We start from the raw sequence: 56145 nt of genomic DNA, 5'->3' as shown, positions 1-56145 counted from the left end.
GCCGCCTTCGGCTTGGCGTCGGCCCTGTCGGTCGTCGTGCTCGGCGACGAGAGCGGCTACGCCCTCACCGACAACCAGAAAATGAAGCTCGCGGCTCTGGAGGCCATGTGGGAGACCGAGCCCGCCCCGGCCGGCCTGACCGCCTTCGGCATCCCCAGTCTCGCCGACCGCAAGACCCACGCCGAGGTCAAGATCCCCTATGTGCTGGGCCTGATCGCCACGCGCAGCATCGACAAGCCGGTCGAAGGCATCTTCGAACTGGTGGCCTCGGCGCAGGACCGCATCGAGCACGGCGTCGTCGCCTATGACGCGCTGGAGAAGCTGAAGGCCAATCCCAAGGACATCGAGGCCCGGGCCGTCTTCGAACTGAACCGCCGCGACCTCGGCTACGCCCTGCTGCTCAAGCGCCATGTCGACGACCCGCGCACGGCCTCCAAGGAGCTGATCGCCAAGACCGCCTGGGACACCGTGCCCAACGTGCCGGTGATGTTCTGGGCCTTCCGCATCATGGCCGGCACGGGCCTGCTGATGATCGCCCTCTTCGCCACCGCCTTCGTGCTGGTCACCCTGCGCAAGCATCACACCAAGTGGTTCCTGCGACTGGCGGTGCTGGCCATCCCGCTGCCGTGGATCGCCACGGAGCTGGGCTGGGTGCTGGCCGAGGTCGGGCGTCAGCCCTGGGCCGTCGACGGGGTTCTGCCCACCTTCCTGTCGCCCTCCAGCCTCAGCGTGCCGCAGCTGCTGGCCAGCATCGTCGGCTTCACCCTGCTCTACGGCGCCCTGGCGGTGGTCGAGGTCGGGCTGATCCTGAAGACCATCAAGAAGGGTCCGTTCGCCGAACAGGAAGCCTTCCCCACAGACACTGGCCCAACAGCCTCCGGCGCGCCTGTCGCCGAAGCCGTCGCCTAAAGGAGACCAGATCATGGAACTCCCCCTCGACTATCCGACCCTCCGCCTGATCTGGTGGGGCCTGCTGGGCGTGCTGCTGATCGCCTTCGCCCTGACCGACGGCTTCGACATGGGCGTGGCCGCCCTGCTGCCCTTCGTCGGCCGCAACGACGACGAGCGGCGCACGGTGATCAACACCATCGGCGCCACCTGGGAAGGCAACCAGGTGTGGTTCATCACCGGCGGGGCGGCGATCTTCGCCGCCTGGCCGATGGTCTACGGCGCCACCTTCTCCGGCTTCTACCTGGCCATGTTCCTGGTGCTGTCGGCGATGATCCTTAGACCCGTCGGCTTCAAGTACCGGTCCAAGCGGCCGGAGGCCAAGTGGCGCTCGTTCTGGGACTGGTCGCTGTTCATCGGCGGCTTCGTGCCGGCCCTGGTGTTCGGCGTGGCTGTCGGCAACGTGCTGCAAGGCGCCCCGATCAAGCTCGATAGCGACCTGCGCAGCACCTATCACGGCTCGTTCTTCGAACTCTTCACGCCGTTCACCCTGGTCTGCGGCCTGCTGTCGACCAGCATGCTGGTGCTGCACGGCGCGGCGTGGCTATCGGTGAAGGCCGAGCGGGGGCCGATCGTCGACCGCGCCCGCAAGTTCGGCCTGGTCGCCGGCGTCGCCAGCATCGTGCTCTTCGCCCTGGGCGGCCTGCTGGCCAGCAAGCTCGGCTTCCGCGTCGAGGGCGTGGTCGATCCGGCTGGCCCGTCCAACCCGCTGCGCGCCACGGCCGTGGCGGCCCCGGGCGCCTGGTTCGACAACTACGTCCGCTATCCGTGGATGGTCATCGCCCCGGTGCTGGGTTTCGTCGGCGCGGCCTTCGCGACCTTCGGCCTGCTGAAGCGCCAGGAAGGCCTGGCCTTCGGCGGATCCTCGGCCTCGGCCGCGGGCATCATCGCCACCAGCGGCCTGTCGATGTTCCCGTTCATCCTGCCGAGCACGGTCGACGCCCATTCCAGCTTCCTGGTCTGGAACGCCTCGTCCAGCCACTCGACCCTGTTCACCATGCTGGTCGTGGTGGTGCTGCTGCTGCCGGTGGTGCTGGCCTACACCGCCTTCGTCTACCGGGTGCTCTGGGGCCGCACGAGCAGCGCCGCCCTGAAGACCGACCCGGCCCTGTACTGAGGAGATCGCGCTATGTGGTATTTCACCTGGATCCTCGGCCTCGGCCTGGCCCTGGCCTTCGGCGTCCTCAACGGCGTCTGGTACGAGTTCAACCTCACCGACGAGGGCGACACCGGGGCGTCGGAGCCCTGAGCCACAGCAAGGGAGGCCCGGGAAACCGGGCCTCTTTTCATAGGAACCTCCCCCTGTGGGGGAGGCGATCGCGCAGCGATCGGAGGGGGGAGTGGTTGATGACTTTCAGCCGCCTCGGAAGCTGAAAACGGCCCCCCACCGGCCTTCGGCCGCCTCCCCCAGAGGGGGAGGTTTTAAGCTTCCACCAACTCCGGCTCCGCCGCGTCGAGCCGTACGCCCGACCAGCGCTCGACCGCGCCGATCAGCTCCATGGCCGAGATCGGCTTGCCGATGTGGCCGTTCATGCCCGCCGCCGCCGTGGCCCCGACATGCTCGGGCAGGACGTCGGCGCTGAGCGCGATGATCGGGGTAGAGCGGTTGGCCGAGATCGGTCCACGGATCGCCCGGGCGGCGGCGAAGCCGTCCATGCCCGGCATCTGAAGGTCCATCAGGATCAGGTCGAACGGCCGGTCCGACGCCATCAGCACCGCCTCGGCGCCGCTGGCCGCCTCGATCACCTCGTGGCCGATCGCCTGCAGCATGGCCCGCACCAACTCGCGGTTGGCGTCGACGTCGTCGACCACCAGCACCTGGGCGGCGGGACCCTCCACCGAAGCCGCCCGCGTCGGCGCGGCGCTCGCGGCCAGGTCGGCCGGCATGGCGCGAACGTGGAAGCGGAACACCGAGCCGCCGCCGTCTGCGGGGACCATCTCGATGTCGCCGCCCATCAGCTCGACCAGGCCCTTGCAGATCGACAGGCCAAGGCCCGTGCCGCCGTGCCGGCGGGTGTGGGAGCCGTCCACCTGCGAGAAGCGCTGGAACAACCGCGCGCGCTTGTCGGCCGGCACGCCGCAGCCGGTGTCCGACACCGCCACGTGCAGCAGGCCGTCGCGGAAGGCGGCGCTGATCCGCACCTCGCCGGTCTCGGTGAACTTCACCGCATTGCCCAGCAGGTTGACGGCGATCTGGCTCAGGCGGCCGGCGTCGGCGTTGAGCACGGCCGGCGCGTCGGGATCGATCTCGACGACCAGCGCCAGGCCCTTGGCCCGGGCCTGCTCGGCGAACATCGCCGCCAGGTCGTCGAGGAACGGTTCGAGCGCGAAGGGCGCGGGCGAGAGGGCGACGTGGCCGGCCTCCAGCTTGGAGAAGTCGAGGATGTCGTTGACCACGGCCAGCAGGGCCTGGCCGGCGGTGTCGACCCGGCGGACATAGGCGTCGGCCGTCGGCGGCAGGTCGTCCAGCTCGCCCAGCAGGGCGGTGAAGCCATTGATGGCGGTCAGCGGGGTGCGGATCTCGTGGCTCATATTGGCCAGGAACTCGGCCTTGGCCTCGGCGGCGGCCTCGGCCTGCAGCTTGGCGTCCAGCAGGGCCGCCTCGCGGGCGTGGGCCTCGGTGACGTCCATGACCGCGCCGAACAGGGTGACGACCTGGCCGTCGGGACCCAGCTCGGCCGCGCCGTGGCAGACCACGTGGCGCAGCGCGCCGTCGGTGCGGGTCAGCCGCAGGCTCGTCTCGAACGGCTCGCCGGTGACGGCGGCCGAGCGGAAGCGGGTCTCCAGGGCGTCGCGCTCGGACGGGTCGAAGAAGGTCAGCTGCTCGGTCAGCCCCGGGGCGACGCTTGCCGGCTCCAGGCCGAAGATCCGGAAGACGCCCTCCGACCAGGTGATGACGCCGCTGGCGATGTCGGCCCGCCAGTGGCCCACCCCGGCCATGGTCTCGGCCATCAGGGCGATGCGGTGGGCCTCGCGGATGGTGCGGGCGTCGGCCTGGGCGCGGGCCTCGGCCTCGGCCAGGTCGCGGCGGGCCCGATGCAGGTCGACCTGCACGGCGCGCAGCGCGCGGAACACGACGTAGGTGGTGGCCAGCACCGTGGCCAGCCGCCAGGGCTGGTCGGCGCGGATCAGGAAGACGGCCGCAACGGTCTGCACCAGCAGCATCGCCGCCAGCATCGGCGACATGTTGATCGCCAGGCGCCGGGGGCGGGCGTAGTCGCGGACCACGATCTCGAACATCACCACCCCGAACAGGGTGACGCCGAAGGTCTGGGCCGCGCCGGTCTCGAAGAAGGTCAGGTAGAAGGCCGCCGCGGCGTAGCCGGCGCTCTGCAGCCAGGAAAACAGGGTCCGTCCCGGCGGCAGGTTCCGGTGCTCGGCCAGCGCCAGGACCGCCATCACCGCCAGCCAGGCCAGGGGCGGGATCCAGGGCGAATAGGGCAGGGTGGCGGCGCAGACGGCGATGCAGAAGGCCAGTCGCGCGGCCAGGCCGTTCACCCGCGAGGGCGAGGCCAGCAAGGTGTCGCACAGCGCCGCCAGGCGACGGCGTCGCCTCGCCCGGTCGTCGTGGTCCTTCGGATTGACCGTGCTCATTCGGGTTCCCGACGCTCGCTATGTCGGGAACCCTACAGGTCAAGCTTTGAAGGAAGGGTTGAGCATCCGCTTACCACATCCTTCAGGTTTCTCAGGCGCGCTTGATCGCCTTCACCGCCTTGGCGTGGTCGCGGATGATCGAGACGGTCGAGGCGTCGGCGTCGAAGATGCCGAACAGGCCCTGCTCCTCCTGCGGCGGATCGCCGACATAGGAGCGGTCGCCCTTCTTGAACCAGGCGTCGGCGTGCTGGGCGCGGCCCTCGCCGTTCCAGGCCCAGAAGTTGACGCCGGCGATCGGGCCGCCGGCCTTCATGTCGGCTTCGACCTCGTCGAACACCATCTTGTAGAAGCGGTCGCGGAAGGTGACCGGCGAGCCGGGCGCGAAGGCGCGCTCGTCGCGGATCAGGCCGAACTCCTCGATGGTCAGCGGCTTGCCCATCCGCTTGGCCAGGGCGATGTGGCGGCGGATGTAGTCGCGCGAGCGCGCCTCGCCGGCCTCGTAGGTCGAGGGCTGGTCGGTCATCGAGATCCAGCCCCAGTTGTTGGGCCAGACGTGCAGGGTCAGGTAGTCGATGGCCGGGGTCTTGTGGCTCTCGGCCACGCAGGCCTCGCTGCCCAGGCACCCCATGTCGCCCTCGCTGCCGCTGGACACCAGGTGGTTGGCGTCCAGGCTCTTGATGAAGCGGGCGGTGCCGTCGATCCAGGCGTCATAGGCGGGGCGGTTGACCTTGCCGAACTCTTCGCTGCCGGCCGGGCGCGGCTCGTTGGCCAGCTGCCAGGCCATGATCGTCGGATCGTCGCGATAGGGCTTGCCGGTGACGGTGCTGGTGCGGCCGACCAGGGCCTTCACATAGTGGCGGAACAGGGTGTTGGCCTTGCCGTCGGAATAGAAGCGCGCCGAATAGTCGGCGAACTGCGGCCAGGGGTGGGCCGGGTCGCCTTGCTGGAACCAAGTGCCGTTGCCGGTCCAGTTCAGATAGGCCGGCATGCCGCCCGACCAGTCCCAGAAGTTGTTGACGTAGATGACGGCCTTCATGCCGCGCTTGCCCATCTCGGCCAGCAGCACGTCCAGGCCCTTCAGCAGGTCCTGGTCGTAGTCCTCGCCCGGGCCGCGGAAGGTCGGATCCAGCGCCACCTTGGCCGGCGAACGCTCGCCCGCCCCCAGGACGCGCAGGTTGGTGACGCCCAGCGATTGCAGCTTGTCGAGCTCGCGGGTCAGCCGCGCGCGATCGCCGAACGCGGCCGGAACTCCCAGCCAGGCGCCGTACCAGAGATTGGCCCCGACGAAGCGATAGGGCTTGCCGCCCAGGGAAAGGCGGCCTTTTTCGACCTTCACGAAACCCGGACGGGCCGCGGCCAGGGTCGGAACGGCGGCCGAACCGACCGTCAGGCTCGCCGCGCCGGCGGCCAGGATCGCGCGTCGCGAAAGCATTCCCGGTGTCTCCCCACTTGTGATTTGCCGGGACGTTAGCGGAGCGCCTCGGGGCCGGTCCAGCGATTAAATAAATTTGATGAAGTTATTCCGCGCGCCCTTAGTCGGCGTGCTTGTGAGGCGCCTTGGCGGCGTGGGCCACGGTCCAGTCGACGACGGCGGCGATGGCCGTGGGGGCCAGGGTCTCCTCGATCTCGAGATATTCGGACGGCGCGCCGGTGGTCGCCGTCTGGAAGAGGTGGTTGAGGCCGGGCAGCACCAGCGTCGTGGCGTCCTTGTTGTCCGCCAGGGCGGCCTTGATCGCCGGCAGGTTCTGGGCGGCCGAGACCTGGGTGTCCTTGTCGCCGTTGAGCGCCAGGACGGGCGCGCGGACCTGGCGCAGGTAGACGGCGGGATCCAGGGTGAGGAAGGTCTTGAACCAGGGCGAGGCGAAGCGGCCGAACGCGGCCTCGACGGCTTCCGGCGGCATGCCCTTTTCGCCCAGCGCCGCGATCAGGCGGGGCTTGATCCTGGCCGGGTCGGGCTCGGCGATGACGGTGTCGGACGCCGTCTGGATCAGCTGGGCCTGCTGCTCGGCGGCGGCCGGCGGGGCGCCGCTGGCCACGGCGATGTCGTGGCTCTGGGTGCGCATCACCTGGGCGCCCGGCACGCCGGTGCCGGCCATCAGCACGACGAAGGCGATCCGGGGGTCCTTGGCCGCCACGATCGGGGCGATCAGCCCGCCCTCGCTATGGCCGATCAGGCCGACCCGGTCGGGGTCGATGTCCTTGCGCTCGCGCAGGAAGGCCACGCCCGCCGCCACGTCGGTGGCGAAGTCCAGGCTCGTCACGGTCTTGATGTCGCCGGCCTGCGAGCCGCCGACCCCGCGGTCGTCGACCCGCAGCACGGCCACGCCCTTGCGGGTCAGGGCGTCGGCCAGCACCAGGAACGGCTTGTGTTCGAACAGGGTCTCGTCGCGGTCCTGCGGCCCCGAGCCGGTGATCAGCACGGCGACCGGAAAGGGACCCTGGCCCGGCGGCAGGGTCAGGGTCCCGGCCAGCTTCAGGCCAGAGGCCGGATTGACGTAGGACACCTCTTCGGCGCGGTAGGGGAAGGGCGGCTTGGGCGTCTGCGGCCGCCGGACAGGCGCGACCGCCGGCGGGGTGCGTCCCATGCTCAGGGGCAGGCTGGCGCCGCCCTGCAGCCAGTTCCCGGCGAGGGTCTTGCCGTCGGCCGACAGCTGGCCCTCGAACGCCGCGGCCGGCATGGTCAGCACCAGCCGGGCCTTGCCGTCGGCGAAGCTGGCGGTCGCCTTCAGCCCCAGCGCGCTCTGGGCCGGGCTGTCGACGCTGGCCGAGCCGTCGGCCTTGACGTGGAACACCAGCGGCAGCTTGGTCGGCCCGGCCTGCAGCGTGCCGTACCAGTCGCCGACGATCGGCTCGACCTGGGCGCTGGCGATCGCAGGGGCGACGAACAGGGCGGCGGCGAGGGCCACGGATCGCAGCAAGCGCATGGTTGTATGGTCTCCAGGAAACTCTCCCGAAGATTGCGCATGCGGGCGCCGCGTCGTCTACCGTTGCTCCAGCCCGTGCCAGATCCGGGTGATGGTCACATGCTGGCCTTTGACGCGATAGCGAACGATGTAGGCGCTGCGGCCGAAGGGTATGTTGATCTCGCGGGTGGTCGGACCGACGACACGGCCGCGAAGAGGGCTTTCCTCTAGGCTGGTCGCGGCTTGGGCGATTTGGGCGCTCAGTCTGTCGGCCGCGCGCGGACTTTGTTCCCTTAGCGTGGCGTCCAGGCGGGCGGCGTCCCGGCTCGCTCGAAGCGTGACCGCGACCGTGTAGGTCAACGACGGCCGAGAAGTTGGGCGCGGAATTCTTCCAGCGAGATGGTGGGCTCCTCGCCGGCCTCTACGGCGTCGGCGATCGCCTCGTCTATGGCCGGATCGGGATCGATCGTCCTGGGCGGCAGGTCGTCCAGCCCGGCCTCGATCAGTTCGCGCGCGTACTCGGCCGGCGAAACGCCCAGCCGCTCGGCGACCGCCGCCAATCGGGCGGCCTGCTCTTCGTCGATGTGGATGTCGAAGCCGTCGGCCATGGGCGAAGGGTCTCGCCCATGGCCGGGGTCGTCAAGGTCAGAGATTGAGCAGCGCCGGGTCGCCGCCCTGGGCGGTGATGTTGACGCTGAGCGCGCGCTCGACGGCGAAGCGCAGCAGGGCGTGGGGGCCGCCGGCCTTGGGACCGGTGCCCGACAGGCCCTCGCCGCCGAACGGCTGCACGCCCACGACCGCGCCGGTCATGCTGCGGTTCACATAGGCGTTGCCGGCCGGGACCAGGCGCACCACCTCGTCGGCGAAGGCCTGGATGCGCGAGTGCACGCCCAGGGTCAGGCCGTAGCGGCGGGCTGCCAGGGCGCCGGCGACCGTTTCCAGGTCCTCGGGCTTGTAGCGCACCACGTGCAGGATCGGGCCGAACACCTCGCGTTCGAGGAAGTCGGCGGCCGGGATCTCGGCCAGGACCGGCGCGAAGAAGGTGCCGGCGGCCGGGGCCTCCAGGGCGTGCAGCACCTTGGCCTCGCGCTTGAGGCGCGCCAGGTGCTTTTCGAGCGCGTCCTTGGCGTCGGCGTCGATCACCGGGCCGACGTCGGTGGTCGCGTCGGCCGGATCGGCCACGACTAGGGCGTCCATCGCGCCCTTCAGGCCTTCGATGATGTGCTCGGCGGTGTCGGTCGGCAGGAACAGCAGGCGCAGGGCCGAGCAGCGCTGGCCGGCCGAACCGAAGGCCGAGACGATGACGTCGTCGATCACCTGCTCGCGCTGCGCCGTCGTGTCGACGAACATGCCGTTGAGGCCGCCGGTCTCGGCGATGAACGGCACGATCGGACCTTGCCGTTGGGCCAGCGTCTGGTTGATCCGCCAGGCCGTGTCGGTGCCGCCGGTGAAGGCGACGCCGTCCAGGCCCTCATGCGCGGTCAGGGCCGCGCCGACGGTCTCGCCGCGACCGGGCAGCAGGGCCAGTAGGCGCGGGTCCAGGCCCGCGGCGTGATAGAGCTTCACCGCCTCGTAGGCGATGACCGGGGTCTGCTCGGCCGGCTTGGCCAGCACGGCGTTGCCGGCGGCCAGGGCCGCGGCGATCTGGCCGGTGAAGATGGCCAGCGGGAAGTTCCACGGGCTGATGCAGACGAAGACGCCGCGACCCGCCAGAGCCAGCGTGTTGGTCTCGCCGACCGGACCCTTCAGCACCTCCGGCTCGCCGAACTGCTTTTCGGCCAGCACCGCGTAGTAGCGGCAGAAGTCCACGGCCTCGCGCACCTCGGCGATGCCGTCGGCCAGGGTCTTGCCGGCTTCGCGCGACAGGATGGCGATCAGGCGTTCGATATTGGCTTCCAGGGCGTCGCCCATGGCGCGCAGCACCTTGGCGCGAGCGACGCCGCCGGCGCGGTCCCACTCGCCCTGGGCGGCGCGGGCCAGCTTGAAGGCCTTGTCGATCTGCGGGATCTGGGCTTCCGACACCGCGCCGACCACGCGGCCGGCGTCGACCGGCGAAACCACCGGCAGCGGCGGGCCGCCGGCTTCCAGCTTGCCGCCGATCAGCGGGCCCGATTGCAGCGGGGCGGCGTCGATGGCGGTGACGGCGGCGGCCAGGCGGTCGCGGTCGGCCTTTACGGAGAGGTCCAGGCCCGCGCTGTTCTTGCGGCCTTCGCCATAGACCTCGATCGGGGTCGGGATCTTGGCGTGGCGGTCGGGATGGGCCTCGACCGTGGTGATCGGATCGACGACCACCTTCTCGACCGGCACCCGCTCGTCCAGCAGGGCGTGCACGAAGCTGGTGTTGGCGCCGTTCTCCAGCAGGCGGCGCACCAGGTAGGGCAGCAGGTCCTCGTGCCCGCCGACAGGGGCGTAGGCGCGCAGCGTGATGCCGTCATAGAGGTCGTCGGCGGCCTTGTAGAGCGCCTCGCCCATGCCGTGCAGGCGCTGGTGCTCGATCTTCACGCCGGCGTTCTTGGCCATGCGCACCACGGCCGCCAGGGTGTGGGCGTTGTGGGTGGCGAACTGGGCGTAGAGGTGCGGCGCGGCCTCGATCAGGGCCTTGGCGTTGACCAGGTACGACAGGTCGGTGGCGGGCTTGGTCGTGAACACCGGATAGTCCGGGCGGCCGGCGACCTGGGCGCGCTTGATCTCGCTGTCCCAGTAGGCGCCCTTCACGAGGCGCACCATCAGGCGGCGGCCGGTCTCCTGCGACAGGGCCGACAGGCGGGCGATCACCTCGCCGCAGCGCTTCTGGTAGGCCTGAACGGCAAGGCCCAGACCCTTCCACTCGCCCAGGGCCGGCTCGCGGCACAGCTTGTCCAGCAGCTTCAGCGACAGGGCCAGGCGGTCGGCCTCTTCGGCGTCGATCGTGAAATTGATGTCGTACTTCGCCGCGATCAGGGCCAGGCGCAGGGTGCGGGGATAGAGCTCTTCCCACACGCGCTCTTCGTGCGTGGCCTCGTAGCGCGGGCACAGGGCCGACAGCTTCACCGAGACGCCGTGGCCCTTTTCCGGACCGGCCTTGTTCGACAGCTTGCCGACCGTCTCGATGGCCGCGGCATAGGCCTTTTCGTAGCGCTCGGCGTCGGCGGCGGTGCGGGCGCCTTCGCCCAGCATGTCGAACGAGCACATCGTGTCTTCACCGGCGGCGCGCTTGATGGCGGCCTCGATGGTGCGGCCCAGCACGAACTGCTCGCCCATGATGCGGATGGCCTGGCCGACGGCGGCGCGGATCACCGGCTCGCCGACGCGGCCGGCCAGCTTCTTGATGAAGCCCGGCAGGTCCTTCTTGGCCTCGTCGTCGGGCTCGACGATCTTGCCGGTCAACATCAGGCCCCAGGTCGAGGCGTTGACGAACAGGCTGTCGCTGCCGCCCAGGTGGCTGGCCCAATCCGCCGAGCCGATCTTCTCGGCGATCAGGCGGTCGCGGGTGTCGTCGTCGGGGGTGCGCAGCAGGGCCTCGGCCAGGCACATCAGGGCCAGGCCCTCGCGGGTGCCCAGGCTGAACTCCTGCAGGAAGCTTTCGACCACCCCCTGCTTGCGGACGCTGCGGCGGGCGCCGCGCACCAGGGCCTCGGCCTCGGCGCGCACGGCGGCGCGGTCTTCGCTCGACAGGGCCTGGGCGGCCAGCAGGTCGGCGATCACCGCCTTCTCGTCACGGTACTTGCCGTCGTCCAGGGAGTCCCAACCAGTCATGACGCTTCCTCAGAGATGATTTATCGTCGCTGTAACCTGGGTCTGATCGAAGGTGCTTCGTTTGTTGGCTCTGGCTTCCGTATCCTGTTCGGCGTAAACGACGAAAAACGTCTTCCGCTCCAAAGGGCCGAAAACCTCCGCGACAGGGCGTCGCGACCGGCATGGACGCGGGTCGGCGAACGCGGGTCAGGAGGGGCCCAAAGTGGAGGGAAAGAGAGGAAGAGGGAAGGGGAGCACTGGAAGGGACGCGTCTCGGGGGGACTCGCGCGTCCCTTCCGCTCGTCGCCGGCGCTGGGGGATGCGCGGCGATGGTTTCCCGCCGAGCGGGAGGTCCAATGCGAAGCGCGCCGACTGGGGGAAGCGGCGGGGGGAAGCTTCGCTAGGACGATTGAGGGTGTAGGCCTCTTCGCTCCGAAGGTGCTTTGTTTGTTATCGGTATTTTCAAAATTATCTTCGCTGAAAGTGACGAAATTCCATGTCCGCTCTAGATGACACCGATCGCCGACTGTTGCGCGTGCTTCAGGCCGACGGCCGGATCACCAACGCCGAGCTGGCCAAGCGCTGCAACCTGTCGCCGGCCGCCACCTTCGACCGGGTGCGCCGCCTGCGCGAGCGCGGCTTCATCACCGGCTACGCGGCCCTGCTCGACCCGGCCAAGGTCGATCGCGCCCTGCTGATCTTCGTCGAGGTGGTGCTGGACCGCACGACCGGCGAGGTGTTCGAGGACTTCGCCGCCGCTGTGCGCCGCGCGCCCGAGGTGCTGGAGTGCCACATGGTGGCCGGCGGCTTCGACTATCTGATCAAGGCCCGGGTGCGCGACATGGACGCCTATCGCAGCTTCCTGGGCGACATCCTGGTCAAGATGCCGGGCGTGCGCGAGACCCGCACCTATGCGGTGCTGGAAGAGGTCAAGAGCACGGTTCAGCTGCCGCTCTGAGCAGGGCCAGGTTGGCGCTGTTGGCGGCCAGGGCCTCGCGCAGGTCGGGGCGGTCGGGCAGGCGGGCCTCGACGGCGCCGTTGGGCGCGCGGACCACGAAGCCGCCGGCCTCCAGCTTCAGCAGGTGGCGGCGGGTGGTCTCGATCGGCATCCGCAGCGAGCGGGCGACAGCCGTCAGCCGCACGGGGCCGCCCTCTTCGCCCGTCAGCCGCAGCACGGCCAGGAACACGAGGCCCCGCAGCACGTCGCCGTCGAACACCGACCATAAGAGGCCCGCGCTGCGCAGCAGATAGTCGGCCCCCGCCTCGAGATCGCGGCGCGCCGGCGCCGTCTGATTGGACATCGCATCCCCCTCTGGAGAAGACGACGTCCCACGGCGCGGCGGCCGCTACTTTGATCGCGATCAAGGCGCAACCAGCGTTCTTCAGTCATCCGGAGGCCATGTCACCGAGTTCAGCAGAATCGCCGCGATGAGCGCGCCCGCCGAAGACGCGCCGTCCTTCTCCGGCGAGGACATCGTCCGCCTGTTCGCCGCCACCTACCTGCCGCTGTGCCGCACGCTGGAGGAGGCCGGGGCGCTGGACCCAAAGGCCCTGTCGCGCGACATCGCCGCCCGCATCGGCCCCGACCGCGACGAGCCCTGGGCCATGCTGGCCGCCGCGCTATGCAAGGTGCTGGACGGGGAGGGGCGTTAGCCCCGCCCGCCCGGGATCAGCCGCAGGGCGGGTTTCGGGCGCGCATCCTGCGCAACCCGCGCCCGGCGCAGCACGATCTGCAACGCCTCGACCGTCGCCGCGCTGGGGCTGTCCTTGCCCGGCCGTACATAGAGCGACATGACGTCGGCGAGCCGCGCCCGGTCGATCACGCCGCAGGTCTCCAGCCGCTCGCACAGCGGCAGGTAGGTGGCGGCGAACAGCTTGATCAGGTCCGCGCCGGTGAACCGCACCACCTCGTCCGAAGTCTGCTCCCCCGCCATCGCCCCGCTCCCCTCAAGCGGCCCGAAGGTCGGCGTCGTCGTCGCGGGTGCGGAAGAGGCCGATGCGCTGGGCCAGTTCGGCGGCTTCGGCCTTCAGGGCGTGGGCGGCGGCGGTGGTCTGCTGCACCATGGCCGCGTTCTGCTGCACCACCCGGTCCATCGCCCCCATGGTGGTGTTGACCTCGCCCAGGTTCATGGCCTGGTCGTTGGCCGAGCGGGCGATAGCGTCGATCTGCAGGTCGATCTCGGCCACCCGGGCGACGATCCGGCGCAGGGCCTCGCGGGTCTTGCCCACGCGCTCGACGCCGGCGCTGACCTGGCGGCTGGAGACGTCGATCAGGGCCTTGATCTCGCGCGCCGCGTCGGCCGAGCGCTGGGCCAGGGCCCGCACCTCCTGCGCCACCACGGCGAAGCCCTTGCCGGCCTCGCCCGCCCGCGCGGCTTCCACCCCGGCGTTCAGGGCCAGGAGATTGGTCTGGAAGGCGATCTCGTCGATGACCGAGATGATCTGGCCGATCTGGCCCGACGAGGTTTCGATCTGGGTCATGGCGTCGACGGCCTCGGTGACCACCGGGTCGGACAGCTCGGCCTCCTCGCGGGCCCGGGCGGCGGCGGCGTTGGCCTGGCGGGCGTTCTGCGCGGTCTCGTTGACCGTGGTGGTGATCTGGCCCAGCGCCGTGGTGGTCTGCACCAGGCTGGCGGCCTGGTCCTCGGTGCGGTTGGCCAGTTCGTCGGAGGCGCGGCTCATCTCGGCCACCCCGTCGCTCATGCTGGCGGCGTTGCCGGAGATCTCGCCCAGGGCGGCGCGCAGCTTGGCCAGCGCGTCGTTGAAGTCCTGGCGCAGCGGCTCGTACTGGGCGGCGAAGCGGGTTTCCAGCCGCCAGGTCAGGTCGCCCCCGGCCACCTGGCGCAGGGCGCGGGCCAGGGCCTCGACCACTTCCGTCTGCTCGGCCTCCATCACCTGCTTGAGCCTGGCGCGTTCGGCGTTGGCGCGGTCGCGCTCGGCGCGTTCGGCCTGGGCGGCGGCGTTGGCCGCGTCGGCGGCGCGGGCGGCGGTCTCCACCGCCTCGGTGCGGGCCGTGACGGTGACGAACAGGCGCGAGACCCCGGCCGTCAGCCAGATCAGCGACCAGGCGGTGGCGGCGGTCATGCCGACCCGCAGCACGATCGCCAGCAGGCTCTCGTCGGCGGCCAGGCGATGCGGGGCCAGCAGCGGCGCCAGGACGTCGAGGCCGACGAAGGCGGTCGCCGCCAGGGCCACGATCCGCCAGTCGCCATAGGCCACCAGCAGGGCCAGCGCCGCCAGGAAGGCCATGCGGGCGACGTCCTGCTGGGCGCTTCCCTGGAAGGCCAGCACGAACAGCGTCACCTGCCCCACGAGAGCCAGGGCCGCGCAGGTCCGCTGCAGCAGCGTGTCGCGCCACAGGCAAAAGGCGGCCAGGGCCATCACCGCCAACGCGGCGGCGCAGGCGAAGGGCAGGGCGACCGGCGTGCCGGCGACGAAGCCCGCGGCCGGCACGACCGCCGCCATGGCCGTCACGCAGGCGACCACCAGCTGGCCGCCGACCCGACGCTGCGACTGGATGCTGTCAAACTCGATCAAACGCACGGCCCGCCTCCGATATTCCGGTCGGAAGATCGATCATCGGCGTTAATCGGCAGTAATCGAGTCGTTTAAATCCGGCGTACTCCAGATACGTACCAATACGTATCCAACTTTCGAGATTACATATTCTCAAAATGGGAAAGCAACGGCGCCGCGTTATTTCACTGCAATCGGCGTCGTTCTTCCGAGAAGCAGGCATGAAAAAGCCGCCCGGGCCAAGGCCTGGGCGGCTCGTTCATTCAGCGATGCGTGACGCCCTTAGTGGCTGTCGCGCGGCAGGCCCTTGGTCTGGGCGATGCGCTGGTACTTCACGGCCGGCTCCAGCACCGCGCCGGTGTCCATCTGGCCGACGATGGCGCGCTGGATCTCCTGCCACGGGGTCTGGCTTTCCGGGTACTTGTAGCCGCCGGCCGCTTCCAGGTCCTTGCGGCGCTGGGCGACTTCCTCCGGCGTGATCAGCACGTCGACGCGCGACTTGCGCAGGTCGAAGCGCACGCGGTCGCCGGTCTTCAGCAGGGCCAGGCCGCCGCCGGCGGCGGCTTCGGGCGAGGCGTTGAGGATCGAGGGCGAACCCGAGGTGCCCGACTGGCGGCCGTCGCCGATGCAGGGCAGCTGCTTGACGCCGCGTTTGATCAGGTAGTCGGGGGCGCGCATGTTCACGACCTCGGCCGAGCCCGGATAGCCGATGGGGCCGGCGCCGCGCATGAACAGGATCGAGTTCTCGGTGATGCCGACCGACGGATCGTCGATGCGGTGGTGGTAGTCTTCCGGACCGTCGAACACCACGGCGTCGCCTTCGAAGGCGTCCGGATCCTCGTCGTTCGACAGGTAGCGGTCGCGGAATTCGCCCGAGATCACGCTGGTCTTCATGACCGCCGAGTTGAACAGGTTGCCGCGCATCACGACGAAGCCGGCGCGCTCGACCAGCGGGTTGTCGAAGGTGCGGATGACGTCGGCGTCCTCGATGGTCGCGTCGCGGCAGGCGTCGCCCATGGTCTGGCCCGAGACGGTCAGGGCGTCTTCGTGGATCAGGCCCTGCTTGATCAGCTGGGCGGTGACGGCCGGAACCCCCCCGGCGTGGTAGTAGTCTTCGCCCAGGTACTTGCCGGCCGGCTGCAGGTTGACCAGCAGCGGCACGTCCTCGCCCTTCTCCTGCCAGTCGTCGACCGTCAGCTCGACGCCGACGTGACGGGCCAGGGCGTTGAGGTGGATCGGGGCGTTGGTCGAGCCGCCGATCGCCGAGTTGACGACGATGGCGTTGAGGAACGCCTCGCGGGTCAGGATGTCCGACGGCTTGAGGTCTTCCTTGACCATGTCGACGATGCGCAGGCCGGTCAGGTAGGCGTTTTCCTGGCGGTCGCGATAGGGGGCCGGGATGGCGGCCGAGCCGGTGAGCGACATGCCCAGCGCCTCGGTCAGCGAGTTCATCGTCGTGGCCGTGCCCATGGTGTTGCAGAAGCCGGTCGACGGGGCCGAGCTGGCGACCAGCTTGATGAAGCCGGCGTTGTCGATCTCGCCGGCGGCCAGCATCTCGCGGGCCTTCCAGACGATGGTGCCCGAACCGGTGCGCTCGCCCTTGTGCCAGCCGTTCAGCATCGGGCCGACCGACAGGGCGATGGCCGGGATGTTCACGGTGGCGGCGGCCATCAGGCAGGCCGGGGTGGTCTTGTCGCAGCCGATGGTCAGCACGACGCCGTCGATCGGATAGCCGTACAGGGTCTCGACCAGGCCCAGATAGGCCAGGTTGCGGTCCAGGCCCGCGGTCGGGCGCTTGCCGGTTTCCTGAATCGGGTGGACCGGGAACTCGATGGCGATGCCGCCGGCCGTGCGGATGCCTTCACGCACGCGCTCGGCCAGCACCAGGTGGTGGCGGTTGCACGGCGACAGGTCAGAACCGGTCTGGGCGATGCCGATGATCGGCTTGCCCGATTGCAGTTCTTCCAGGGTCAGGCCGTAGTTCAGGTAGCGCTCCAGATAGAGCGCGGTCATGTCCACGTTGTCGGGATTGTCGAACCAGGCCCGCGAACGAAGGGTGCTGGGCGCGGACTTGGTGGTCATGACGGTCCTGTTTTTCCTCGGTCGATCCAATCGGGATCGCCTCGCCGGGCGAGGTTTATACTATTTGTCTGACTATACCGCCGGGCGGGGGTCGTCAACGACCGCCATGGTGGCGACCAAGGCGGCGGAAGGTCGCGCGCCTTCAAGGCCTTGCGAGCGGCTCGCAAGTGCCTGAATGGCGCCGGCGAGCCGATGATAGCGGTCACATTATATAGCGCCGACGGGTGTTCTGCCACTGATGACGCTGTTCAGCGACCTTAGCGCGCGGCAAATGTCTGAGCAATTGGGGGAGCCGCCCCTCCCGTAAAATCCCCGCGAAACCTGATCCCTCTCCCCTTGCGGGAGAGGGTGGCCTCCCGAAGGGAGGTCGGGTGAGGGGTCTCTCAAACCTCGAAGCTGCGTACGGCGGTCAGGCCGGGTGAGGCGTCCCGAGTTTGAGAGACCCCTCATCCGTCGGCCTTCGGCCGCCACCTTCTCCCGCAAGGGGAGAAGGATCGCTGACGGGGATCGAGCGCCGTCAATCCCCGGCGGCCTCGCCAAAGACCCCAACCAATCCAGTCCCTTACAACTTTCTCAGCGCTCTGGATCAGACGCGTTCAACCCCGCTGCATAATCAGAGCTGTCCCGTCGCAGGGAGAGGGCGCAAGGATCCGGCCCGAAGCGTGCGACGGCGATGCGATCGAGCGGGGCCGCCGGAGCTGCGTGAGCAGGGCCGGGCCAGGCTTAAATGAGGATGGGGGACGTAAACCCATCCATCGGGAGCTTGCCTAAATAGGCTCCCGCCCGTCCGAGGGTCCGCTCCGGCGCCTTCTGTCTGCACGCGATGGCTAGCGAAGCTCACAGCCCGGTTCCGGGGAAGGCATACGCCGAAGGGGGTGAAAGGCGGAAGAGGCCTGCGCGCCCCGGCCTGAGGCACAACGATCGCGCGGGGCGTCCAGCTTCGTCGAAACGGTATTCAAACTCACAGCTCCGGGCGAGGCCCGGACGCCCCGCGCCCTCTCCATCACCTCAGCGGTTCACCGCGTGAGCACGAAGCCGCGCGCCCAGGAACCTCCCCCCCTGGGGGAGGCGGCCGAAGGCCGGTGGGGGGACGTTTTCAGCTTTCGAGGCGTCGGAAGGTTCGCAAAAACTCCCCCCTCCGATCGCTGCGCGATCGCCTCCCCCACAGGGGGAGGTTCCTCGCGAACAGCCGCCACCTTCTCCCGCAAGGGGAGAAGGACCATTCCGTAAGCTCCCCGTTTGACACCCACGCCCGTCACGCTATTTGTCTGACTAATGAACGGGCCGCCGACGCGGTTCTCTCCATCGCCAGGTGTTTCGTCCAGATGACCATCCGCATCGCCATCGTCGGCCTGGGCAAGATCGCCCGCGACCAGCACCTGCCCGCGATCGAGAAGGACCCGCGCTTCGAGCTGGCCGCCGTGGCCAGCCGCAGCGCCGGCGTCGACGGCGTGCCGCACTTCACCGACCTGGCCGAGCTGCTGGCCTCGGACGTCGCCTTCGACGCCGTCGCCCTCTGCACCCCGCCGCAGGTGCGCCACACGATCGCCCGCCTGGCCATCGACGCCGGCAAGCACGTGATGCTGGAAAAGCCCCCGGGCGCGACGCTGAGCGAGGTCGAGGACCTCAAGGCCGCCGCCGCCGAAAAGGGCGTCACCCTGCAGACCACCTGGCACTCGCGCTACGCCACCGCCGTCGCCCCGGCCCAGGCCTGGCTGGCGGGCAAGACCCTCCAGTCGGTGCAGATCAACTGGAAGGAAGACGTGCGCGTCTGGCACCCGGGCCAGACCTGGATCTGGCAGGCCGGCGGCCTGGGCGTCTTCGATCCCGGCATCAACGCCCTGTCGATCGCCACCGTCATCCTGCCGGCCTTCTTCCTGGAGAAGGCCACCCTGCACGTGCCGGAAAACTGCCAGTCGCCGGTCGAGGCCCAACTCTCCTTCGTCACCGTGACCGGCGCCCCGGTTCGCGCCGAGTTCGACTTCCTGCAGACCGGCCCGCAGAGCTGGGACATCATCGTCCAGACCGACGGCGGCGAGCTGAAGCTCTCCCACGGCGGTTCGCGCCTGTGGATCGACGGGCAGCTGAAGCACGAAGGGCCGGACGAGGAATATCCGGGCCTCTACGCCGCCTTCGCCGAACTGATCGAAGCCGGCGACTCGGACGTCGACGTCAGCCCGCTGCGCCATGTGGCCGACGCCTTCCTGCTGGGCGAGCGGGTCATCGCGCCGGCCTTCATCGAATAGTCTCGGCGGGCCATCGAATAAGCGATGGTTGCGCTAACATTGACCTGACAAAATGCGGGGGAAGGGCCTATATGCGGGCCCATTCCCGTCCGCCAAAACCGCGAGCGCCGTCATGACCGAACTCCGCAGCCTGAACCCCGCCACGGGCGAGCACTTCGGTGACGTCTTCCCCGAGCCGACCGCGGCCCAGATCGAGGCGGCCCTGGCCGCCGCCGACGCGGCGTTCGACGTCTATCGCGAGACCGACCTCGAGACCCGCGCGGCCTTCCTCGAAGGCGTCGCCGCCGAGATCGAGGCGATCGGCGACGCACTGATCGAGCGCGCCATGGCCGAGACCGGCCTGCCGCGCGCCCGCCTGGAAGGCGAGCGCGGCCGCACCACCGGCCAGCTGCGCCTGTTCGCCAAGACCGTGCGCCAGGGCGACTTCCTCGGCGCCCGCGTCGACCCGGCCCTGCCCGAGCGCAAGCCGCTGCCGCGCGCCGACCTGCGCCAGCGCTTCATCGGCCTGGGCCCCGTCGCCGTGTTCGGCGCCAGCAACTTCCCGCTGGCCTTCTCGACCGCCGGCGGCGACACCGCCGCGGCCCTGGCCGCCGGCTGCCCGGTCGTGTTCAAGGGCCACCCGGCTCACCCCGGCACCGCCGCCCTGGTCGGCGCCGCCATCAGCAAGGCCGTCGAGAAGGCGGGCCTGCCGGCCGGCGTGTTCGCGCTGCTGACCGGCCAGACCCACGAACTGGGCGGCGCCCTGGTCAGCGACTCGCGGATCAAGGCCGTCGGCTTCACCGGTTCGCGCGCCGGCGGCGTCGCTTTGATGAAGATCGCCAACGCCCGTCCCGAGCCGATCCCGGTCTATGCCGAGATGAGCAGCGTCAACCCGGTGGTGCTGTTCCCGCACGCCCTGGCCGCCCGCGCCGAGGCCCTGGGCGCGGCTTTCGTCGGCTCGCTGACCATGGGTTCGGGTCAGTTCTGCACCAACCCCGGCCTGATCCTGGCCCTGGAAGGTCCCGACCTCGACACCTTCATCGCCTCGGCCTCGGCCGCCCTGGCCGCCGCCCACCCGCAGGTCATGCTGACCCCCGGCATCTTCGGCGCCTATGAGCAGGGCGTGGAGAAGCTGGGTTCGCGTCCGGGCGTCACCGTCGCGGCGCGCGGCCTGGTCGGCGAAGGCTGCAACCAGGGCCAGGGCGCCCTGTTCGTGGTCGATGCGGCGACCTTCGCCGCCGACCCGGCCCTCAGCCATGAAGTGTTCGGCTCGTCGTCGGTCGTCGTCCGCGCCCCGGACCTCGCCACGCTGGCCAAGCTGCTCGAAGGCCTGGAAGGCCAGCTGACCGCCACCCTGCACCTCGACGCCGAAGACGCCGAGGCCGCTCGCGGCCTGCTGCCGATCCTCGAGCGCAAGGCCGGCCGCATCCTGGCCAACGGCTGGCCGACCGGCGTGGAAGTGGCCCCCGCCATGGTCCACGGCGGCCCGTTCCCGGCCACCTCGGACGGCCGCTCGACCTCGGTCGGCACCCGCGCCGTCGAGCGCTTCCTGCGCCCGGTCTGCTACCAGGACCTGCCCGACGTGCTGCTGCCGCCGGCCCTGAAGGAAGCCAACCCTTGGGGCGTCAAGCGCGCCGTCGACGGCGTGCTCTAAGCCAGTCGGTCCGGTCAGGACCCAAGGCTCTACTAAGTGAAAGCGCGCGGCGGCTTCGGCCCCGCGCGCTTTTTCTTTGCCGTTTCAGGGCGTGGACGGTCTGCAACGGCTCTGGAATCGCCTGGTGCGCCCGAGCGGCCTTTTCTTGCGCGGACGTCGGAATAACGGCGGCTTTGGGCCGGGAACGGCAACACTTCGGAGGCGAGCCGGCGCCCTGGCGACAACCTTCCGGGCCGTTTGAAACGGAAGTGTATCGGCGTGAGCGTCGCCGTAGCATGACGGAAATTTCATAGACACGCCTGGGCCATGCACGGCCCCTAAGGCTCGGAGGTTCCATCAGGCGGGTCCTCCATGTCGCGTAAGCTTCTGATCTTGTCGGCCGCAGCTCTACCGATGCTGCTGCACGCCGGCGGCGCCGTCGCCGAGACCGAGATCACCAGCAGCAGCCGCACCAAGGCGGTCGCGACCTCGACCGCCAACGACGGCGCGGCCGACGACGTCAAGATCACCAGCGACGGCGTGATCACCTACGCCTCGGAAGGCGCGATCGCCACCGTCGACAGCAGCAACACGCTGACCAACAACGGCACGCTGCAAAGCACCGACATCTCCAACTCGACCGGCGTCCTGATCAACGGCGGCCTCACCTCGACGGTGACCAACGGCGGCACGATCTCGCTGACCGAGGACTACGACTACGAGGACACCGACAGCGACGGCGACTACGACGGCCAGTTCGCGCTGGGGACCAATCGCTACGGCGTCCACCTGACCGGTTCGGGCGACTTCATCGGCACGATCGAGAACTCCGGCACGATCACCATCGAGGGCAACGACTCGATCGGCATCATCCTGGAATCGTCGGTGATCGGCGACATTCTCAACTCCGGCTCGATCTCGGTCACCGGCGATGACGGCTACGGCATTCGCAACACCGCCAGCGTCACCGGCGACATCGTCAGCGACGGCTCGATCAGCGTGCTGGGCGCCAACAGCGTCGGCCTGGCGGTCAACGGCGAGGTCGACGGCTCGGTGATCGTGCAGGGCTCGATCACCGCCACCGGCTATCGCTACACCAGCCGCTACACCGATCCCGACGACGAGGCCCTGCTCGACGCCGACGACCTGCTGCAGGGCGGCTCGGCCATCCAGGTGACCAGCAACGTCACCAAGGGCTTGGTGCTCGACGCCCCGCCCACCGACACCAACGACGACACCACCGACGATGAGGACGGCGACGGCGTCGAGGACGACGAGGAAGGCACGGCCTCGGTCGCGGTCTATGGCGGCGCGCCGGCGATCCAGATCGGCTCCGACACCCAGACCGTCACCCTCGGCTCGGCCGGCGACGGCATCTACGACTACGGCCTCGTCATCCGCGGCTCGGTCGCCGCCTACGGCATCCACCCGGGCGTGGCCGCCACCGGCGTGCAGATCGGCGGCTCGGCCGGCTACGAGACCTTGGTCACCAACGGGATCAACCTGGAAGGCTCGATCACGGCCAGCGCCTACGAGGCCGACGCCATGGGCCTGCACCTGACCTCGGGCGCCATCGCCAGGATCCTCGACAACAGCGGCGGCCTCTCCAGCTCGGTCACGGCCGAGGGCGACTCCGCCGCCTACGCCCTGCTGATCGACGCCGGCGCGACCATGACCACGGTCAACAACAGCGGCACGATCCTGGCCACCCTCTACGGCGAGACCGGAACCGCCAACGCCATCGTCGATCGCTCGGGCACGCTGACCACGATCAACAACACCGGCACGATCGCGGCCTACCTCACCGCCACCGACGACGACTACGACCTCGACGACGACAACGACGACGCCGACGACGAGGTGGTCACCGGCAAGGCCGTGGCCATCAACCTGCAGGCCAACACCACCGGCGTCACCATCACCCAGACCGGCGTCAACGACGGCGACGATGGCGACGACGACGTAGCCGACACCGATACCGACGGCGACGGCGTGGACGACGCCGACGAGCCGACGATCATCGGCCAGATCCTGCTGGGCTCGGGCGCCGACACCATCAACCTGCTGAACGGCACGCTGTACGGCGAGATCTCGTTCGGCGACGGGGCTGACGTCTTCAACATCGACGGCGGCGCCTACGCGGTCACCAAGCTGAGCGACAGCGACGGCCAGCTGTCGATCAACATCGGCGACGGCGGCCTGCTGCTGACCAACACCAACACGATCAACGCCACCAGCCTGACCCTGGGCGCGGACGCCAAGCTGGTGTTCACCGTCGATCCGGCGGCGGGCACGGCGACCCAGCTGGTGGTCGACACCGCCACCATCGCCAGCGGCGCGAACCTGGGCTTGGTCTTCAACAACCTGCTGACCACGGCCAGCACCTTCAAGGTGATCTCGGCCGGGACCCTGAGCGCGGGCGAGATCGACCAGGACCTGCTGGGCGATGCGCCCTACCTCTACGTCGCCAGCGCCTACACGCAGGACAACGACGTGCTGATCGACGTGCGCCGCCGCACGGCCGCCGAAGCCGGCATGACCCGCGGCCAGGCCTCGGCCTACGAAGCGACGTTCGCCGCGCTCGGCGACAACGACGACATCGCCGGCGCCTTCCTCAGCCAGTCGACCGCCGATGGCTTCTACAATCTCTACAACCAGATGCTGCCCAGCACCGGCCAGGGGATGTTCACCACCCTGCAGGCCGTGCAGCAGCAGGTGTCGGCGGCTACGGCCGTGCGTCCCGACGGCGCCGACCGCTACGGCCCCGACAGTGTCTGGGTGCAGGAGATCAACAGCTTGGTGCGGATCCAGAACGGCGAGAACCTGGGCTCCGACACCAAGGCCGTCGGCCTGGTCGCCGGTTACGAGGCCATGGGCGACGCCGGCGGCGCGCTGGGGGTGACCCTGGCCTTCGTCAGCATCGAGGAAACCGACACCGCCGCGACGGTCGGCGAGGAGACCGACGGTTCGCTGTTCCAGGCCGGAACCTACTGGCGCCGTTCGATCGGCGGCTGGCGCCTGAACCTGGGCGGCGGCGCGGGCTACATCCGCTTCAACGGCGATCGCAGCTTCATCAGCGGCGACGTCGACAGCGACGGCGTGGCCGACGTCGTCGTCCGCAACACGGCCTCCTGGAACGGCTTCACCGCCAACGCCTTCGCCGGCGTCGGCTACGAGGCGACCTTCGGCGCCAACTACATCCGTCCCGAGACCCGCCTCGACTACGTCTACATGTGGGAAGGCGAGCGCAAGGAGCACGGCGGCGGCTCCGGCTTCGACCAGACGGTGGCCTCGCGCAAGTTCAGCAACCTGTCGGGCGATGTCGGCGTCGCCTTCGGCCGCCAGTTCGGCAAGGAAGTCTGGTTCAGGCCGGAAGTCCGCGTCGGCTACCGCAAGACCCTGGCCGGCAAGTACGCCGACACCACGGCCTGGTACGCGGGCGGCACGCCCTTCACGATCCTGGCCGACGACGCCACCGACGGCGCGGTGACCCTGAACGTCGCCCTGCGCGCCGGTTCCGACCTTTCCTATTTCGCCCTGGAGGGCGGGGCCGAAGCGTCCCGTCGCCAGACCCGCTATTCTGCCCGGCTTGTCGGCCGGGCGATGTTCTGAGAACGCCCGTGAGACCCCGCCTGCTCATCGTCGATCCCGATATCGACTCCCGCGCCGCCATCACCGCCCTGCTGGGCCGGTTCGACCTGGAAGTGCTCGAGGCCGCCTCGGCCCGCGAGATGGACCAGATCCTCGGCCGCACCCAGATCGAACTGGTCGTGATGGACATCCTGCTGCCCGACGAGGCCGGCCTCTCGGTCTGCGCCCGTCTGCGCCGCCTCAACCCCGCTCCGGGCGTGGTGGTGGTCAGCGCCGTCGACGACGAGAGCGACGTGGTGGTCGGCCTGGAGATGGGCGTCGACGACTACATCGCCAAGCCGTTCCGCCCGCGCGAGACGGCCGCCCGCATCCGCGCCGCGGTCCGCCGCCGCCAGGCCTATCGCGCGCCCGAGCCGATCGCCGCCCCGCCGGTCTATCAGTTCAGCGGCTGGCGCCTGAACGTCGCCACCCACGAGCTGTTCGATCCGCGCGGTGAGTCGGTGAACCTGTCGTCGGCCGAGTTCCTGGTGCTGTGGACCCTGGTCTCCAAGCCCCAGCAGATCCTGACCCGCGACCAGCTGCAGCAGGGCCCGCCCGAGGCTCGCAGCAAGGCCCCGCCGCAGCAGATCAACGTCACCATCAGCCGCCTGCGCAGCAAGCTGCGCCGCGCCGAGGGCGGGGCCCAGATGGTCCGCACGGTCCGCCACGCCGGCTACATGTTCGCCCCGCGCGTGGACCGCGTTCACGCGGATTGATGATCCGAGGAACCTCCCCCTGTGGGGGAGGTGATCGCGAAGCGATCGGTGGGGGGAGTGGTTGCAAGGTCGGCCACTGCCCCGGAAGTTGAAAACGTCCCCCCACCGGCCTTCGGCCGCCTCCCCCAGAGGGGGAGGTTCTCCAGCTACTTCTTCCGAACGAAGATCAGCGTCTGGTCCGGCGGGCCGGGTTTGCCGTCGACGTCCTGCTCGACCAGCAGGGTGTCGGGAGCCGACAGGGCCACGCGCATGGTCTGGCGGCGGCCGGTCTCGCCGTGGGTCATCACCGCCACGCTGGACTGGCCCGTGCGCTCGACGCTGAGGGTCACGAAGTTGAAGTTGACCACGGCCCGCGTCGGCGAGCCGTCGAGGCCCGCGTCGGCGAACTGGATGGCGGCCACGCCCTCGTCGTCCTCCTCGACCAGGGTCCAGGCGATGAACTTGCCGTCGTCCTTGGTGATGTCGAGCTCGCCGCTCAGCGGCGCGGCGCCGGTCAGGGCCTCGTTGAAGTGCGAGCGCGGCAGGTCGAGCATCCACTTGCCGCCGACGCCCAGAGGACCCGTCCCTTGAGCGGCCGGCGCCTGGGCGAGGGCTGGGGCGGCGAGCAGCAGGAGACCCAGGCCCGCGAGCGCGGATGCGACTTTAGCTTTGGCCATGACCGATCTCCTTGACGATAGGTCAATGTCGGGTGGCGAGATCGGTTCGTCCAGAGGTCCGGCGTTTTTGGAGCTCGGTGTTTTTGGGAGCCGCCGTTCCGCCAATTGTGGATTGCCAATCGGCGGGCGCGGTCGCTCTGGTCGGCGGACTGCAAGAATCGGAGCCTCGCCCATGCGCCGCCTGTCGCGTTCGATGTCGCGTTCGATGTCGCGTTCGCTGTTGTTCGCCGCCTCGCTGTTCGCCGCCGGCGCGCTCTACGGCCCCGAGGCCGATGCCGCCGAGAAGACCGACACCTCGGTCAAGGCCGTGCAGAAGATCGTCGGCGGGGCCGGCTTCAAGGCCGCCGTCCAGCAGCTCGACGCTGACTATGACCGCACCGTCGCCGACATCGTCACCCTGACCGAAATCCCCGCGCCGCCCTTCAAGGAGGAAAAGCGCGCCAAGGCCTATCTGGAGATGCTCAAGGCCGTCGGCCTGACCGACGTCGAGATGGACGCCGAGGGCAACGTCATGGGCGTGCGGCCCGGGACGGCGACCAAGGGCAAGGGTCCGTTCGTGGTCATCGCCGCTCACCTCGACACCGTCTTCCCCGAAGGCACCGAGGTGAAGGTCAAGCGCGAGGGCACGAAGCTGTCGGCCCCCGGCATCGGCGACGACACCCGCTCGCTGGCCGTGCTGCTGGCCTATGTGCGGGCGCTGGACGTGGCCAGGATCAAGACCAGGTCCGACATCCTGTTCGTCGGCAATGTCGGGGAGGAGGGGCCTGGCGACCTGCGCGGGGTGCGCCACCTCTTCACCAAGGGCAAATATCAGGGCCGGATCGGGGCCTTCTTCTCGATGGACGGCTCGGATCCGTCGCGCATCGTCGATCGCGGCGTCGGCTCCAAGCGCTATCGCGTCACCTTCAAGGGCCCGGGCGGCCACAGCTACGGCGCGTTCGGCGTGGTCAACCCGATGACGGCCATGGCCCAGTCGGTGGTCGACCTCTATGCGGTCAAGCCGCCGGCCGATCCCAAGACCACCTATTCGGCCAGCGTGGTCGGCGGCGGCACCTCGGTGAACTCGATCCCCAACTCGATCTTCATGGAGTTCGACATGCGCTCGGAGAGCGCCGACGAACTGGCCAAGCTGGACAGGACGCTGGTGGCCATCCTCGACAAGGCCGTGGCCGGCGAGAACGCGGCCCGCTCGACCAAGCCGGGCGAGGTCTCCTACGAGGCCAAGGTGATCGGCGAGCGTCCGGCCGGCGGCACGGATCCGAAGGCGGCGATCGTCACGGCGACGGCCGCGGCGGCCTCGGCCCTGGGCTTCACCCCCACCCATGAGGCCTCCTCGACCGACGCCAACCTGCCGATGAGCCTGGGGATCCCGGCCGTGACCATCGGCTCCGGCGGCAAGGGCGGCCGCGCCCACGCCCTGGACGAATGGATCGACGTCGAGAAGGGCGAAAGCCTCAAGGGCATGCAGGTGGGTCTCGCCGCCCTGCTGGCCGTGGCGGGGGTGGAGTAGTTTTCGAGGCCCTCCCCCTGAAGGGGGAGGTGGCCCGGAGGGTCGGAGGGGGAAGATACTGCTGACGTCGAGGCGGTTGCTGGCTCACAAGCCACATCCCCCTCCGTCGGCTTCGCCGACACCTCCCCCTTCAGGGGGAGGGTCTTTGGCTAAGCCCGCTGGTTCAGCGTGATCGCGGTGGCGCTGTTGTTGTAGGCCGAGCCGTGGGCGCTGGGGCCGTAGCCGGCGGCTTGCGGGCGCTGGGCGGCGATTTCGTTGGCGACGGCGCGGACCAGGCCCTCGGTGACGGTCTTGGCCGCGGCGATGGCGCGCGACTGGCGGGCCAGAACGGCGTCGAAGGCCTCGGTGGCGCGCACCAGGCGCATGCGGCGCTCGGGCGTGGCGGCCTGGACGACGGCGACGTTGCCGCGCACCCGCGCCGACTCATGGCGGTAGATGTTGGCGAGCTTGGCCGTCTCCTCGACGTGGCGGGCGGCCTCGTGCGGGCGACGGGCCTCGAAGGCGGTGGCCTGCTTGGCGATCAGGTCGGTCAGGCGCTCGGTCAGGATGATCAGCTGTTCGACGCGCTCGTCGGCTGGACTCATCATTGGGCGACCTCCTGCAGGCCTTGCATCTTGAGCATTTCGCGTTGGACCGAGGCGGCGATGCCGACGCCGCCGGCCTTGGACACTTCCTTGGCCATGGCGTCGGTCAGCAGCGAGCGGAACATCTCCTCGCCCTGGCCGCCGCCGAACGGTTCGGGGGTCTTCACGCCCTCGAACATCGACTGCATCATCGACGACAGGAACGAGGCCTCGAACTTCTGGGCCGTTTCCTTGATCTTGCCGCGCTTGGCCAGTTCGGTGGCCGAGGTCGCGCCGGTTCCGGAGATGGCCGAATAGGCGTCGACGGCGCTGGCGGCGGAGGAGAGGGCGCTCATCACATCACCTCGATGTCGGCTTGCAGGGCGCCCGCGGCCTTCACGGCCTGCAGGATGGTGATCATGTCGCGCGGGGTGACGCCCAGGGCGTTGAGGCCGCCGACCAGGCTCTTCAGCGACGCGCCGCCGCCCAGCGTGATCAGCTTCTTGCCCTTTTCCTCGTCGATGTTGATCGTCGACTGCGGAACGACCTTGGTCTGGCCCTGGCTGAACGGGGCCGGCTGGCTGACGGCCGGGGTCTCCTGGACCGAGATGGTCAGGTTGCCCTGGGCGATCGCCACCTGGCTGATGCGGACGTCGTCGCCCATCACCACCACGCCGTTGACCTCGTCGATGATCACCTTGGCCGGGCCGTCGGGCTCGACTTCCAGGTTCTCTATGGCGGTGATGAAGCTGATCATGTCCATGCCGTTCGGCGAGCGGATCGCCACGACGGTGGGGTTCTGGGCCTGGGCGCAGCTGGGGAACTTGATGTTGATGGCGTCGGCGATGCGGCGGGCGGTGGTGAAGTCGGGGTTGCGCAGGGTCATGCGCAGCTCGCTCATGGCCACCATCTGGAAGCCGGTCTCGCGCTCGACGTCGGCGCCGGCGGCGATGCGGCCGGCGGTCGGGACGCCCCGGCTGATCGAGCTGCCCGAGGCGCCGCCGGCCGAGACGGCGCCGGTCTGCACCTGGCCTTGGGCGACGGCGTAGGTCTGGCCGTCGGCGCCTTGCAGCGCGGTGACCATCAGCGTGCCGCCTTGCAGGCTCTTGGCGTCGCCCATGGCCGAGACCGAGACGTCGATCTTCGAGCCGGCGCCGGCGAAGGCGGGCAGCTTGGCGGTGACCATGACGGCCGCCGCGTTCTTGGCGTTGAGGTTGGCGTCGCGGACGTTGACGCCCTGGCGCTCGAGCAGCGATTCCATGCTCTGCTTGGTCATCGGCGCGTTGCGCAGGCTGTCGCCCGTGCCGTTGAGGCCGACGACGATGCCGTAGCCGATCAGGTGGTTCTCACGCACGCCCTCGAACGAGACGATGTCCTTGATCCGCGACTTGGCGGCGGCGGGACCGGCGACGACGGTCATGGCCGCGAGGGCCAGGCCGGCGAGAACGGAGCTGAAAAATGAACGACGCATGGATTTCCACATCGAAGACGCAATTCCGTCGCGGCCCATGCCAGAACCGGGCCAACGGAAAAGATGAGGAAAATCAACGAAAAGGGCGGGCAAAAACGCCTGCGACAATCCTGTCCGGCAGATTCTGCCCGGCATTAACCATACCGCAAGCGCCGATCTCGAATATGGGCTCTCATCGGGGAGCCCGACTCCCTATATGTAGGCGTACGAGACCAGCTTTGGAGCGACGGTCGTCATGAAGGTTTCGAGCTCGGGAGGCGTGGGCGCGGCTGGCGCATCACGCGCGCGGCCGGCGGGCGGCGGGTCGAACTTCGCCCTGCCCAGCGTCGGCGGCGCCAGCGGCGTGGCCGGGACGGCCGCGGCCGGCGGCCTGGCCGGCGTGGGCTCTCTGGACGCCCTGCTGGCCCTGCAGGCCAACATGGACCCGATGGAGCGCAAGCGTCGCGCCATCCGCCGGGCCGACGACATCCTGGACATTCTCGACGGCCTGAAGATCGCCGTGCTGGACGGGGAGGTCTCCTCCAGCACCATCGACAAGCTCAAGCGCGCCGTCCGTGAGCATCGCGAGAGCGTCGACGATCCGAAGCTGCAGAGCCTGCTCAACGAGATCGAGACCCGCGCGGCCGTCGAAGAGGCCAAGCTCTCCGTGGCGCAAGGCGCGTGAGGAGCGGCGGGATGGAACCTCGACCCCATTCCCGCGATTTTATTGCCCCGGCCGGCGCGGCGAAGCTCGTCGCCCCCGTGCAGCGTCGCCGCCGTGTCAGGCAGGCGCGCGCGCCTGAATGCACCGCTCATGCGACGTTCATTGAACGGGGCTATCGTTTTGGTATAAGCACACCGCCCGCTGAGGGCGGAGTTCATCGGGGCGTGAGGCGTTGATGCAGACGGCCACTGTTCTTAAGGAACCGAATACGTATCGTCCTTCCGAGGACGAGCCGTTCATGAATGAGCGGCAGCTCGAGTATTTCAAACAGAAGCTGCTGACCTGGAAAGAGGAAATCCTTCGCGAATCTCGCGAAACGGTCTCCCATCTCCAGACCGAAACTGAGAACCATGCCGACCTCGCCGACCGGGCGTCGTCGGAAACCGACCGGGCGCTGGAACTTCGGACCCGCGACCGGCAGCGGAAGTTGATCTCCAAGATCGACCAGGCGTTGCGCCGCGTCGAAGACGGCAGCTACGGCTACTGCGAAGAGACCGGCGAGCCCATCGGCCTGGCCCGTCTGGACGCGCGTCCGACCGCCACCCTGAGCCTCGAGGCCCAGGAGCGTCACGAGCGTCGCGAGCGGGTTCACCGCGACGACTGAGGTCTCGCAGGTCTTATCCTGATGTGTTTTGCGACGGCCTCGCTTCATGAGCGAGGCCGTCTGCGTTTCTGCCCGAATTAAGTCCAAGCTTGCTGCTTTTCACGGCGACGGGGGAATGATCTTCTCCCGCCCGTCGAGGGCCGTTGAGCGGGGGAAGGTCCGCGCCTACGGCCGCTCGAAAGCCCCTTTCAGCGAGCCGCGTCCATGCGCCTGTCCCGTCGTCATCTTCTTCTCTCGGCCGCCGCCGGCGCCGCTGCTTCCGGCCTGCCGGCTTTCGCCGCGACGCCCGCCAAGGGGCCGATCACCGATCCGAAGCTGGCCAAGCTGCTCGACGCCTTCGTCGACGAGATGCTGATCGACCAGCCCGAGGCGGCCACGGGCCTGGGCCTCGACAAGGGCGCCCGCGCGGGGCTGAAGGCCAAGCTGTCGGACAGCTCGACCGCCGGCCGTCGCGCCCAGGTCGCCGCCTATGCCGATCGCGCGGGGCGCATCGCCGCCATCGACCCCAAGACCCTCAACCCGCACGACCTGACGATCCGCGACACCGTGCTGGCGGCTCAGAAGATCGGCGCCGAGGGCGCGGCCTTCAGCTACGGCGGCGACTTCGCCAACCCCTATGTCGTCAGCCAGCAGGGCGGGGCCTATTCCTTCGTGCCGGAGTTCCTGAACTCGCAGCACGGTATCGAGACCGCCGCCGACGTCGACGCCTATGTCTCGCGCCTGGCCGCCTTCGCCAAGGTGGTCGACCAGGAGAACGGCCGCATCGCCGAGGACGTCGGCGCCGGCGTCATCCCGCCGAGCTTCATCCTCGACAACGCCATTGGCCAGCTGACCGAGATGCGCGCCCAGAAGGCCGCCGACAGCCGCATGGTCGGCTCGTTGGCCGAGCGCGCCAAGGCCAAGGGCTTGGCCGACCGCGCGGGCGATGCGACGAAGATCATCGAGGGCGAGGTCTATCCGGCCCTCGACCGCCAGATCGCCGCCTTGAAGGCCGCGCGCGACAAGGCCGACGACAAGGCCGGCGTCTGGAAGCTGCCGCAGGGCGAGGCCTATTACGGCTGGGGCCTGCGCTACAACACCACCACGACCATGGGCGCCGAGGAGATCCACGCCCTGGGCCTGGAGCAGGGCCGCGAGATCGCCGCCCGCATGGACGTGCTGCTGAAAGGCCAGGGCCTGACGCAGGGCACGGTCGGCGAGCGGGTCACCGCCCTGACCAAGGATCCGCGCTATCTCTATCCCGACACCGACGCGGGCCGCGCCGACCTGCTGGCCTATCTCAACGACCGCATCGCCGCCATCCGCCTGCTGATGCCCAAGCTCTCGCGCCTGGGCCTGAAGGCCGACGTGATGGTCAAGGCGGTGCCGAAGGAAATCCAGGACGGCGCGCCGCAAGGCTATATGAATTTCGCTTCGCTCGACGGCTCGCGCCCGGCGATCTACTACATCAACCTGAAAAACATGGGCAATTGGCCCAAGTTCAGCCTGCCGACCCTGACCACCCACGAGGCCATTCCCGGCCACGCCTGGCAGGGCGCGTACCTGGCCGAGCGGGCCAGCCAGATCCCGACGATCAGCTCGCTGATGGGCTTCGGCGCCTTCGTCGAGGGCTGGGCGCTGTATGCCGAGCAGATCGCCGACGAGGCCGGCTACTACGAGGGCGACCCGCTGGGCCAGCTGGGCTACCTGCAGGCCCAGCAGTTCCGCGCCGCCCGCCTGGTGGTCGACACCGGCCTGCACCACAAGCGCTGGACCCGCGACCAGGCGGTGGAGTTCATGACCTCGACCACCGGCCGCGCCAAGCCGGCCATGGTCAGCGAGGTCGACCGCTACTGCGCCAGCCCCGGCCAGGCCTGCGCCTACAAGATCGGGCACACCGAGATCCTGCGCCTGCGCGAAAAGGCCAAGGCGGCGCTGGGTCCGCGCTTCGACCTGCGCGACTTCAACGACGCCGTGGTCTCGACCGGCGGCACGCCGCTGACCGTGCTGGGCGAGGTGGTGGATCGCTATGTGAAGACGACGAAGGGCTGATCCTGATCCCTCTCCCCTTGCGGGAGAGGGTGGCCTCCGAAGGAGGTCGGGTGAGGGGTCTCTCAGAAGCAAGACGCCGCGACAGCCGATCAGCTGCCGCGGCGTTTTTCGTGGGGGCGACCCCTCATCCGTCGGCTTTCGCCGACACCTTCTCCCGCAAGGGGAGAAGGATTTCACCACATCGTCGCCGCCGCCCTTGCGGGCCAGGCCTCGTCGTAGGCTGGGCCGCCGACCTCGCCTTCGGTCACCGCCGCCAGCATGGCCCCGGCGCTCGGGATGGTCTTCGGGTCGACCTGGCTCTCGGCCTTCCACAGCCCCGAGCGCATCACCGCCCGGGCGCATTGGAAATAGCACTCCTCGATCGTGACGATCAGGGCCGTACGCGGCGCCTTGCCCTCGACCGTCAGGCTTTCCAGGAGCGCCGGCTCGACGCTGATCACGGCCCGGCCGTTGACGCGGAAGGTGGTGCCCGAGCCGGGGATCAGGAACAGCAGGGCCACGCGCGGGTCGCGGACGATGTTGCGCAGGCTGTCGATGCGGTTGTTGCCGCGGCGGTCGGGCAGGACCAGCGTGCGGTCGTCGGCGATGGTCACCAGGCCGTGGGCGTCGCCGCGCGGGCTGCAATCCAGGCCCTCGGGTCCCACCGTGGCCAGGGCCAGGAACGGCGAGGCTTCGACGAGCGCGCGATAGTGCGGGGTGAGCCGGTCGCTGACCTTGACCGTCGAGGCCGGAACCGGGGCGGGGCTGTAGATCGCCTCCAGCGCCTCGAGCGTGTCGATGATCGCCATCCGCCGTCCTCCCCATATCCGAGAGGGAAGCTAGCAGGCGTAACCCGGCTCGTCAGGCCCGGCTGTCGAGGGCCTGCTGGCAGGCCTCGGCCAGGCGCCGGGGCGAGATCGGCTTGTCGACGATGGCGCGGCGGGCGTTGGCCAGCTGGTCGGCGTTGCCGGTGACGAACACCGTCGGGATGCGGCCCAGCTTGGCCTCGATGGCCTCGACCGCCTCCAGTCCCGTGCCGCCGATGATGCGGAAATCGGCGGTGATCAGGTCGGGCGCGCGGGCCAGGGCGCAACTGAGCGCTTCCTGCGGGCTGTCGGCGATGTCGAAGCTTGAATAGCCCTGGGCGGCGAGAAGCGCCTCGACCTCGAGGGCGATGAGGATCTCGTCCTCGATAATGAGCGCGTGGCCTTGGGACCTTGTCACTGCACTTACGCCAATCCGCTGTCGTCCCTGACAAGACTACAACCCGAACTTTCAGGCTGCGCCAATCGAATTCGCGCTTGGGTTTTCAGAAATGTGTCTCTGCACGCACGAACCCTCACGGGCGCGTGATGGCGCCGCCCGTTCCGCGAGAGCCGCTGGGGGCGGTTTCCCTCGCGAGCCGAAAGCCTCTATTCAAACGGAAAACAGAAAACATCGCAGGAGCGCCCAAACCCCATGTCGTCCCAGCCCCTCGTCCTCACCGAAAAGCGCGGCCACGTCGCCATCCTCACCCTCAACCGCCCCGAGGCGCTGAACGCCCTGGGCGCGCCGGGCGACGGCGACCAGGTGGCGGCCGCCTGCGAGGCGATCAACGACGACCAGCAGATCCGCTGCGTGATCCTGACGGGCGCCGGCAAGGCCTTCTCGGCCGGCGGCGACGTCAAGGCGATGAAGGCCCGCGAGGGCGCCTTCGGCGGCAACGGCGTGGCCGTGCGCGACGGCTACCGCAAGAACATCCACCGCATCGTGCGGGCCATCTACGGCCTGGAGGTCCCGTCGATCGCGGCGGTCAACGGCGCGGCCATCGGCCTGGGCTGCGACGTGGCCTGCATGACCGACATCCGCATCGCCGCCGACACGGCCAAGTTCGGGGTGACCTTCCTGAAGCTCGGCCTGATCCCCGGCGACGGCGGCGCCTGGCTGATGCCGCGCACCGTCGGCATGAGCCGAGCGGCCGAACTGCTGTTCACCGGCGACGTCATCGACGCGGCCAAGGCGGCCGAGTGGGGCCTGATCAGCCGCGCCGTGCCCTCGGGCGACCTGATGGGCGAGGCCCTCGCGCTCGCCGAACGGATCGCCCAGCAGCCGCCGCACGCCTTGCGCATGGCCAAGAGTCTGCTCAAGCACGGCCAGACGGCGAGCTACGACACCCTGATGGAGATGAGCGCCGCCGCTCAGGCCATCGCCCACCACACCGAGGACCACATGGAAGGCGTCGACGCCATTCTCGAAAAGCGCCAGCCCACGTTCCGGGGCGCCTGATCATGGGCAAGGAGGCGCGGGCCTGGGGCCAGCTCAGCGACGGCGAAAGCGACGGCAAGCTCCTGTGGGAGCCGCCCAAGCTGATCTTCCGCGGAGCGGTGCGCGGCATCTACCAGGGCCACGCCCTGCGCGGGATTCGCACCGAGGGCGACGACATCGTGCTCAGCGACGGCACGCGCTTCACCCTCGATCCGGGCCAGGCGGACAAGTGGGTGCACGCCATCCTCAATCCGCCTTCGCGCCTCGACAAGCTGGGTGTGAAGCCGGGCATGAAGGTGGTGGTCGACGGCGTCGACGACGAGGCGTTCCTCGAGGAACTGGCCGGCCGGGTCGAGGTCGAAACCGGCACGGCGGAAGACTTCGAAGAGGTCGACCTGCTGTTCCTGGCCGCCGACGACCTGGCCGAGCTGGACCGGCTGGAAGACATTCAGGGCGTGCTGGCCGAGAAGGGCGCGATCTGGATCGTCTCCCAGAAGGGCAAGAGCGCGCCGCTGAAAGACACCGACGTCCTGGGCGCGGCTCGCGGCGTGGGCCTGTCGGACACCAAGGTCTGCGGCTTCTCGGCCACCCACACGGCGCTGCGGTTCGTGGTGCGGAAGGGGTAGGGGTCCCTCTTTTGCCCGTCATTCCCGCCACAAGGGCGGGAATGACGGGAAGAAGGATTGCGCAGCTCTTGTACGACGGAGCCGGATCATGATCGTCGGACGTCGCGCCGGCCTTTTCGAAATCGCCTTCGCCCTGCGCGGCTCGATCCTGCCCAGGATCGCGGGGCGGCTGGTGGTGCTGCTCCTGATGTCGGTCGCGGCCGTGCTGGTGGCCCAGCGCTGGCCGGCGGCGCTGGAGCGCTTGAGCGCCGTGCCGTTCACCCTGATCGGCCTGTCGCTGTCGATCTTCATGAGCTTCCGGAACAACGCCTGCTACGACCGCTGGTGGGAGGCGCGGAAGCTGTGGGGGCAGCTGATCATCGCCGCCCGCAATTTCGCCCGGCAGACGCAAGGCCTGCCCCAGCCGGCGCGCGAACCCCTGCTCCTGGGCCTGGCCGCCTTCGCCGGCGGGCTGGCCGCGCGCCTGAGGGACGGCGACGAACAGGCTGCGATCACGCGCTGGCGCGACCTGCCGGCCCTGGCCGCCGCTCCCAATCCGACCGATGCGATCCTGGCCGCCGTCGGCGCCGACTGCGCCCGGCTGCAGGGCGAGGGGCTGCTGACGCCGATCCACCTGTCGGTCCTGGAGGTCCAGCTGACCGAGCTGGGGCACGTGCAGGGCGGCTGCGAGCGGATCAAGACCACGCCGCCGCCTTTCTCCTACTCGCTCATGCTGCACCGGACGGCGCACGTGTTCTGTCTGATGCTGCCGTTCGCCCTGGCCCACGCCCTGGGCTGGTGGACGCCGGTGCTGGTGCTGCTGACCGGCTACACCTTCTTCGGCCTCGACGCCCTGGGCGACCAGCTGGAGGACCCGTTCGGCCTGGAGGACAACGACCTGCCGCTCGACGCCATGGTGCGCACGGTGGAGCGCGACCTGCTGTTCTCGCTGGGGCGCGAGGACTTGCCGCCGGTGATCGAGGCGGAGGGGTATCGGCTGACCTAAATCCTTCTCCCCTTGCGGGAGAAGGTGGCGGTCGAAGACCGACGGATGAGGGGTTGCACGAACGAAAACGCCGCGACGGCTGATCAGCTGTCGCGGCGTTTCATTTCTGAGAGACCCCTCACCCGACCTCCGTCGGAGGCCACCCTCTCCCGCAAGGGGAGAGGGATCTTAGAACCGCTGCTTGCAGCCCTGCTTCTGGTGCACCCCGCGCAGGAAGCCGCGGCGGGCCAGGCCCGCGTCGCCGAGGGCTTCGAGGTGGCGGTCGGCGGGCGCCGCGCCGGAAATCTCGCGCACCAGGCTGCGGAACGGGATGATCGAGTTGATCAGCGTCTTGCCGCCGGCCTCGGCCAGCTTGCCGGCGCGGTTTTCCTTGTACTCGTTGTCGGTCTTGTAGTCGGGGCCCAGCACCTCGTTCAGGCGCTCGATCTCGACCGTCAGCTTGGCGCAGCTCTTCAGACCCTTGAGGCTGTAGGGATCGGCCAAGGCCTCCTCCAGCACCGGCGGGATCTTCTTCTTCGACAGGCCGACGTCGCGCACCGGCTGGGTGCCGATCTCCATCGACTTCTCGCGCCAGCCGTCGGGCCGGCCGTCGCCGTCGGAGTCCTTGGCGGGCGGAGGGGGCGGCTTGCTGGCCGTGGCGGTGGTCGGCGCCTTGGCCGGATAGCTCGGCTGGGCGGTCGCGCAGCCTGTGGCCATGAACGCCGCCGCGCCCAGGACCGCCATCGTCGTCAAAGTCGCGCGCATCGCACCCCCGCATCCTGCTGATCGCCCATCATAGGCTGATGAACGCTGATCAGGAACGGCAAGCTGGGCCTTGGGTTCCGGGATGAGGGGCGACCTTGCAACATAAGGCCGCCTTCCTGGGCCTTGTGCCCAGGATCCAGCGTTCCGCCTGCTCAGACCTTTCAAGAACGATCAAGGTCTGAGCGGTCGCTGGCATGGGCCCTCGCCACAAGGGCGAGGGAGGCGGGTTTTGTCGTGGGAGGCGTTCGGGACCTACGCCGCCGCCTTGGCCTTGCGCCGCCCGAACCGCATCACCCCGTCCTCCAGCTTGCCCAGCCTCAGGGCGGCCAGGTCCAGGGCGTAGTTCTGGTGCACCTTCCACGGCGTCTTGGTCCCCTGCTTGGGGAACTTGTCCATGGCCCGCTGGACGTAGCCCGACGAGAAGTCGAGCCAGGGAACGGCCTCCATGTCCGGCTGGTCGAGATGGGGCATGCACCAGTCGGCGCCGGCGCGGTCCATGTGGGTCAGCAGGCGGCAGACATATTCGCTGGTCAGGTCCGCCTTCAGCGTCCAAGAGGCGTTGGTGTAGCCGAAGGCCGAGGCCAGGTTCGGCACGTCGCTGAACATCATGCCCTTGTAGCTGAAGCCCTTGGCCAGATCGACGGACCGGCCGTCGACGACCACCTCCATGCCGCTCATCAGCTGCATGCGCAGACCCGTGGCGGTGACGACGATGTCGGCGGGCAGGGTCTGGCCCGACTTCAGCAGAAGACCCTCCTCGGTGAAGGTCTCGATCTGGTCGGTGACCACCGAGGCCGAGCCGGCGCCGATCGCCGCGAACAGGTCGGCGTCGGGCACCAGGCACAGCCGCTGGTCCCAGGGATTGTAGCGCGGCGTGAAGTGGGTCTCGACGTCGTAGTCCTTGGGCAGCTGCTCGCGGACCAGATCGATCAACTGCTGCTTCACCTTGGCCGGCTTCTTCCGGGAGAGATTGAAGAACAGCATGGTGATCAGCACGTTCTTCCAGCGCGTGATCCCGTAGGCGGTCATGGCGGGCAGGCGCTTGCGCATCCAGTTGGCCAGGCCGTCCTCGGCGGGCCGCGAGACCACATAGGTCGGCGAGCGCTGCAGCATCGTCACATGGGCTGCGGTCTTGGCCATCTCGGGCACGATGGTCACCGCCGTCGCGCCGCTGCCGATCACCACCACCTGCTTGCCGGCGTAGTCGAGATCCTCGGGCCAGTGCTGGGGGTGGACGATGCGGCCCTGGAAGCGCTCGGTTCCCTCGAAGTCGGGGGTGTAGCCGGCGTCGTAGGCGTAGTAGCCGGCGCACATGTAGAGGAAGCCGCAGCTGATCTTCACCGTCTCGCCGGTATCGAGCCGCTCGGCCTCGACGGTCCAGCTGGCGGTCTCGCTGCACCATTCGGCGCGGCGCACCTTGTGGCGGAAGCGGATGTGTTCGTTGACGCCGGCTTCGGTCGCGGTCTCGCGCACATAGTTCAGGATCGACGGGCCGTCGGCGATGGCTTTCGCCTCGCGCCATGGCTTGAAGGAATAGCCCAGGGTGTACATGTCGCTGTCCGAGCGGATGCCCGGATAGCGGAACAGGTCCCAGGTGCCGCCGATGGCGTCTCGAGCCTCGAGGATGGCGTAGGTCTTGCCCGGGCAACGCCGCGTCAGGTGATGGGCTGCGCCGATCCCCGACAGGCCCGCGCCCACGATCAGGACGTCGAAGTATTCGGCCGTCATCAGTGTCTCCGTCCCCGTATGGCGGTCCGGTTGGTCCGGACGCTGTCTTCAAGTGAACGATGTTCACCAGCAAACGTCCGTTTGGACGCTGCGTCAATCGCGGCGTCGAAACCGGAGTCGGTTTTCATTGCGCATGGTCCTGCTCGCCAAGTATGCGGAGAGCATGTCCTTGCGTGACTTCGGCCTTCTGGTGCTGGTCTGCCTGATCTGGGCCAGCAACAACATCGTCTCCAAGATCGTGGTCGCCCACTGGGGCGTGCCGCCGCTGTTCTACGCGGCGGTGCGGTTCGGCCTGGTCGCGGCGGTGACGCTGCCATGGCTGCTGCCGGCGCCGCGTCCGGCCTGGCGCATGCTGGCCGTGGGCGTGCTGATGGGGGCGGGCGGTTTCGCCTTGCTGTTCATGGGCTTCAAGACCGCCTCGCCGTCGGCCGCGGCGGTGGTGGTGCAGGCGGGCGTACCCTTCACCACCCTGCTGTCGGTGCTGATGCTGGGCGAGAAGATCCACTGGCGGCGCGGAATCGGCATCGCCCTGACCCTGGCCGGCGCGCTGATCGTGATCTGGAACCCGCACGGCTTTTCGCTGTCGGTCGGCCTGTGGCTGATCGTGGCCTCGGCCCTGGCCGGGTCGCTGGGCGCGGTGATGATGAAGCAGATCGAGCGGGTGAAGCCCTTGCAGCTGCAGGCCTGGGTGGGTTTCACCTCGGTGTGGATCCTGGCCGCCGCCAGCTTCGCCATGGAGCCCGGCGCTTCGGCCAAGGCGTTCGAGGCCGGCTGGCCGTTCGTCGCCGCCGTCGCCTATTCGGCCCTGGTGGTGTCGGTGATCGCCCACACCGGCTATTACGGCCTGATCCAGCGCTACGAGGCCAACCTGATCGCTCCGCTCACCCTGATGACCCCGCTGATGACCATTGGGCTCGGTGTCGCCATCACCCACGACCATTTCGACCTGCGCATGGGGATCGGCGCGGCGCTGGCGCTCGCGGGCGTGCTGATCGTCGCCCTGCGCAGGAACCAGGTGACGCCGCTGCTGATGCTTCTCAAGGACCGCTCCCAATGACCATCGTCGAGGCCCCGTCGCCCAATTTCGACGCCCGCAAGGCCGTGCCCGACACCGTCGTGCTGCACTATACCGGCATGGAGAGCGGCGAGGCGGCCATCGAGCGCCTGCGCGATCCCGAGGCCAAGGTCAGCGCCCACTACGTGGTGGAAGAAGACGGTCGGGTGTTCCGCCTGGTGGCCGAGGAGCGTCGCGCCTGGCACGCCGGCGCGGCCTTCTGGAAGGGCGTCAAGGACATCAACTCGTCCTCGATCGGCATCGAGATCGTCAATCCGGGCCACGAGTTCGGCTATCGCGCCTTTCCCGACGTCCAGATCGCCGCGGTGATCAACCTGCTGGCCGATATCCGCTCGCGCTGGACCATCGACGACGACCGCATCATCGGCCATTCCGATGTGGCGCCGGCCCGCAAGATCGATCCGGGCGAGCTCTTCCCCTGGAAGCGCCTGGCCGAAAGCGGCCATGGCCTGTGGGTCGAGCCGCCGTCCTCGCCGGGCGCGCCGCTGGGCCGGGGCGAGCAGGGCACGGGCGTCTTCGCGTTGCAGGCTGGCCTGACCCGCCTGGGCTTCGACTGCGCCCCGTCGGGCGAGTACGACGAGTGGACCGAGACGGTCGTCGGCGCCTTCCAGCGCCATTGGCTGCAGAGCCGCTTCGACGGCGTCGCCGACGGCGAGACCCGGGCGCGGCTGGTGGGCCTGCTGCGGGCCGCGGCGGGCGCCTGATGCATCCGGCCAAGGCTTTCCACCTCGAGGATCGCGCGCGGCTGCTCGCCTTCCTCGCCGAGCACTCGTTCGTCACCCTGTGCGCCAGCGTCGCTGGCCGGCCGTTCGCGGCCCACGCCCCGGTGGTGGTGCGCGACCTGGGCGACGACGGCCTCTTCCTCGACTTCCATCTGTCGCGGGCGAACGCCGTGGCGGGCGCGGTGGTCACCGGCTTCTCGGCCGTCGCCGTCGCCATGGGCCCGCACGCCTATGTCAGCCCCGACTGGTACGGGACAGACGATCAGGTCCCGACCTGGAACTACGTCTCCGTCGAGGCCGAGGGTTTCGTCACGCCGCTGTCGGAGGCCGAGACGATTGTCCTGCTCGACGACCTGTCGGCTCAGGAAGAGGCGCGCCTCCTGCCCAAGCCGATCTGGACGCGGGACAAGATGACGCCCGCGAAGTTCGACGCTCTGCTGCGCGGCATCGTCGGCGCGCGCCTGCACGTCGAGCGCCTGGAAGGCACGTTCAAGCTCGGCCAGAACAAGCGCGAGGCCGAGCGGGCGGGCGTGATCGAAGCGCTGGGCGATCACCCGGTGGCGGGGTGGATGCGGGGCGCGGGCTAGGCTCGGCCTGTCCCATTTCTCCCGTCATTCCCGCCCTTGTGGCGGGAATGACGGGAGGTGAAGGGAGGGCGCGCACGGCGCATCGGTCATTGACCTTCCAGCCCCGGCGCCGCAAACAGCGCGCGGACCAGATGGCCGGGCGATCGCGGTATCCCGTAAGGGAATCGAGGAAAGTCCGGGCTCCACGGTGACAAGGCGGTGGGTAACGCCCACCGGGAGCGATCCCAGGGAAAGCGCCACAGAAAGCAAACCTCCTCCCTACGGGGCGGGAAGGGTGAAAGGGTGGGGTAAGAGCCCACCGCGGACCTGGCGACAGGGACGGCATGGCAAGCCCCGCCTGGAGCAAGACCGAATAGGGATCCCGCGCCGGTTCGCCGGCTAGGTCGTCACTGGCCGAGAGGATCCGGGTTGGTCGCGAGAGCCGTCCAGCAATGGGCGGCCAAGAGGAATGATCGTCGCGTCCCTGTTCACAGGGGCGGCACAGAACCCGGCTTACAGGCCGTCTGGTCCATAAATTCCACCGCAATCCCAAGCGACTCCCCGGGCCCCGAAATGGGCCCGGATGGGCCGCGTCTGTGCGCGGGTCTGTGGATAAATATCGGGTTGTCTGTATGTTCCGAAATTAACCATTTCATGCGGTCTGATATTACCGCTAGCGCCTTTGAATTCCTGACGAAATGGCCTCTGGTGTCATTGTTTCCCAGTTCATCCCATGTTAACCCATTCGGGCCGGATCGATCCATGGCGGGGCGACGGCTTTTGAGGTTGGCGGGGTGTTCCTCTCGACGTTCGAGAAGCAGCTGGACAGCAAGCGGCGCATCGTTGTGCCGCAGGAGTTCCGCGCCGCCGTCTCGGGCCCGTTCGACGGCATCTTCTGCTTCCCCTCCATCGAGGCCGACTGCCTGGAAGCCGGCGGCAAGGCCCTGTTCGACCGCTACCAGTCGGTGATCGACGAGCTGCCCTTCGGCGACCCGGTGCGTTCGGCCCTGGAGACCAGCGTCCTGGGCGGCATGGCCAAGCTGTCGTTCGACACCGCTGGCCGCATCACCCTGCCCGACGTCCTGTGCGACACCTTCGGCCTGACCGACGACGTGACGATCGTCGGCCTGGGCGAGCGCTTCCAGATCTGGTCGCGCGACGCCTTCCAGGCCCATCGCGCCGCCCAGCGCGAGCTGGCCCGCGACGGCCTGGCCGCCCTGCGCGCCCAGCAGCGCGTCGCGCGCCTGGGAGGCGCTGCATGAGCGCGGCCCCGCACATCTCGGTCCTGCTGGGCGAAGTGGTTCAGGCGCTCGACGCCAAGCCGGGCGACATGGTGCTGGACGGCACCTTCGGCGCCGGCGGCTACACCCGCGCGATCATGGCGACGGGGGCCTCCGTCACGGCCTTCGATCGCGATCCGACGGTGCAGCGTTTCACGGCCGACCTTTCCGCGGCGGATGGTCGCTTTCGGCTGATTCAGGACCGTTTCTCGCAAATCAGCGCCTATTTTCAGGACGCGTCGGTCGACGGCGTAACCCTGGATCTTGGCGTCTCATCCATGCAGCTCGACGAAGCCGAGCGCGGCTTCTCCTTCATGCGCGACGGTCCGCTGGACATGCGCATGGGCGATGACGGCCCCACGGCTGCCGATCTCGTCAACACCCTGGACCAGACCGAACTGGCCCGCATCCTCTATGTCTACGGCGAGGAGCACGCCTCGCGCCGCGTGGCCAGCTTCATCGTCCGGCGTCGCGCCGAAGAGCCGTTCACCCGCACGCTGGACCTGGCGGCCGTGATCGAGCGCGCTCTGGGCGGCCGCAAGGGCGCCAAGGTGCATCCGGCCACGCGCTCGTTCCAAGGCTTGCGCATCGCCGTCAACGACGAGCTGGGCGAACTGGAAGCGGGCCTCGCCGCCGCCGAGCGCGCGCTGAAGCCGGGCGGCCGCCTGGCCGTGGTGACCTTCCATTCGCTGGAAGACCGCATCGTCAAGAATTTCCTGGCCGAACGCGCCGGTCGCACGCCGGGCGGCTCGCGCCACGCGCCGCCGACCGCCGCCGGCGCGCCGCCCAGCTTCCAGCTGATCTCGACCAAGGCCATCGCGCCGGGCGAAGCCGAACTGGCCGCCAATCCTCGCGCCCGTTCCTCGAAGCTGCGCGCGGCGATCCGCACCGAGGCCCCCGTCTGGGAGGCCTCGGCATGAGGATCTCGGAGGCCTTCAATCGCCGCGTGCGCGGCTTCCGCGTCGTCGATCTGGTCGGCGTGGGCGTGCTGCTGACCCTGGTGCTGGGCGTCTACATGGCGAAAGCCTTCGCCGGTCGCGAGCGCGCCGAGATCGCCTCGGTCGAGCGCCAGATCGAGGAAGAGCGCGTCCAGGTCCGCCTGCTGCAGGCCGAGGTCGCCCACCTGGAGCAGCCGCGCCGCATCGAGTCCCTGGCCCAGGCCGCGCAGTTGGCTCCGATCGCAGCCGATCGCGAGACCAGCGAAGACGCCCTGATCGACGTCGCCCGTCGTCCTGCCAAGCCGTCCAAGTCCGCTGCGGCCCCGGCTCCCGCGCCGAGCGAGGCCCTGGCCGGCGCCGACGCGCCCGACGGCACGACCGACCAGCCGGACGAGGAGGCTCCGCGATGAGCCTCGCCAACCTCGTCCCGCAAGGCGGCGGCCCGGCCTGGCGCTGGGTCGTCGAACGCGTCTGGCGTCTGGAGCACGCCTTCGAGCGCTCGCGCGCCGCGGCCAAGCCGGAAGACGACACCAGCATCCGCATCTTCTTCGTCCTGGCCCTGTTCGCCTGCGCCTTCATGGTGCTGGCCATCGGCGCCACCTGGGCGGCGGTGTTCTCCAATCCCAACAAGAACAGCGGCTATCTGGCGGCCATGGAGGGCGCGCGCGGCGACCTCGTCGACCGCGAAGGCAAGCTGCTGGCCGTCGACCTGACCCACTACGCCCTCTACGTCGATCCCAAGGAAGTCTGGGACGCCAAGGCCACCCGCGCCGCCCTGGGCAAGGCCCTGCCGCAGGTGCCGGGCAAGCGCCTGGACAAGGCCGTGTTCGGCGAGCGCCGCGCCTTCCTGCTGGGCGGTCTCGATCCGGCCCAGAAGGACGCCATCTTCAACCTGGGCCTGCCGGGCGTGGAGTTCGAGGAGCAGGCTCGCCGCGTCTATCCGCTTGGCGTGTCGGCCGCGCACTTCGTCGGCTTCGTAGACGGTGGCGGCAAGGGCCTGGCCGGGGCCGAGGGCGCCCTGAACGACGACATCCACACGGCCGCCGCCAAGGGCGAGGGCGCGGCCCCGATCGCCCTGTCGATCGACCTGCGTGTCCAGGCCGCCCTTGAGGACGAGCTGCGCAAGGCCGCTCTGGAGTTTCAGCCCAAGGGCGCCGTCGGCATCGTCACCAACGTCCACACCGGCGAGATCCTGGGCCTGGCCAGCTATCCGGACTTCGACCCGAACGATCCGGGCAAGGCCAGCGACGACGCCAAGCTGAACCGCGCGGCCGCCGCCGTCTACGAGATGGGTTCGACCTTCAAGGCGTTCACCGTCGCCATCGGCCTCGACACCGGCGTGGCCACGCCGAGCTCGACCTTCGACGCCCGCGAGCCCTACAAGCTGGGTTACCGGACGATCCATGACTACCACGCCGCCCGGAAGATCCTGACCCTGGTCGAGGTGTTCCAGCACTCGTCCAACATCGGCACCGCGCGCCTGGCCGAAGGCATCGGCGCTCAGCGCCTGAGCCAGTATTACGGCAATCTGGGCCTGACCAAGCCGGCCAAGGTTGAACTGCGCGAGTCGGCCCGTCCCCTGACCCCCAAGAAGTGGGACATCGACGCGGTGGCCTCCACCTCGTTCGGTCACGGCATGAACGTCAGCCCGCTTGCTCTGGCCAGGGCGTTCGGCCCGCTGCTGAACGGCGGCACCGTGCCGCCGCTGACCATCCGCAAGCTGCAGCCGGGCGTGCGTCCGGAAGGCGCGCGGGTGCTGTCGGAAGAGACTTCGCAGCAGATGCTGCAGATCATGCGCGCCAACGTCACCGGCGGCAGCGGCAAGTCGGCCGACATCAAGGGGCTGAGCGTCGGCGGCAAGACCGGCACCGGCGAGAAGTACGACCCCTCGATCCGCGGCTACAACCACCAGCGCCAGGTCTCGTCCTTCGCCGCGGTGTTCCCCACCGAGGGGCCGATGGAGGCCGACCGCTACTTCGTGCTGATCCTGATGGACGAGCCGCACGGCACGCCCAAGACCTTCGGCTTCTCGACCGGCGGCTGGGTCGCCGCGCCGGCCGCCGGCCGCGTGATCGACCGCATCGCGCCGTTCCTCGGCGTGCAGCGCCGCACCGACCTTCTCACCATCGCCGGCGGACAGCCGAAAGCCACGACGCCAGGGGCGGGACTTTGACCAAGACGCTTTCACAGATCCTGCACCGCTCGTTCGACGCGGACCCGGCCATCGCCGGCGTCACCGCCGACAGCCGCAAGGTGCGTGAGGGCTTCCTGTTCGCCGCCCTGCCGGGCAGCAAGGTCGACGGCCGCAGCTTCATTCCGGGCGCCATCGCTTCGGGCGCGGCTGCCGTCCTGGCCCCCGACGACGTGACCGGTCTTGCCGTGCCCGTGGCCCACGCCGGCGACATCCGCCGCGCCTACGCCCTGGCCGCTGCCGAGTTCTGGGCGGACCAGCCGGCCACGGTGATCGCGGTCACCGGCACCAACGGCAAGACCTCGGTCGCCGGCTTCGCCCGCCAGATCTACGCCCTGCTGGGCAAGACCGCCGCCAGCATGGGCACGCTGGGCGTCGTCGTCAGCGCCCCGGGCGCTCCGGACCAGCAGCTGACCCCGCCGGGCCTGACCACGCCCGACGCGGCCGACGTCGCCGAGATGGCCGCCAAGCTGGCCGCCATGGGCGTGACGCACCTGGCCGTCGAGGCCTCGTCGCACGGCATCGACCAGCGCCGCCTGGACGGGCTGAAGATCAGCGCCGCCGGCTTCACCAACTTCACCCAGGATCACCTGGACTATCACGGCACCATGGGCTGCTACCGGGCGGCCAAGCTGCGCCTGTTCGAGGCCCTGCTGCCGCGCGGCGCGACCGCCGTGCTCAACGCCGACAGCGACGCCTTCCCGGCCTTCGCCGCCGCCGCCGTGACCTCGGGCGAGACCATCCTGTCGGTCGGCGCGCAAGGCCAGGGGCTGAAGCTGGTGTCGCGCGAGCCGACCCCGTGGGGCCAGTTGCTGAAGATCGCCACCCAGGACCGCGAGTTCGAAGTGAAGCTGCCGCTGGCCGGCGACTTCCAGGCGTCGAACGTGCTGGTCGCGGCTGGCTTGGTGCTGGCCACCGGCGAGGATCTGGACGCCGTGCTCGCCGCCTTGGAAAAGCTGGAAGGCGCGGCTGGCCGGCTGCAGCGCGTCGGCAAGGGCCGCGGCAAGGGCGAGGCCTATGTCGATTACGCCCACACCCCCGACGGCCTGGAGACAGTGCTCAACGCCCTGCGCCCGCACGTGCGTGGCAAGCTGGTGGCCGTGTTCGGCGCCGGCGGCGACCGTGACCGCACCAAGCGTCCGCAGATGGGCGAGATCGCCGCCCGCCTGGCCGACGTCGCCATCGTCACCGACGACAATCCGCGTTCGGAAGACCCGGCCAGCATCCGCGCCGCCATCCTCGCCGCCGCCCCGGGCGCGCGCGAGATCGGCGACCGCCGCGAGGCCATCCGCGCGGGCGTCGCCCTGCTGGAAGACGGCGACGTGCTGGTCGTGGCCGGCAAGGGTCACGAGCAGGGCCAGACCGTCGCCGGCGTCGTCCATCCGTTCGACGACGTGGCCGAGACCCTGAGCGCGCTGGAGGCCGTCGATGCCTGAGGCGCCGCTCTGGACCGCTGAAGAGATCGCCGCCGCGACCGGCGGGACCGTCGCCGGCGACTTCGCCGCGACCGGCGTGTCGATCGACAGCCGCACGGTCGAGCCGGGCGACCTGTTCGTCGCCCTGGCCGGGGTGCGCGACGGCCACGAGTTCGTCGCCCAGACCGCCGCCAAGGGCGCGGCCGGCGCGCTGGTCTCGCAATCGGTCGCCACGCCCGCCGTCGTCGTCGCCGACACCTTCACGGCCCTCGAAGCGCTGGGCGTCGCCGCCCGCGAGCGAGCGCCGCAGGCTCGTCGCGGCGCCGTCACCGGGTCGGTCGGCAAGACCAGCGTCACCCGCGCCGTCGAGGCCGGTTTGCGCCGCGCCGGCAAGGCCCACGCCTCGGTGAAGTCGTACAACAACCACATCGGCGTGCCCCTGACCCTGGCTCGCATGCCGCGCGACACGCAGCGGGCGGTGTTCGAGGTCGGCATGAACCACGCCGACGAAATCACCCCGCTGTCGAAGTTCATCCGCCCGCATGCGGTGGCGATCACCACGGTCGGCCCCGTGCACCTGGAGAACTTCGCCGAGGGCGAGATCGGCGTCGCCAAGGCGAAAGCCGAGATCTTCGACGGGCTGGAGCCCGGCGGCATCGCCGTGCTGAACGCCGACAACCAGTGGTTCGACCTGCTGAAGGCCGAAGCCGAGAAGGCCGGCGCCGTGGTGCGCAGCTTCGGCCGCGACGGGACCAGCGCCCGCCTCGTCGACTTCGTGGTCGAGGGCGCCGGCGCGACCGTCGTCGCCGAGCTGGACGGCGAGGCCGTTTCCTTCCCGATCCGCCAGACCGGCGTGCACTGGGGCCCCAACAGCCTGTGCGTGCTGCTGCTGCTGGAGGCGCTCGGCGTCGATCGCGCCACGGCGCTGGCGGCCCTGGCCGAGTTCGCGCCGATCGAAGGCCGCGGGGCTGAGCAGACGGTGGCCGTCGAGGGCGGCGCGTTTACCCTGGTGGACGAGAGCTACAACGCCAATCCGGTGTCGATGCAGGCCGCCCTGGCGACGCTGGGCGCGCGCAAGGTCAAGGGGCGCCGCATCGTCGCCCTGACCGACATGCTGGAGCTGGGCCCCGACAGCCCGCGCTTCCACGCGCAACTGGCCGAGCCGATCGCCCAGGCCGACATCGATCTGGTGTTCTGCGCCGGGCCGTTAATGATGTCGCTGTGGAACGCGCTTCCAGAGACGCGCCGCGGCGGCTATGCGGACGCCGCGCCCGAGCTGGCGCAAAAGATCGTAGCGGCCGTAGAGCCGAACGACGTGGTGATGGTGAAGGGGTCGAACGGATCTCGGGCCGGCGCTATCGCCGCCGCCCTGTCCGCGCTCGGCCGGCGGGAACAAGTCTGATGCTGTATTTCCTCTACGAATGGCTCTCGCGGGGCGGTCACGAGCACGTTCCGGTCCTGAACCTGCTGAAGTACCTGACCTTCCGCACCGGCATGTCGATGCTGACGGCCTACATCGTGGCCGTGGCCATGGGCTCGCGCTTCATCCGCTGGATGAAGGCCAAGCAGGGCAAGGGCCAGCCGATCCGCACCGATGGCATCGAGCGCCACGTGCTGGAGAAGTCCGGCACGCCCACCATGGGCGGCTTCATGATCCTGGCCGGCCTGTTCGTCGGCTCGCTGCTGTTCGCCGACCTGCGCAACGTCCACGTCTGGGTGGTGCTGGGCATCACCGCGGCCTTCGGCGTGCTGGGCTTCATGGACGACTACGCCAAGGTCACCAAGCAGACGACCGCCGGCCTTAGCAGCGGCCAGAAGCTGGTCGCCCAGTTCATCGTCTCGATCATCGCCGCCGTGGTGCTGATCCTGTTCGCGCCGAAGTCGCCGATGACGCCGGGGCTCGAGACCTCGGTGGTCTTCCCGATCCTCAAGAACCTGGTGATCAACCTGTCCTGGTTCTACGTGGCCTTCGCCGCGATCACGATCGCGGGCTTCTCCAACGCCGTGAACCTGACCGACGGCCTGGACGGCCTGGCCATCGTGCCGGTGATGTTCGCCGCCTCGACCTTCGGCCTGATCGCCTACCTCGTCGGCAACTACAAGTTCGCCGACTATCTGAACCTGCACTTCGTGCCGAGCGTCGGTGAGCTGGCGGTGCTGTGCGGCGCCATCATCGGCGGCGGCATGGGCTTCCTCTGGTATAACGCCCCGCCGGCCAAGATCTTCATGGGCGACACCGGCTCGCTGGCCCTTGGCGGCGCGCTGGGTTCGATCGCCGTCTGCGCCAAGCACGAGCTGGTTCTGGGCATCGTCGGCGGCCTGTTCGTGGCCGAGGCCCTGAGCGTGATGATCCAGGTCGCCTACTTCAAGAAGACCGGCAAGCGCATCTTCCTGATGGCGCCGATCCATCACCATTTCGAAAAGCTGGGCTGGGCCGAGAGCACCGTCGTCGTCCGTTTCTGGATCGTCGCCATGATGCTGTCGTTCGTCGGCCTCGCCACGCTGAAGCTACGGTAAGGGGGAGGGCGCGCGATGATCCCGGTCCGTGGGTTCGAAGACAAGACGGTGGCGGTGTTCGGCCTGGGCCGCACCGGCCTGACGGCCGCGCGCGCCCTGATCGCCGGCGGCGCCAAGGTCGCCCTGTGGGACGAGAAGGAAGCCAGCCGCGAAGCCGCGCGGGCCGAGGGCCTGCCGGTCGTCGACCTGTCCACGGCCGACTGGAGCGCCTTTTCCGCCCTGATGCTGTCGCCGGGCGTGCCGCTGACCCATCCCAAGCCCCACTGGACCGTCGACAAGGCCAAGGAAGCCGGCGTCGAGATCCTGGGCGACGTCGAGCTCTTCGCCCGCACGGTCAACGCCGCGCCCGAGCACAAGAAGCCGAAGATCATCGCCATCACCGGCACCAACGGCAAGTCGACGACCACGGCCCTGATCGGCCACCTGTGCCAGCAGGCCGGCCGCGACACCCGCGTCGGCGGCAACATCGGCGCCGGGATCCTGGGCCTGGAAGACATGCACGGCGGCGCGGTCTACGTGCTGGAGCTGTCGAGCTATCAGCTGGACCTGACCTCCAGCCTGCACGCCGACGCAACGGTGCTGCTGAACCTGTCGCCCGACCACATCGACCGCCACGGCTCGATGGAAGGCTACATCGCCGCCAAGCGCCGCATCTTCCTCAACCAGGGCAAGGGCGACACGGCGATCATCGGGGTCGACGATCCCTGGTGCCAGCAGATCTGCACCGAGATCACCGCCGCCAACCGCCGCACCATCTGGCCGATCAGCGCCGGCAAGGCCATGGGCCGGGGCGTCTACGCCCTGCAGGGCGTGCTGTACGACGCCACCGGCGAGCGGGTCACCGAGATGGCCGACCTGCTGCGCGCCCGCAGCCTGCCGGGCCGCCACAACTGGCAGAACGCGGCCGCAGCCTACGCCGCCGCCATCGCCATCGGCATCCCGCCGCAGCAGGCGGTCGAGGGCCTGATGACCTTCCCGGGCCTGGCCCACCGCATGGAGACGGTCGGCAAGATCGGGCGGGTCGCCTTCGTCAACGACAGCAAGGCCACCAACGCCGACGCCGCCCGCCAGGCGATGTCGAGCTATCCGAAGTTCTACTGGATCGCCGGCGGCGTGCCCAAGGCCGGCGGCATCGAGGATCTCCAGGACCTGTTCCCCCGCGTGGCCTGCGCCTACCTGATCGGCCAGGCGGCCGACGCGTTCGGCAAGACCCTGGACGGCAAGGCTCCGATCAAGCAGTGCGGCGACATCGAGACCGCCGTCGCCGCCGCCCATGCCGACGCCGCCGCGACCGGCCAGGACGCCATCGTCCTGCTCTCGCCGGCCTGCGCCTCGTTCGACCAGTTCGCCGACTTCGAAGCCCGGGGCGAAGCCTTCCGGGCGGCGGTCAACGGGCTGCTGGCGAAGCCGAAAGCCAAGCGGGCCTAGGCTTTTGATCCCTCTCTCTTTGAGAGAGGGAGGGGCCCATGGCGAAGCCATGGGAGGGTGAGAGGTAACAAACTCACCGAATGAAACGCGGCCTGACGGCTGCGCGCGTTCCTGTGGACGCTGAAACCCCTCACCCTCCCACCGCTGCGCGGCGGGCCCCTCCGTCTCCCTATGGAAGAGGGATTCAGGTTTACGCTTGTAATAATCTCGCTCGCACCCTCATGTAACTACGTCTGTAGTTTTCATGTGGGGCGAGAGTGAGCAAGGTGAAGACATGGCTGCGCCGGGGCGCGGTCGGGCTGGCGGCTTTGACCGTGGCGGTCGTGGGCGGGGCGGCGGGGACGCGGGCCTTCCTGCAGCACCAGACGGCCGAGCGGCTGCGGATCGACACGGAGAAGGGCGTCCAGGAAAGCGGCTTCGTGAAGCTGCCCAGCGGCGAGCAGTGGGTCGTGGTGCGGGGCGAGAACCGCGACAACCCGGTGCTGCTGGTGGTGCACGGCGGCGGGGCGGCGACCTCGCTGTTCGCCGAGGACTTCAAGACCTGGGAGAAGGACTTCACGGTCGTGCACTGGGACCGCCGCGACCACGGCAAGAGCCTGGCGCACGCCGGAGGCCGCATAGACCCCAACCAGGGCGTCGACAGCTTCGTCGCCGACGGCCTGGCCCTGACCGAGCAACTGCGGGTCCGGCTGCACAAGCCGCGCATCGCGCTGCTGGGCTGGTCGTGGGGCTCGCGCGTGTCGCTGACCATGGCGCACCTGCGGCCCGACCTGTTCTCGGTCTATGTCGGCACAGGCCAGGCGGTCGACAACAGCGGCCGCGACCGCCACGTCTACGACCACATGCTGGCGGTGGCGAAGAGCGGCAAGCATCCCGAGCTGCTGGCCAAGCTGACCGGCCTGGGGCCGCCGCCCTATGATCCGCCCAGCCGCTGGAAGGAGGTCGACGACCTCGAACCGATCTACCTGAAGACCGAAGGCCCCAAGAGGACCGACGGCCAGCTCTACGCCCAGGCCCTGGCCATGCCCGACTGGAGCCTCAAGGACCTGCTGACCTACAAGGACGGCGGCAGGATCATCCGCCGCCAGCGCGCGCTGGCCGTCTACCTCGCCAACAACGACTGGAAGGCCGCGCCCCTGGGCAAGGACTTCGCCATGCCGATGGTGCTGATCCAGGGCGAGTACGACCATCCCGACTTCGTGCGCCCCTGGTTCGACGACCTCAACGCGCCGAGCAAGGACCTGGTGGTGCTGCCGGGCACGGGGCACGCCGCCATCCAGATGCAGTCGGTCCGTTTCGGCCAAGCCCTGCACGATCACGTCCTGCCCCTGGCCAAGGCGCGGGAGTATCCCGAGTTCACGGCCAAGCCTGTGGAATGATGGAAAAATTTCCGGCGGTCGCGATTTCGTCGCGGCCGTCGGCAAGACTCGATTAACCGTAACGGCCGACTCTTGCCCCCATGCGCCAGCAGACCGCCCACGCCTTCGCCCGGACCGACCGCTCGCCCCTCGGGGTGTGGTGGTGGACGACCGATCGCTGGCTGCTGGGCGCGACCGCGATCCTGGTCACGGTGGGCGTCCTGTTGTCGTTCGCGTCGAGCCCCGCCGCGGCCCAGCGGATCGGCATCGACGACCAGTTCCACTTCGCCATCCGCCAGCTGGTGTTCGGCGTCGGGGCGGCGACGATCGTGCTGGCCGTGTCGATGCTCAGTCCCAAGGGCATCCGGCGGGCGGCGTTCTTCATCTACATCGTCTCGATCGGCGTCATGGCGGCCCTGCCGTTCATCGGTCACAGCGCCAAGGGCGCGGCCCGCTGGCTGATGATCGGCGGCTTCACCTTCCAGCCGTCGGAATTCATGAAGCCGGCCCTGATCATCCTGGTCTCGTGGATGTTCGCCGAGGGCCAGAAGGGCGAGGGCGTGCCGGGCGTGTCGATCGCCTTCGGCCTCTATTTCATCGCCGTGGGCCTGCTGCTGATGCAGCCCGACGTCGGCCAGACCGTGCTGATCACCATCGCCTTCGGGGCCGCCTTCTGGATGGCCGGGGTGCCGATCTCGTGGATCATGGGCCTGGGCGCGGTGGCGCTGGGCGGCCTGGGCTCGACCTATTTCCTGTTCGACCACGTGCACGCCCGCGTGCAGAAGTTCCTCAGCCCCGACCAGGCCGACACCCACCAGGTGACCCGCGCCGCCGAGGCCATCCACGCCGGCGGCCTTTTCGGGCGCGGCCCGGGCGAGGGCGTCATGAAGCGCCACGTGCCCGACCTGCACACCGACTTCATCTATTCGGTCGCGGCCGAGGAGTACGGCCTCGTCTTCTCCCTGGCCCTGATCAGCCTGTTCGCCTTCGTCGTGGTGCGCGGGCTCTACAAGTCGATGAAGCTGGCCGACCCCTTCGAACAGGTCGCTTCGGCCGGTCTTTTCGTGCTCCTGGGCCAGCAGACGTTCATCAATGTCGCTGTGAACTTGAACATGATCCCGACCAAGGGCATGACCCTACCGTTCATCAGCTACGGCGGCTCGTCGATGCTGGCCATGGGATTGACCCTGGGGATGGCGCTGGCGTTGACCCGCAAGCGGCCCGGGTCCTATGGCGGCGGCGGGCCGTTCGGCCAGGCGGGGGCCTTCGACTGAAGGCTCCCGGGTTAGGGAGACTGCAGTTGCGTAACCTCTTGACGCGTCCCTCCATCCGTTTCGCGGACCAGGCCTGATGAGCGGCAAGCTGGCGATCGTCGCCGCCGGGGGCACCGGCGGCCACATGTTCCCCGCCCAGGCGTTGTCCGAGGCCCTGATCGCGCGCGGCTGGCGCGTGGTGCTGGCCACCGACGAACGCGGCGCCTTCTACGCCGACAAGTTCCCCGCCGAGGAGCGGCTGGCCCTGTCGGCCGCCACGGCCAAGGCCAGCGACCCGATCGGCATGGTCAAGGCCGGGGTCGCGGTGTTCCAGGGCGTGATGCAGGCCAAGCAGGCCTTCGCCCGGCTGAATCCGTCGGTCGTGGTCGGCTTCGGCGGCTATCCCGCCCTGCCGGCCCTGCTGGCGGCGCTGCTGGAAAAGCGCCCGACCGTCATCCACGAACAGAACGCCGTGCTGGGCCGCGTGAACCGCTTCCTGGCGCCCTATGTCGGCGAGGTGGCCTGCGCCTTCCCGACGCTGGAGCTGGCCAAGCCGGCCGTGAAGGCCCGCGCCCACGTGGTCGGCAGCCCGGTGCGTCCGGAGATCCGCGATCTGGCGCAGACCCCCTACCTGCCGCCCGAGGTGCAGCTGCGCATTCTCGTCACCGGCGGCAGCCAGGGCGCGCGCCTGTTGTCGGAACTGGTGCCCGAGGCCGTCGCCAAGCTGCCCGAAGAGATGCGCGGCCGCATGAAGGTGTTCCAGCAGGCTCGCGCCGAGAGCATGGAGCACGCCCGCAAGATCTATCGCAACGCCATGGTCGATTGCGAGGTCGCGCCGTTCTTCCGCGACATGGCCGGCCGCCTGCGCCAGAGCCACCTGGTCGTCGGCCGGGCCGGTTCGTCGACCTGCTGCGAGTTGGCCGTGGCCGGCCGTCCGTCGATCCTGGTGCCGCTGAAGATCGCCGCCGACGACCACCAGCGCTTCAACGCCAAGCTCCTGGAAGAGGCCGGCGGCGCGGCGGTGTGCCTGGAGGACGAGCTGACGGTCGACGCCCTGGCCGGCGCCCTGAACGCCCTGCTCAAGAACCCCGACCGCCTGGCCCGCATGGCCCAGGGCGCCCGCTCGGTGGCCGCGCCCGACGCGGCGGAGAAGCTGGCGGACCTTGTGGAGCGCACCGCGCGTTAAGTATCGCACGTCCAGTCGGGAACATGCTTAACCGCGCATTAAGCAACGCGCCCCAAACCGGACATGAAAGCCTGTGACAGTGCCGACACGTTAGAGCTTGCCTGATCCTGGCTAACGCCAGGACCAGATCAGCAGGTTCTAAAGTCAAATACGAGAGCGTGGCGGTCGCCGAAACCGCCTACACTTTCGGCTGTCACGCTCTAGCCTTGCGAGAAAGACACATGGACCGTCGCTCTCTGATCCTCTCTGGCATGGCCTCGGGCCTGACCTCCGTGGGCCTGGGCGCCTGCGCCAGCACCTCGCAGCCGCATAATCCCGGCCCCGATGCGCCGACCTACGACACCGGCGCGGCCGCCACCTATTCGGCCGACGAGATGATCCGGGCCACCTCCGACTTCCTCGGCGTCACGGCCGAGAGCGCCGGCGCGGCCATCGAGCGGATCTTCCGCGAGCGCGGCCAGCCCACCGGCTACATCGCCGGCGAAGAGGGCTCCGGCGCCGTGGGCGTGGGCCTGCGTTACGGCCGCGGCCTGCTCTACATGAAGAACCGCCCCACCCAGGAGACCTTCTGGCAGGGTCCGTCGATCGGTTGGGACTGGGGCGGCAACGCCAGCCGCGTCTTCACCCTGTGCTATAACCTGCAGTACCCGGACGCCATCTTCCGCCGCTTCCCCGGCGTCGAGGGCAGCGCCTATCTCGTGGGCGGCCTGGGCGTGAACTACCAGAAGGCCGACACCATCGTCCTGGCCCCGATCCGCGCCGGCGTCGGCCTGCGCCTGGGCGCCAATGTCGGCTACCTGGCCTACAGCCGCCAACGCAACATCCTGCCTTTCTGATCCTTCTCCCCTTGCGGGAGAAGGTGTCGGCGCAAGCCGACGGATGAGGGGTCTCTCAGACGCAAAACGCCGCGACAGCTGAACAGCTTTCGCGGCGTTTCTGTACGTGCGCCTCGCATCACGGCTAGTGCTTGGTCACCTTGCTGTTCAGCCAGTCCATCACCGCCAGCAGCACGCCCGAGACCACGAACGACAGGTGCACCACCACCAGCCAGAGCAGGCGCGGCTGGTCGAGCGGGACCTGGGGTTCGGTCAGCTTCAGGAATGACTTGAGGAGGGCGATGGCCGAGATCGCCACGATCGAGGCGATCAACTTCATCTTCAGGCCCGAGAAATCGACCGTGCCCATCCAATCGGGGCGGTCCTCGTGGCTGGCGGTGTCGATCTTGGAGACGAAATTCTCGTAGCCCGACAGGATGACGATCACCAGCAGGTTGGCCGCCAGCGACAGGTCGATCAGCGACAGGGCCAGCAGGATCGCGTCTTCCGGCTTCATCGACAGCACGTTGGGCAGTTCGTGGAACAGCTCCTGGAAGAACACCACGATCAGCGCGGCCAGGGCGACCACCAAGCCG

Annotated in this window: 50 protein-coding genes and 1 other RNA gene (2 of these 51 cut by a window edge); 32 read left to right on the top strand and 19 right to left on the bottom strand. The window is 69.2% G+C overall.

Translation table 11 applies throughout. From position 1 onward, the window contains the following. The 3 genes in view from AC07NS_RS01045 to cydX are tightly spaced (at most 13 nt apart) and all read left to right on the top strand, a layout consistent with a single transcriptional unit that may run on beyond the window. Positions 1-909 carry the 3' portion of a cytochrome ubiquinol oxidase subunit I gene (locus AC07NS_RS01045; protein ID WP_494600787.1) on the top strand. Its footprint begins 672 nt before the window's first position, so only the last 909 of its 1581 coding nucleotides appear in the window; its start codon lies off the left edge, out of view; it ends in the stop codon at positions 907-909. 13 nt (positions 910-922) lie between these two features. Continuing rightward, entirely contained in the window at positions 923-2065 is a 1143-nt protein-coding gene (cydB, locus tag AC07NS_RS01040) for a cytochrome d ubiquinol oxidase subunit II (protein WP_494600786.1), read from the top strand. A gap of 12 nt (positions 2066-2077) precedes the next feature. Then, positions 2078-2197, top strand: coding sequence for a cytochrome bd-I oxidase subunit CydX (cydX, locus tag AC07NS_RS01035; RefSeq protein WP_494600785.1), 120 nt, complete (start codon positions 2078-2080; stop codon positions 2195-2197). A gap of 173 nt (positions 2198-2370) precedes the next feature. Here cydX and AC07NS_RS01030 read toward each other — a convergent pair whose 3' ends face one another. From AC07NS_RS01030 to putA, 6 genes are all read right to left on the bottom strand, one after another. Continuing rightward, positions 2371-4542, bottom strand: a complete 2172-nt coding sequence (locus AC07NS_RS01030; protein WP_494600784.1) for a hybrid sensor histidine kinase/response regulator — start codon at positions 4540-4542, stop codon at positions 2371-2373. 91 nt (positions 4543-4633) lie between these two features. Continuing rightward, complete coding sequence (locus AC07NS_RS01025; RefSeq protein ID WP_494600783.1) at positions 4634-5974, bottom strand: glycoside hydrolase 5 family protein; 1341 nt, start codon at positions 5972-5974, stop codon at positions 4634-4636. 100 nt (positions 5975-6074) lie between these two features. Beyond that, entirely contained in the window at positions 6075-7466 is a 1392-nt protein-coding gene (locus tag AC07NS_RS01020) for an alpha/beta hydrolase family protein (RefSeq protein WP_494600781.1), read from the bottom strand. A 57-nt stretch (positions 7467-7523) separates the two neighbouring features. After that, complete coding sequence (locus AC07NS_RS01015; RefSeq protein ID WP_494600779.1) at positions 7524-7805, bottom strand: type II toxin-antitoxin system RelE/ParE family toxin; 282 nt, start codon at positions 7803-7805, stop codon at positions 7524-7526. Next, on the bottom strand, positions 7802-8053 hold the full coding sequence (locus tag AC07NS_RS01010; RefSeq protein ID WP_110119838.1) for an antitoxin: 252 nt from the start codon (positions 8051-8053) through the stop codon (positions 7802-7804). Before AC07NS_RS01010 ends, AC07NS_RS01015 begins: the two co-directional genes overlap by 4 nt. 37 nt (positions 8054-8090) lie before the next feature. Further along, positions 8091-11180, bottom strand: a complete 3090-nt coding sequence (gene putA / locus AC07NS_RS01005; RefSeq protein ID WP_494600777.1) for a bifunctional proline dehydrogenase/L-glutamate gamma-semialdehyde dehydrogenase PutA — start codon at positions 11178-11180, stop codon at positions 8091-8093. Positions 11181-11655: 475 nt separating this feature from the next. Between putA and AC07NS_RS01000 the strand changes: the two genes are divergently transcribed. Next, entirely contained in the window at positions 11656-12117 is a 462-nt protein-coding gene (locus tag AC07NS_RS01000; protein ID WP_110119836.1) for an Lrp/AsnC ligand binding domain-containing protein, read from the top strand. Here AC07NS_RS01000 and AC07NS_RS00995 read toward each other — a convergent pair. Beyond that, complete coding sequence (locus tag AC07NS_RS00995; protein WP_494600776.1) at positions 12089-12460, bottom strand: helix-turn-helix domain-containing protein; 372 nt, start codon at positions 12458-12460, stop codon at positions 12089-12091. The two genes, AC07NS_RS01000 and AC07NS_RS00995, sit on opposite strands and share 29 nt — an antisense overlap. A 127-nt stretch (positions 12461-12587) precedes the next feature. On the opposite strand from AC07NS_RS00995, the gene AC07NS_RS00990 reads away from it, so the two are divergent. Then, positions 12588-12812 (top strand): hypothetical protein, encoded by a 225-nt coding sequence (locus AC07NS_RS00990; protein ID WP_494600775.1) that lies wholly within the window; start codon positions 12588-12590, stop codon positions 12810-12812. Here the strand turns inward: AC07NS_RS00990 and AC07NS_RS00985 are convergent. From AC07NS_RS00985 to AC07NS_RS00975, 3 genes are all read right to left on the bottom strand, one after another. Then, complete coding sequence (locus tag AC07NS_RS00985; protein WP_494600773.1) at positions 12809-13093, bottom strand: hypothetical protein; 285 nt, start codon at positions 13091-13093, stop codon at positions 12809-12811. The two genes, AC07NS_RS00990 and AC07NS_RS00985, sit on opposite strands and share 4 nt — an antisense overlap. Positions 13094-13106: 13 nt before the next feature. After that, entirely contained in the window at positions 13107-14696 is a 1590-nt protein-coding gene (locus AC07NS_RS00980; RefSeq protein WP_494601837.1) for a methyl-accepting chemotaxis protein, read from the bottom strand. Between the two features lie 261 nt (positions 14697-14957). Next, entirely contained in the window at positions 14958-16757 is a 1800-nt protein-coding gene (locus AC07NS_RS00975) for an IlvD/Edd family dehydratase (RefSeq protein ID WP_494600771.1), read from the bottom strand. A 1325-nt stretch (positions 16758-18082) separates the two neighbouring features. Between AC07NS_RS00975 and AC07NS_RS00970 the strand changes: the two genes are divergently transcribed. From AC07NS_RS00970 to AC07NS_RS00955, 4 genes are all read left to right on the top strand, one after another. Then, a complete protein-coding gene (locus tag AC07NS_RS00970) occupies positions 18083-19003 on the top strand; it encodes a Gfo/Idh/MocA family protein (protein ID WP_494600769.1) in 921 nt (306 codons plus the stop codon). A gap of 112 nt (positions 19004-19115) precedes the next feature. Next, positions 19116-20636: an aldehyde dehydrogenase (NADP(+)) gene (locus AC07NS_RS00965; RefSeq protein WP_494600767.1), complete on the top strand. Its 1521-nt coding sequence runs from the start codon at positions 19116-19118 to the stop codon at positions 20634-20636. A 351-nt stretch (positions 20637-20987) separates the two neighbouring features. Continuing rightward, positions 20988-24227 carry an autotransporter domain-containing protein gene (locus AC07NS_RS00960; protein ID WP_494600766.1) on the top strand — a complete coding sequence of 1080 codons (3240 nt, stop codon included), beginning with the start codon at positions 20988-20990 and terminating at the stop codon, positions 24225-24227. A gap of 8 nt (positions 24228-24235) precedes the next feature. Then, positions 24236-24961 (top strand): response regulator, encoded by a 726-nt coding sequence (locus AC07NS_RS00955; RefSeq protein WP_494600765.1) that lies wholly within the window; start codon positions 24236-24238, stop codon positions 24959-24961. 146 nt (positions 24962-25107) lie between these two features. Here AC07NS_RS00955 and AC07NS_RS00950 read toward each other — a convergent pair whose 3' ends face one another. After that, positions 25108-25617 carry a hypothetical protein gene (locus tag AC07NS_RS00950; RefSeq protein WP_494600764.1) on the bottom strand — a complete coding sequence of 170 codons (510 nt, stop codon included), beginning with the start codon at positions 25615-25617 and terminating at the stop codon, positions 25108-25110. 193 nt (positions 25618-25810) lie between these two features. Here AC07NS_RS00950 and AC07NS_RS00945 point away from each other — a divergent pair, with 193 nt between their 5' ends. Further along, positions 25811-27127, top strand: coding sequence for a M20/M25/M40 family metallo-hydrolase (locus AC07NS_RS00945; protein WP_494601836.1), 1317 nt, complete (start codon positions 25811-25813; stop codon positions 27125-27127). Positions 27128-27276: 149 nt separating this feature from the next. Here the strand turns inward: AC07NS_RS00945 and AC07NS_RS00940 are convergent, their stop codons facing one another. Genes AC07NS_RS00940 through AC07NS_RS00930 form a run of 3 tightly spaced genes read right to left on the bottom strand, consistent with a single transcriptional unit; the run spans position 27277 to position 29161 of the window. After that, complete coding sequence (locus tag AC07NS_RS00940) at positions 27277-27714, bottom strand: flagellar basal body protein (RefSeq protein ID WP_494600763.1); 438 nt, start codon at positions 27712-27714, stop codon at positions 27277-27279. Then, positions 27711-28046 (bottom strand): rod-binding protein, encoded by a 336-nt coding sequence (locus tag AC07NS_RS00935; RefSeq protein WP_494600762.1) that lies wholly within the window; start codon positions 28044-28046, stop codon positions 27711-27713. The genes AC07NS_RS00940 and AC07NS_RS00935 overlap by 4 nt, the downstream gene beginning before the upstream one ends. Then, positions 28046-29161, bottom strand: coding sequence for a flagellar basal body P-ring protein FlgI (locus AC07NS_RS00930; protein WP_494595303.1), 1116 nt, complete (start codon positions 29159-29161; stop codon positions 28046-28048). The genes AC07NS_RS00935 and AC07NS_RS00930 overlap by 1 nt, the downstream gene beginning before the upstream one ends. A gap of 235 nt (positions 29162-29396) precedes the next feature. Here AC07NS_RS00930 and fliX point away from each other — a divergent pair, with 235 nt between their 5' ends. The 3 genes from fliX (at position 29397) to AC07NS_RS00915 (ending at position 32499) form a co-directional block, all read left to right on the top strand. Further along, positions 29397-29825 (top strand): flagellar assembly regulator FliX, encoded by a 429-nt coding sequence (fliX, locus tag AC07NS_RS00925; protein WP_110133270.1) that lies wholly within the window; start codon positions 29397-29399, stop codon positions 29823-29825. Positions 29826-30039: 214 nt separating this feature from the next. Next, the gene (gene dksA / locus AC07NS_RS00920) at positions 30040-30468 is read left to right on the top strand and encodes an RNA polymerase-binding protein DksA (RefSeq protein ID WP_110121381.1); all 429 of its coding nucleotides are present in this window, start codon (positions 30040-30042) and stop codon (positions 30466-30468) included. A gap of 204 nt (positions 30469-30672) precedes the next feature. Further along, positions 30673-32499, top strand: coding sequence for a DUF885 domain-containing protein (locus AC07NS_RS00915; RefSeq protein WP_494600760.1), 1827 nt, complete (start codon positions 30673-30675; stop codon positions 32497-32499). A 173-nt stretch (positions 32500-32672) separates the two neighbouring features. On the opposite strand, the gene AC07NS_RS00910 is transcribed toward AC07NS_RS00915, so the two are convergent. Further along, positions 32673-33287, bottom strand: a complete 615-nt coding sequence (locus tag AC07NS_RS00910) for a pyridoxamine 5'-phosphate oxidase family protein (RefSeq protein WP_494600758.1) — start codon at positions 33285-33287, stop codon at positions 32673-32675. Positions 33288-33339: 52 nt separating this feature from the next. Then, positions 33340-33702: a response regulator gene (locus AC07NS_RS00905; RefSeq protein WP_233245331.1), complete on the bottom strand. Its 363-nt coding sequence runs from the start codon at positions 33700-33702 to the stop codon at positions 33340-33342. Positions 33703-33936: 234 nt separating this feature from the next. Between AC07NS_RS00905 and AC07NS_RS00900 the strand changes: the two genes are divergently transcribed. The 3 genes from AC07NS_RS00900 (at position 33937) to AC07NS_RS00890 (ending at position 36333) form a co-directional block, all read left to right on the top strand. Continuing rightward, entirely contained in the window at positions 33937-34743 is an 807-nt protein-coding gene (locus AC07NS_RS00900) for a crotonase/enoyl-CoA hydratase family protein (protein ID WP_494600757.1), read from the top strand. A 2-nt stretch (positions 34744-34745) separates the two neighbouring features. After that, on the top strand, positions 34746-35348 hold the full coding sequence (locus tag AC07NS_RS00895; RefSeq protein ID WP_494600755.1) for a DUF3052 family protein: 603 nt from the start codon (positions 34746-34748) through the stop codon (positions 35346-35348). 88 nt (positions 35349-35436) lie between these two features. Beyond that, entirely contained in the window at positions 35437-36333 is an 897-nt protein-coding gene (locus AC07NS_RS00890; protein ID WP_494600754.1) for a bestrophin family protein, read from the top strand. Between the two features lie 168 nt (positions 36334-36501). Here AC07NS_RS00890 and AC07NS_RS00885 read toward each other — a convergent pair whose 3' ends face one another. Both AC07NS_RS00885 and AC07NS_RS00880 read right to left on the bottom strand, forming a co-directional pair. Next, the gene (locus tag AC07NS_RS00885) at positions 36502-37077 is read right to left on the bottom strand and encodes a hypothetical protein (RefSeq protein ID WP_494600752.1); all 576 of its coding nucleotides are present in this window, start codon (positions 37075-37077) and stop codon (positions 36502-36504) included. 252 nt (positions 37078-37329) lie between these two features. Beyond that, on the bottom strand, positions 37330-38805 hold the full coding sequence (locus tag AC07NS_RS00880) for a flavin-containing monooxygenase (RefSeq protein ID WP_494600750.1): 1476 nt from the start codon (positions 38803-38805) through the stop codon (positions 37330-37332). A gap of 163 nt (positions 38806-38968) precedes the next feature. On the opposite strand from AC07NS_RS00880, the gene AC07NS_RS00875 reads away from it, so the two are divergent. The 16 genes from AC07NS_RS00875 (at position 38969) to AC07NS_RS00800 (ending at position 55570) form a co-directional block, all read left to right on the top strand. Further along, a complete protein-coding gene (locus AC07NS_RS00875; RefSeq protein ID WP_494600748.1) occupies positions 38969-39862 on the top strand; it encodes a DMT family transporter in 894 nt (297 codons plus the stop codon). Continuing rightward, complete coding sequence (locus AC07NS_RS00870) at positions 39859-40584, top strand: N-acetylmuramoyl-L-alanine amidase (RefSeq protein WP_494600746.1); 726 nt, start codon at positions 39859-39861, stop codon at positions 40582-40584. Before AC07NS_RS00875 ends, AC07NS_RS00870 begins: the two co-directional genes overlap by 4 nt. Continuing rightward, positions 40584-41189, top strand: coding sequence for an FMN-binding negative transcriptional regulator (locus AC07NS_RS00865; protein WP_494600744.1), 606 nt, complete (start codon positions 40584-40586; stop codon positions 41187-41189). Before AC07NS_RS00870 ends, AC07NS_RS00865 begins: the two co-directional genes overlap by 1 nt. Before the next feature lie 127 nt (positions 41190-41316). Then, positions 41317-41700, top strand: an RNA gene (rnpB, locus tag AC07NS_RS00860) — RNase P RNA component class A. Positions 41701-41962: 262 nt separating this feature from the next. Then, entirely contained in the window at positions 41963-42430 is a 468-nt protein-coding gene (locus tag AC07NS_RS00855) for a division/cell wall cluster transcriptional repressor MraZ (protein ID WP_492853616.1), read from the top strand. Next, positions 42427-43368 (top strand): 16S rRNA (cytosine(1402)-N(4))-methyltransferase RsmH, encoded by a 942-nt coding sequence (gene rsmH, locus AC07NS_RS00850; RefSeq protein WP_494600742.1) that lies wholly within the window; start codon positions 42427-42429, stop codon positions 43366-43368. The genes AC07NS_RS00855 and rsmH overlap by 4 nt, the downstream gene beginning before the upstream one ends. Then, positions 43365-43796 carry a cell division protein FtsL gene (ftsL, locus tag AC07NS_RS00845; protein ID WP_494600741.1) on the top strand — a complete coding sequence of 144 codons (432 nt, stop codon included), beginning with the start codon at positions 43365-43367 and terminating at the stop codon, positions 43794-43796. The genes rsmH and ftsL overlap by 4 nt, the downstream gene beginning before the upstream one ends. Further along, the gene (locus AC07NS_RS00840) at positions 43793-45559 is read left to right on the top strand and encodes a peptidoglycan D,D-transpeptidase FtsI family protein (protein WP_494600739.1); all 1767 of its coding nucleotides are present in this window, start codon (positions 43793-43795) and stop codon (positions 45557-45559) included. The genes ftsL and AC07NS_RS00840 overlap by 4 nt, the downstream gene beginning before the upstream one ends. Further along, a complete protein-coding gene (locus tag AC07NS_RS00835; protein WP_494600737.1) occupies positions 45556-47013 on the top strand; it encodes a UDP-N-acetylmuramoyl-L-alanyl-D-glutamate--2,6-diaminopimelate ligase in 1458 nt (485 codons plus the stop codon). The genes AC07NS_RS00840 and AC07NS_RS00835 overlap by 4 nt, the downstream gene beginning before the upstream one ends. Then, entirely contained in the window at positions 47006-48394 is a 1389-nt protein-coding gene (locus AC07NS_RS00830) for a UDP-N-acetylmuramoyl-tripeptide--D-alanyl-D-alanine ligase (RefSeq protein WP_494600735.1), read from the top strand. Before AC07NS_RS00835 ends, AC07NS_RS00830 begins: the two co-directional genes overlap by 8 nt. Continuing rightward, positions 48394-49509 carry a phospho-N-acetylmuramoyl-pentapeptide-transferase gene (gene mraY / locus AC07NS_RS00825; protein WP_494600733.1) on the top strand — a complete coding sequence of 372 codons (1116 nt, stop codon included), beginning with the start codon at positions 48394-48396 and terminating at the stop codon, positions 49507-49509. The genes AC07NS_RS00830 and mraY overlap by 1 nt, the downstream gene beginning before the upstream one ends. 15 nt (positions 49510-49524) lie before the next feature. Continuing rightward, the gene (murD, locus tag AC07NS_RS00820) at positions 49525-50937 is read left to right on the top strand and encodes a UDP-N-acetylmuramoyl-L-alanine--D-glutamate ligase (protein ID WP_494600731.1); all 1413 of its coding nucleotides are present in this window, start codon (positions 49525-49527) and stop codon (positions 50935-50937) included. Between the two features lie 257 nt (positions 50938-51194). Next, positions 51195-52316, top strand: coding sequence for an alpha/beta fold hydrolase (locus AC07NS_RS00815; RefSeq protein WP_494600729.1), 1122 nt, complete (start codon positions 51195-51197; stop codon positions 52314-52316). An 80-nt stretch (positions 52317-52396) separates the two neighbouring features. Beyond that, positions 52397-53569, top strand: coding sequence for a putative lipid II flippase FtsW (ftsW, locus tag AC07NS_RS00810; RefSeq protein ID WP_494600727.1), 1173 nt, complete (start codon positions 52397-52399; stop codon positions 53567-53569). Positions 53570-53645: 76 nt separating this feature from the next. Beyond that, the gene (murG, locus tag AC07NS_RS00805; protein ID WP_494600725.1) at positions 53646-54734 is read left to right on the top strand and encodes an undecaprenyldiphospho-muramoylpentapeptide beta-N-acetylglucosaminyltransferase; all 1089 of its coding nucleotides are present in this window, start codon (positions 53646-53648) and stop codon (positions 54732-54734) included. A 221-nt stretch (positions 54735-54955) separates the two neighbouring features. Beyond that, positions 54956-55570, top strand: coding sequence for a DUF1134 domain-containing protein (locus tag AC07NS_RS00800; protein ID WP_494600723.1), 615 nt, complete (start codon positions 54956-54958; stop codon positions 55568-55570). 124 nt (positions 55571-55694) lie between these two features. Here the strand turns inward: AC07NS_RS00800 and AC07NS_RS00795 are convergent, their stop codons facing one another. Further along, positions 55695-56145: the 3' portion of a TIGR00645 family protein gene (locus AC07NS_RS00795; protein WP_494600721.1), read on the bottom strand. The gene runs 77 nt beyond the window's last position; only the last 451 of its 528 coding nucleotides appear in the window; the start codon falls outside the window, past its right edge; it ends in the stop codon at positions 55695-55697.

This window comes from Caulobacter sp. GW821-FHT10A10 (assembly GCF_059415745.1).
This window is presented reverse-complemented; position numbering and strand designations above follow the sequence as displayed.

Bases quoted from the DNA above. Each gene is read 5' to 3' on its own strand.
- cydB (WP_494600786.1), top strand. From the start codon at position 923: ATGGAACTCCCCCTCGACTATCCGACCCTCCGCCTGATCTGGTGGGGC.
- cydX (WP_494600785.1), top strand. From the start codon at position 2,078: ATGTGGTATTTCACCTGGATCCTCGGCCTCGGCCTGGCCCTGGCCTTC.
- AC07NS_RS01030 (WP_494600784.1), bottom strand. From the start codon at position 4,542: ATGAGCACGGTCAATCCGAAGGACCACGACGACCGGGCGAGGCGACGC.
- AC07NS_RS01025 (WP_494600783.1), bottom strand. From the start codon at position 5,974: ATGCTTTCGCGACGCGCGATCCTGGCCGCCGGCGCGGCGAGCCTGACG.
- AC07NS_RS01020 (WP_494600781.1), bottom strand. From the start codon at position 7,466: ATGCGCTTGCTGCGATCCGTGGCCCTCGCCGCCGCCCTGTTCGTCGCC.
- AC07NS_RS01010 (WP_110119838.1), bottom strand. From the start codon at position 8,053: ATGGCCGACGGCTTCGACATCCACATCGACGAAGAGCAGGCCGCCCGA.
- putA (WP_494600777.1), bottom strand. From the start codon at position 11,180: ATGACTGGTTGGGACTCCCTGGACGACGGCAAGTACCGTGACGAGAAG.
- AC07NS_RS01000 (WP_110119836.1), top strand. From the start codon at position 11,656: ATGTCCGCTCTAGATGACACCGATCGCCGACTGTTGCGCGTGCTTCAG.
- AC07NS_RS00995 (WP_494600776.1), bottom strand. From the start codon at position 12,460: ATGTCCAATCAGACGGCGCCGGCGCGCCGCGATCTCGAGGCGGGGGCC.
- AC07NS_RS00990 (WP_494600775.1), top strand. From the start codon at position 12,588: ATGAGCGCGCCCGCCGAAGACGCGCCGTCCTTCTCCGGCGAGGACATC.
- AC07NS_RS00985 (WP_494600773.1), bottom strand. From the start codon at position 13,093: ATGGCGGGGGAGCAGACTTCGGACGAGGTGGTGCGGTTCACCGGCGCG.
- AC07NS_RS00975 (WP_494600771.1), bottom strand. From the start codon at position 16,757: ATGACCACCAAGTCCGCGCCCAGCACCCTTCGTTCGCGGGCCTGGTTC.
- AC07NS_RS00970 (WP_494600769.1), top strand. From the start codon at position 18,083: ATGACCATCCGCATCGCCATCGTCGGCCTGGGCAAGATCGCCCGCGAC.
- AC07NS_RS00965 (WP_494600767.1), top strand. From the start codon at position 19,116: ATGACCGAACTCCGCAGCCTGAACCCCGCCACGGGCGAGCACTTCGGT.
- AC07NS_RS00960 (WP_494600766.1), top strand. From the start codon at position 20,988: ATGTCGCGTAAGCTTCTGATCTTGTCGGCCGCAGCTCTACCGATGCTG.
- AC07NS_RS00950 (WP_494600764.1), bottom strand. From the start codon at position 25,617: ATGGCCAAAGCTAAAGTCGCATCCGCGCTCGCGGGCCTGGGTCTCCTG.
- AC07NS_RS00945 (WP_494601836.1), top strand. From the start codon at position 25,811: ATGTCGCGTTCGATGTCGCGTTCGCTGTTGTTCGCCGCCTCGCTGTTC.
- AC07NS_RS00940 (WP_494600763.1), bottom strand. From the start codon at position 27,714: ATGATGAGTCCAGCCGACGAGCGCGTCGAACAGCTGATCATCCTGACC.
- AC07NS_RS00935 (WP_494600762.1), bottom strand. From the start codon at position 28,046: ATGAGCGCCCTCTCCTCCGCCGCCAGCGCCGTCGACGCCTATTCGGCC.
- AC07NS_RS00930 (WP_494595303.1), bottom strand. From the start codon at position 29,161: ATGCGTCGTTCATTTTTCAGCTCCGTTCTCGCCGGCCTGGCCCTCGCG.
- fliX (WP_110133270.1), top strand. From the start codon at position 29,397: ATGAAGGTTTCGAGCTCGGGAGGCGTGGGCGCGGCTGGCGCATCACGC.
- dksA (WP_110121381.1), top strand. From the start codon at position 30,040: ATGCAGACGGCCACTGTTCTTAAGGAACCGAATACGTATCGTCCTTCC.
- AC07NS_RS00915 (WP_494600760.1), top strand. From the start codon at position 30,673: ATGCGCCTGTCCCGTCGTCATCTTCTTCTCTCGGCCGCCGCCGGCGCC.
- AC07NS_RS00910 (WP_494600758.1), bottom strand. From the start codon at position 33,287: ATGGCGATCATCGACACGCTCGAGGCGCTGGAGGCGATCTACAGCCCC.
- AC07NS_RS00900 (WP_494600757.1), top strand. From the start codon at position 33,937: ATGTCGTCCCAGCCCCTCGTCCTCACCGAAAAGCGCGGCCACGTCGCC.
- AC07NS_RS00895 (WP_494600755.1), top strand. From the start codon at position 34,746: ATGGGCAAGGAGGCGCGGGCCTGGGGCCAGCTCAGCGACGGCGAAAGC.
- AC07NS_RS00890 (WP_494600754.1), top strand. From the start codon at position 35,437: ATGATCGTCGGACGTCGCGCCGGCCTTTTCGAAATCGCCTTCGCCCTG.
- AC07NS_RS00885 (WP_494600752.1), bottom strand. From the start codon at position 37,077: ATGCGCGCGACTTTGACGACGATGGCGGTCCTGGGCGCGGCGGCGTTC.
- AC07NS_RS00880 (WP_494600750.1), bottom strand. From the start codon at position 38,805: ATGACGGCCGAATACTTCGACGTCCTGATCGTGGGCGCGGGCCTGTCG.
- AC07NS_RS00875 (WP_494600748.1), top strand. From the start codon at position 38,969: ATGTCCTTGCGTGACTTCGGCCTTCTGGTGCTGGTCTGCCTGATCTGG.
- AC07NS_RS00870 (WP_494600746.1), top strand. From the start codon at position 39,859: ATGACCATCGTCGAGGCCCCGTCGCCCAATTTCGACGCCCGCAAGGCC.
- AC07NS_RS00865 (WP_494600744.1), top strand. From the start codon at position 40,584: ATGCATCCGGCCAAGGCTTTCCACCTCGAGGATCGCGCGCGGCTGCTC.
- rsmH (WP_494600742.1), top strand. From the start codon at position 42,427: ATGAGCGCGGCCCCGCACATCTCGGTCCTGCTGGGCGAAGTGGTTCAG.
- ftsL (WP_494600741.1), top strand. From the start codon at position 43,365: ATGAGGATCTCGGAGGCCTTCAATCGCCGCGTGCGCGGCTTCCGCGTC.
- AC07NS_RS00840 (WP_494600739.1), top strand. From the start codon at position 43,793: ATGAGCCTCGCCAACCTCGTCCCGCAAGGCGGCGGCCCGGCCTGGCGC.
- AC07NS_RS00830 (WP_494600735.1), top strand. From the start codon at position 47,006: ATGCCTGAGGCGCCGCTCTGGACCGCTGAAGAGATCGCCGCCGCGACC.
- mraY (WP_494600733.1), top strand. From the start codon at position 48,394: ATGCTGTATTTCCTCTACGAATGGCTCTCGCGGGGCGGTCACGAGCAC.
- murD (WP_494600731.1), top strand. From the start codon at position 49,525: ATGATCCCGGTCCGTGGGTTCGAAGACAAGACGGTGGCGGTGTTCGGC.
- ftsW (WP_494600727.1), top strand. From the start codon at position 52,397: ATGCGCCAGCAGACCGCCCACGCCTTCGCCCGGACCGACCGCTCGCCC.
- murG (WP_494600725.1), top strand. From the start codon at position 53,646: ATGAGCGGCAAGCTGGCGATCGTCGCCGCCGGGGGCACCGGCGGCCAC.
- AC07NS_RS00800 (WP_494600723.1), top strand. From the start codon at position 54,956: ATGGACCGTCGCTCTCTGATCCTCTCTGGCATGGCCTCGGGCCTGACC.